Source organism: Dehalococcoidia bacterium, assembly GCA_035574915.1.
In the GTDB taxonomy this organism is placed as follows: Bacteria; Chloroflexota; Dehalococcoidia; order DSTF01; family WHTK01; genus DATLYJ01.
The window spans coordinates 1-51,179 of record DATLYJ010000105.1 but is presented as its reverse complement, the minus strand read 5'-3'; the positions used below and the strand labels follow the sequence as shown (position 1 = coordinate 51,179).

Annotated in this window: 49 protein-coding genes, 1 tRNA gene, 1 pseudogene and 1 riboswitch; of the genes and pseudogenes, 26 read left to right on the top strand and 25 right to left on the bottom strand. The window is 67.4% G+C overall.

Annotation, left to right across the window (positions count from 1 at the left end):
• From VNN10_10015 to VNN10_10000, 4 genes are all read right to left on the bottom strand, one after another.
• A partial coding sequence (locus VNN10_10015; GenBank protein HXH22355.1) for a hypothetical protein occupies positions 1 to 306 on the bottom strand: 306 nt, incomplete at its 3' end.
• Complete coding sequence (locus tag VNN10_10010) at positions 303 to 1,751, bottom strand: FecR family protein (protein HXH22354.1); 1,449 nt, start codon at positions 1,749 to 1,751, stop codon at positions 303 to 305. The genes VNN10_10015 and VNN10_10010, both read right to left, overlap by 4 nt.
• Positions 1,751 to 3,580, bottom strand: coding sequence for an adenylate/guanylate cyclase domain-containing protein (locus VNN10_10005; GenBank protein HXH22353.1), 1,830 nt, complete (start codon positions 3,578 to 3,580; stop codon positions 1,751 to 1,753). The genes VNN10_10010 and VNN10_10005 overlap by 1 nt, the downstream gene beginning before the upstream one ends.
• Positions 3,581 to 3,941: 361 nt before the next feature.
• Positions 3,942 to 4,736: an enoyl-CoA hydratase-related protein gene (locus VNN10_10000; GenBank protein ID HXH22352.1), complete on the bottom strand. Its 795-nt coding sequence runs from the start codon at positions 4,734 to 4,736 to the stop codon at positions 3,942 to 3,944.
• 145 nt (positions 4,737 to 4,881) lie between these two features.
• On the opposite strand from VNN10_10000, the gene VNN10_09995 reads away from it, so the two are divergent.
• Both VNN10_09995 and VNN10_09990 read left to right on the top strand, forming a co-directional pair.
• Entirely contained in the window at positions 4,882 to 6,840 is a 1,959-nt protein-coding gene (locus VNN10_09995; protein HXH22351.1) for a M3 family metallopeptidase, read from the top strand.
• Between the two features lie 24 nt (positions 6,841 to 6,864).
• Entirely contained in the window at positions 6,865 to 7,113 is a 249-nt protein-coding gene (locus VNN10_09990) for a hypothetical protein (GenBank protein HXH22350.1), read from the top strand.
• A 34-nt stretch (positions 7,114 to 7,147) separates the two neighbouring features.
• On the opposite strand, the gene VNN10_09985 is transcribed toward VNN10_09990, so the two are convergent.
• Positions 7,148 to 10,078, bottom strand: coding sequence for an FAD-linked oxidase C-terminal domain-containing protein (locus VNN10_09985; protein ID HXH22349.1), 2,931 nt, complete (start codon positions 10,076 to 10,078; stop codon positions 7,148 to 7,150).
• A gap of 400 nt (positions 10,079 to 10,478) precedes the next feature.
• Here VNN10_09985 and VNN10_09980 point away from each other — a divergent pair, with 400 nt between their 5' ends.
• Both VNN10_09980 and VNN10_09975 read left to right on the top strand, forming a co-directional pair.
• Positions 10,479 to 11,639, top strand: a complete 1,161-nt coding sequence (locus VNN10_09980; protein HXH22348.1) for a citrate synthase — start codon at positions 10,479 to 10,481, stop codon at positions 11,637 to 11,639.
• Positions 11,640 to 11,680: 41 nt separating this feature from the next.
• Positions 11,681 to 12,211: a hypothetical protein gene (locus VNN10_09975; protein HXH22347.1), complete on the top strand. Its 531-nt coding sequence runs from the start codon at positions 11,681 to 11,683 to the stop codon at positions 12,209 to 12,211.
• 69 nt (positions 12,212 to 12,280) lie between these two features.
• Here VNN10_09975 and VNN10_09970 read toward each other — a convergent pair whose 3' ends face one another.
• A complete protein-coding gene (locus VNN10_09970; protein ID HXH22346.1) occupies positions 12,281 to 14,146 on the bottom strand; it encodes a nitrite/sulfite reductase in 1,866 nt (621 codons plus the stop codon).
• Between the two features lie 191 nt (positions 14,147 to 14,337).
• Positions 14,338 to 16,011 carry a hypothetical protein gene (locus VNN10_09965; GenBank protein HXH22345.1) on the bottom strand — a complete coding sequence of 558 codons (1,674 nt, stop codon included), beginning with the start codon at positions 16,009 to 16,011 and terminating at the stop codon, positions 14,338 to 14,340.
• A gap of 258 nt (positions 16,012 to 16,269) precedes the next feature.
• Here VNN10_09965 and VNN10_09960 point away from each other — a divergent pair, with 258 nt between their 5' ends.
• Positions 16,270 to 16,500: a hypothetical protein gene (locus VNN10_09960; GenBank protein HXH22344.1), complete on the top strand. Its 231-nt coding sequence runs from the start codon at positions 16,270 to 16,272 to the stop codon at positions 16,498 to 16,500.
• Between the two features lie 4 nt (positions 16,501 to 16,504).
• On the opposite strand, the gene VNN10_09955 is transcribed toward VNN10_09960, so the two are convergent.
• Complete coding sequence (locus VNN10_09955) at positions 16,505 to 19,126, bottom strand: cation-translocating P-type ATPase (GenBank protein ID HXH22343.1); 2,622 nt, start codon at positions 19,124 to 19,126, stop codon at positions 16,505 to 16,507.
• 144 nt (positions 19,127 to 19,270) lie between these two features.
• Here VNN10_09955 and VNN10_09950 point away from each other — a divergent pair, with 144 nt between their 5' ends.
• Entirely contained in the window at positions 19,271 to 20,344 is a 1,074-nt protein-coding gene (locus VNN10_09950) for a redoxin domain-containing protein (GenBank protein HXH22342.1), read from the top strand.
• Between the two features lie 78 nt (positions 20,345 to 20,422).
• Here the strand turns inward: VNN10_09950 and VNN10_09945 are convergent, their stop codons facing one another.
• Positions 20,423 to 21,196 (bottom strand): alpha/beta hydrolase, encoded by a 774-nt coding sequence (locus VNN10_09945; GenBank protein ID HXH22341.1) that lies wholly within the window; start codon positions 21,194 to 21,196, stop codon positions 20,423 to 20,425.
• A 19-nt stretch (positions 21,197 to 21,215) separates the two neighbouring features.
• The gene (locus VNN10_09940) at positions 21,216 to 21,962 is read right to left on the bottom strand and encodes a 3-oxoacyl-ACP reductase family protein (GenBank protein HXH22340.1); all 747 of its coding nucleotides are present in this window, start codon (positions 21,960 to 21,962) and stop codon (positions 21,216 to 21,218) included.
• 171 nt (positions 21,963 to 22,133) lie between these two features.
• Here VNN10_09940 and VNN10_09935 point away from each other — a divergent pair, with 171 nt between their 5' ends.
• On the top strand, positions 22,134 to 22,589 hold the full coding sequence (locus tag VNN10_09935) for a hypothetical protein (protein HXH22339.1): 456 nt from the start codon (positions 22,134 to 22,136) through the stop codon (positions 22,587 to 22,589).
• Here the strand turns inward: VNN10_09935 and VNN10_09930 are convergent.
• Positions 22,586 to 23,791, bottom strand: coding sequence for a D-alanyl-D-alanine carboxypeptidase (locus tag VNN10_09930; GenBank protein ID HXH22338.1), 1,206 nt, complete (start codon positions 23,789 to 23,791; stop codon positions 22,586 to 22,588). The genes VNN10_09935 and VNN10_09930 overlap by 4 nt on opposite strands.
• A gap of 62 nt (positions 23,792 to 23,853) precedes the next feature.
• On the opposite strand from VNN10_09930, the gene VNN10_09925 reads away from it, so the two are divergent.
• Both VNN10_09925 and VNN10_09920 read left to right on the top strand, forming a co-directional pair.
• Entirely contained in the window at positions 23,854 to 24,186 is a 333-nt protein-coding gene (locus tag VNN10_09925; GenBank protein HXH22337.1) for a hypothetical protein, read from the top strand.
• A 68-nt stretch (positions 24,187 to 24,254) separates the two neighbouring features.
• A complete protein-coding gene (locus VNN10_09920; GenBank protein ID HXH22336.1) occupies positions 24,255 to 25,016 on the top strand; it encodes a hypothetical protein in 762 nt (253 codons plus the stop codon).
• Between the two features lie 2 nt (positions 25,017 to 25,018).
• Here the strand turns inward: VNN10_09920 and VNN10_09915 are convergent, their stop codons facing one another.
• Entirely contained in the window at positions 25,019 to 25,690 is a 672-nt protein-coding gene (locus VNN10_09915; GenBank protein ID HXH22335.1) for a diguanylate cyclase, read from the bottom strand.
• Positions 25,691 to 25,806: 116 nt separating this feature from the next.
• Positions 25,807 to 25,881 (bottom strand) — tRNA-Ile (locus VNN10_09910).
• 115 nt (positions 25,882 to 25,996) lie between these two features.
• Between VNN10_09910 and VNN10_09905 the strand changes: the two genes are divergently transcribed.
• Entirely contained in the window at positions 25,997 to 26,686 is a 690-nt protein-coding gene (locus VNN10_09905) for a dienelactone hydrolase family protein (protein HXH22334.1), read from the top strand.
• Positions 26,687 to 26,770: 84 nt separating this feature from the next.
• Here the strand turns inward: VNN10_09905 and VNN10_09900 are convergent, their stop codons facing one another.
• Complete coding sequence (locus VNN10_09900; protein HXH22333.1) at positions 26,771 to 28,045, bottom strand: MFS transporter; 1,275 nt, start codon at positions 28,043 to 28,045, stop codon at positions 26,771 to 26,773.
• Between the two features lie 194 nt (positions 28,046 to 28,239).
• Here VNN10_09900 and VNN10_09895 point away from each other — a divergent pair, with 194 nt between their 5' ends.
• The gene (locus tag VNN10_09895) at positions 28,240 to 28,479 is read left to right on the top strand and encodes a hypothetical protein (GenBank protein HXH22332.1); all 240 of its coding nucleotides are present in this window, start codon (positions 28,240 to 28,242) and stop codon (positions 28,477 to 28,479) included.
• A 118-nt stretch (positions 28,480 to 28,597) separates the two neighbouring features.
• On the opposite strand, the gene VNN10_09890 is transcribed toward VNN10_09895, so the two are convergent.
• A complete protein-coding gene (locus VNN10_09890; protein ID HXH22331.1) occupies positions 28,598 to 29,095 on the bottom strand; it encodes a DinB family protein in 498 nt (165 codons plus the stop codon).
• A 39-nt stretch (positions 29,096 to 29,134) separates the two neighbouring features.
• Positions 29,135 to 30,064, bottom strand: coding sequence for a TlpA disulfide reductase family protein (locus tag VNN10_09885; GenBank protein ID HXH22330.1), 930 nt, complete (start codon positions 30,062 to 30,064; stop codon positions 29,135 to 29,137).
• Between the two features lie 47 nt (positions 30,065 to 30,111).
• Here VNN10_09885 and VNN10_09880 point away from each other — a divergent pair, with 47 nt between their 5' ends.
• The 9 genes from VNN10_09880 (at position 30,112) to VNN10_09840 (ending at position 37,568) form a co-directional block, all read left to right on the top strand.
• Complete coding sequence (locus VNN10_09880; GenBank protein ID HXH22329.1) at positions 30,112 to 30,291, top strand: hypothetical protein; 180 nt, start codon at positions 30,112 to 30,114, stop codon at positions 30,289 to 30,291.
• 112 nt (positions 30,292 to 30,403) lie between these two features.
• Complete coding sequence (locus tag VNN10_09875) at positions 30,404 to 31,915, top strand: DUF1800 domain-containing protein (GenBank protein HXH22328.1); 1,512 nt, start codon at positions 30,404 to 30,406, stop codon at positions 31,913 to 31,915.
• 38 nt (positions 31,916 to 31,953) lie between these two features.
• A complete protein-coding gene (locus tag VNN10_09870; protein ID HXH22327.1) occupies positions 31,954 to 33,207 on the top strand; it encodes a DUF1501 domain-containing protein in 1,254 nt (417 codons plus the stop codon).
• A 7-nt stretch (positions 33,208 to 33,214) separates the two neighbouring features.
• Positions 33,215 to 33,439 carry a hypothetical protein gene (locus tag VNN10_09865; protein ID HXH22326.1) on the top strand — a complete coding sequence of 75 codons (225 nt, stop codon included), beginning with the start codon at positions 33,215 to 33,217 and terminating at the stop codon, positions 33,437 to 33,439.
• The gene (locus tag VNN10_09860; protein HXH22325.1) at positions 33,439 to 34,359 is read left to right on the top strand and encodes an FAD:protein FMN transferase; all 921 of its coding nucleotides are present in this window, start codon (positions 33,439 to 33,441) and stop codon (positions 34,357 to 34,359) included. The genes VNN10_09865 and VNN10_09860 overlap by 1 nt, the downstream gene beginning before the upstream one ends.
• Positions 34,356 to 34,973, top strand: coding sequence for a ferric reductase-like transmembrane domain-containing protein (locus VNN10_09855; GenBank protein ID HXH22324.1), 618 nt, complete (start codon positions 34,356 to 34,358; stop codon positions 34,971 to 34,973). Before VNN10_09860 ends, VNN10_09855 begins: the two co-directional genes overlap by 4 nt.
• 101 nt (positions 34,974 to 35,074) lie before the next feature.
• The gene (gene glgP, locus VNN10_09850) at positions 35,075 to 36,841 is read left to right on the top strand and encodes an alpha-glucan family phosphorylase (GenBank protein HXH22323.1); all 1,767 of its coding nucleotides are present in this window, start codon (positions 35,075 to 35,077) and stop codon (positions 36,839 to 36,841) included.
• 72 nt (positions 36,842 to 36,913) lie between these two features.
• A complete protein-coding gene (locus VNN10_09845; GenBank protein HXH22322.1) occupies positions 36,914 to 37,009 on the top strand; it encodes an AURKAIP1/COX24 domain-containing protein in 96 nt (31 codons plus the stop codon).
• 40 nt (positions 37,010 to 37,049) lie between these two features.
• A complete protein-coding gene (locus VNN10_09840) occupies positions 37,050 to 37,568 on the top strand; it encodes a hypothetical protein (GenBank protein HXH22321.1) in 519 nt (172 codons plus the stop codon).
• Here VNN10_09840 and VNN10_09835 read toward each other — a convergent pair whose 3' ends face one another.
• Positions 37,569 to 37,919 carry a hypothetical protein gene (locus VNN10_09835; protein HXH22320.1) on the bottom strand — a complete coding sequence of 117 codons (351 nt, stop codon included), beginning with the start codon at positions 37,917 to 37,919 and terminating at the stop codon, positions 37,569 to 37,571.
• Between the two features lie 222 nt (positions 37,920 to 38,141).
• Between VNN10_09835 and VNN10_09830 the strand changes: the two genes are divergently transcribed.
• From VNN10_09830 to VNN10_09815, 4 genes are read left to right on the top strand one after another with little or no spacing between them, the layout of a single operon-like run.
• Complete coding sequence (locus tag VNN10_09830; protein ID HXH22319.1) at positions 38,142 to 39,464, top strand: glycine--tRNA ligase; 1,323 nt, start codon at positions 38,142 to 38,144, stop codon at positions 39,462 to 39,464.
• A 12-nt stretch (positions 39,465 to 39,476) separates the two neighbouring features.
• Entirely contained in the window at positions 39,477 to 39,668 is a 192-nt protein-coding gene (locus VNN10_09825; protein HXH22318.1) for a hypothetical protein, read from the top strand.
• The gene (locus tag VNN10_09820) at positions 39,643 to 39,903 is read left to right on the top strand and encodes a type II toxin-antitoxin system RelE/ParE family toxin (protein ID HXH22317.1); all 261 of its coding nucleotides are present in this window, start codon (positions 39,643 to 39,645) and stop codon (positions 39,901 to 39,903) included. Before VNN10_09825 ends, VNN10_09820 begins: the two co-directional genes overlap by 26 nt.
• Positions 39,904 to 39,921: 18 nt before the next feature.
• On the top strand, positions 39,922 to 40,665 hold the full coding sequence (locus VNN10_09815) for a DNA repair exonuclease (GenBank protein ID HXH22316.1): 744 nt from the start codon (positions 39,922 to 39,924) through the stop codon (positions 40,663 to 40,665).
• Here VNN10_09815 and VNN10_09810 read toward each other — a convergent pair.
• The 7 genes and pseudogenes from VNN10_09810 to VNN10_09780 form a co-directional block, all read right to left on the bottom strand.
• A pseudogene (locus VNN10_09810) lies at positions 40,662 to 40,904 on the bottom strand (DinB family protein). The gene VNN10_09815 and the pseudogene VNN10_09810 overlap by 4 nt on opposite strands.
• Positions 40,905 to 40,914: 10 nt before the next feature.
• A complete protein-coding gene (locus tag VNN10_09805) occupies positions 40,915 to 41,175 on the bottom strand; it encodes a DinB family protein (GenBank protein HXH22315.1) in 261 nt (86 codons plus the stop codon).
• 137 nt (positions 41,176 to 41,312) lie between these two features.
• Positions 41,313 to 42,284: a nitronate monooxygenase gene (locus tag VNN10_09800; GenBank protein ID HXH22314.1), complete on the bottom strand. Its 972-nt coding sequence runs from the start codon at positions 42,282 to 42,284 to the stop codon at positions 41,313 to 41,315.
• A gap of 89 nt (positions 42,285 to 42,373) precedes the next feature.
• Entirely contained in the window at positions 42,374 to 42,661 is a 288-nt protein-coding gene (locus VNN10_09795; GenBank protein HXH22313.1) for a ferredoxin family protein, read from the bottom strand.
• 424 nt (positions 42,662 to 43,085) lie between these two features.
• On the bottom strand, positions 43,086 to 45,332 hold the full coding sequence (locus tag VNN10_09790) for a VWA domain-containing protein (protein HXH22312.1): 2,247 nt from the start codon (positions 45,330 to 45,332) through the stop codon (positions 43,086 to 43,088).
• 25 nt (positions 45,333 to 45,357) lie between these two features.
• Positions 45,358 to 46,752, bottom strand: coding sequence for a magnesium chelatase (locus VNN10_09785; GenBank protein ID HXH22311.1), 1,395 nt, complete (start codon positions 46,750 to 46,752; stop codon positions 45,358 to 45,360).
• A gap of 142 nt (positions 46,753 to 46,894) precedes the next feature.
• Positions 46,895 to 47,866, bottom strand: a complete 972-nt coding sequence (locus VNN10_09780) for an SH3 domain-containing protein (GenBank protein HXH22310.1) — start codon at positions 47,864 to 47,866, stop codon at positions 46,895 to 46,897.
• 162 nt (positions 47,867 to 48,028) lie between these two features.
• Here VNN10_09780 and VNN10_09775 point away from each other — a divergent pair, with 162 nt between their 5' ends.
• The gene (locus tag VNN10_09775) at positions 48,029 to 48,562 is read left to right on the top strand and encodes a hypothetical protein (GenBank protein HXH22309.1); all 534 of its coding nucleotides are present in this window, start codon (positions 48,029 to 48,031) and stop codon (positions 48,560 to 48,562) included.
• A 4-nt stretch (positions 48,563 to 48,566) separates the two neighbouring features.
• Here VNN10_09775 and VNN10_09770 read toward each other — a convergent pair whose 3' ends face one another.
• The gene (locus VNN10_09770) at positions 48,567 to 49,997 is read right to left on the bottom strand and encodes a cytosine permease (protein HXH22308.1); all 1,431 of its coding nucleotides are present in this window, start codon (positions 49,995 to 49,997) and stop codon (positions 48,567 to 48,569) included.
• Positions 49,998 to 50,062: 65 nt separating this feature from the next.
• Positions 50,063 to 50,166: riboswitch (TPP riboswitch) on the bottom strand.
• A 108-nt stretch (positions 50,167 to 50,274) separates the two neighbouring features.
• On the opposite strand from VNN10_09770, the gene VNN10_09765 reads away from it, so the two are divergent.
• Positions 50,275 to 51,179: cytochrome P450 (locus VNN10_09765; protein ID HXH22307.1), on the top strand; the 905-nt coding region annotated here is incomplete at its 3' end.

Sequence of the window (51,179 nt, the reverse complement as noted above, 5' to 3'; positions counted from 1 at the left end):
CTCGGAGGATTCGCCCAGGACCTGGGACGAGATCGCTGGCCCCGGCGCGCGGCCGGATGCAGCCGGGCGGGGCGTAGGAGCCGGCGACGGCTCGGGGGCGGCTGGCTCTTCCGCGGGAGTAGATGTCTCATTTACCCCGATCGTGACCTGGGATGTGGAAAGCACGGCCAGCTTGCCCGTCTCCTCCTGAGTAGCGCGGATGTAGAAGTAGCCGCCAAGGAGTGTGGCCAGGATGAGCAGGCTGAGGATGCTCATCACCACCCTCTCCCGCCTTCGGGCCCGCAGCTCCCGTTCCTGGTAGCTCATCGGCGAACCCCCCGACGCCTCAAAGCAGCAACGATGGCGTAGCCGACGCCAGGCGCCATTGCCAGGAGCAGCGGCAGGCCGGGGTCGAAGCTTCCCGCAACGCTCTCCTCGATCGGGGTAATGCCGATATCGGGCCGCGGCGGCGGGGTTGGTGCGACCGTGGGCGCCATCGTCGGCTCCGGAAACTCGGGCTCACTCGTCGCCCGGGCGGTTGGGGATGGCGCCGCGGTCGGGACCTGCGTCGGCTCCTCCGGCACCTCGGTCGGCGGCGGCGGCTGCGTGGGTACTGGTGTTGGCGGAACTGCTGTCGGAGGCGGAGTTGGCGTCGCCTGGGCGGCCGCAACCTGGGCAATGGGACGCGGCGGCGGGCAGTCGGAGTCGATCTCGCGGCCGATGACGCCTGGCATGCGGGTCAGCGGGAATGGGCCCTGCAGCTCGCCGAAGCTGAGGAGCCCCTCAGCGTCGAGATCGACTGTGAGGAGCAGGTATAGCCACTCGCAGCCCTCAGTCTCGCCGTCGCGCGCGTCAGCGAAGATGGGACCCTGCAGCGAACGGCCGTCCGCCGTCACGGTAAAAAAGCCGCCCTGCCGCTTCGGCAGGAGGTAGATGGTGTAAGTGCCCGGCCTGACTTCGTTGAGGCGGACAGTCTGCGGATCGACGCCTCCAGCGGTGGTCGCGGAGAGCGGGATCTGGCGGAGGGCGATGCCCGGGGGCAGGAGGCCGGTCGAGAGCCCGGAGGCAGGCTCGGCTACGAGCATGAAGAAGGGGGAGAAAAGACGCAGGACGATCTCGTTGTCTGGCACGAAGGCCTCCGGGTCTGCGACTCCTTCGCCTTCGACGGCGCGGACCGTCTCGCCGGCCCCGACCACGACCGAGCGCCCGTCGCCCGCGGAGGACCGTACTTCCGCTTCGCCCTCGAGGACGACGACCTGCACCGCGGCCCTGCCCTCCTCGGTGCGTCCCACGCCGACCCGGAGGATGGCGCCCTCGCGTACCGAGATTACTCCGGCTGGAGTATTGATCTCGTAGCTGCCTCCGGCCAGCGCCGACAGCTGAGACCAGGACGTCCCGAACGACTGACTGAAGCGGTTAATCAGGCCTCCGCCTCGCCGGGCCGGAGGGAGAATTCGCAGCTGGCTGTCAGGCTCGAGGACGATGCTGCTCTCATCGACGAAGGTGATGACGCCCCTGCCTTCTTTAGAGGTCCTGACGCCATCGCCCGACACCAGGACCTGCTGCTCCTCCGCCCGCCGGAAGTCCGTTTCGTTGACCCCCTGTACCTCGACTACGTTGTTGACGGTCGAGAGGATGGCGCTGGTTATGGGTACCGGCGCCTCAGCGAAGAAGATGAGGTAGAGGGCGGCACCGAGGGGTAAGAGGATCGAGGCCACGAAGAACAGCGGGCCCAGGCCCAGGACGGACAGGACGCGCCGGCGAAGCCGCATCAGGACCCCGCCGCGGCAAGGGGCTGACTCACCACGACACGTCCTTCGACGCTGAGCACTCGATACGTCTCGACGGGCCGGCTGCGCCCCTTGAGGGTCTGGGGACCCAGGGGCTCGACCTCAACGCGATTGCCGGCCAACTCCCGGGTGCGCTCGCCGATGTAGATCTCGCCCCCGCCGGCGATGCCGCAGAGCCGCGAGCCGACGTTCACGGGGTCGCCGATTACGCTGTACTCGAGGCGGCCGGCAGAACCGACGTTCCCCGCAACTGCCTCTCCGGAGTTGATCCCGAAGCCGAACTTCGCGTCCGGGTCGTCGGGGATGGACAGGTTCCTGGCGGCCATTTCGGCCAGGGCCTCCGCGGCGGCGCGGCAAGCCTTGACGGCGTGGTCGTCGACATCGTTAGGGGCGTTCCATACGCCCATGACCATGTCGCCGCCGAACTTGTTAACGATGCCCTCGTTCCGGACGATGCTGGTGATCATGATGTCGAAGGCGGCGTTCAGGAATCGGACGACCTCGTCCGGGGGAAGGCGTTCCGAGACGCCAGTGAAGCCCCGGAGGTCCGCGAACAGCACCGTGACCTCGCGCAGGGTGCCGCCCAGGTTCAGCTCGCCGCGGTCGGCAGACTCGGTGAGCTGCTGCATGACCTGGGGCGAGGCATAGCGGCCGAAAAGGTCGCCCAGTTCCCGGCGGTCGGTGCGCTCGGCGGCGAAGCGATAGCCCAGGCCTACGAGCGACATCGCCGGCAGTAGGAGCGCGGGATAGACGAAGTTCATGATGACCTTCTGGTCGCTGTTGAAGAGGGCTATGTAAATCAGGTAGGTAAGGAGCGCCACCAGCACCAGGAGGAGCGCCGTCACCCTCACGTTGAAACGCGGCACTGCGTACATCGTTACCGCGACCAGAGGGAGCAGGGCGAGCGCGATGACGCCGCGGCTTGCTTCGCGGACATAGACGCCGTCCTGGAGGCTGTCGAGGACGTTGCCGAGCACCACGACGCCGGGCTCGGGAGAGCCGGAGAGAGGCGTGATGTACCGGTCGCCCGTGGCCTCGGCCGTAAAGCCAATGAGCACGGTCTTGCCCTGGAGCTGGCCCGGCTGAAGGCGGCCGGCGATCGCGTCGGCGTAGGAGAAGCGCTCGAAGTCCTCCAGGCGGGCGGAGAAGAGGGGACGCATCGCTCCGGCCGCGTCGACAGGTATCCGCTGGTTGAGGAGGTTGACCTTGCCGTCCTCGATGGGGGCCTTCGCTGGCGCCTTGCTGCGAGTTTGCGCGAAGAGGGCCGCCACGAGGAGTGAAGGATATTCGGCGCCGTCGACGCCCTTGATGTAGAGCGGCAGCCGCCGCAGGACGCCGTCGTCGTCGGGCGGGAAGTTGACGTGCCCGAGCTGTTGGGCAGCGCTGCGCAGGGGTTCCGGCGGCGCAAGGGTGGCCTGGTGGACGTAGCGTTCCGACGGAGAGGTACCGAGGGGCTGCACGCCGGCCACGGGCAGGATAACGTTCGCGGCTTCCTTCATGGCCTCGGCGAAGGCGGAATCGTCGGCGGAGGGCTCGGTGAAGAGCAGGTTGAAGGCGATGACGATAGCGCCAGCGGACTTGAGGTTCGTCACCGCGCGAGCGTGCAGGAGGTTCGGCTGGGGAGAGCGCTGGAGCGTCTGAAGGCTGGTCTCGTCGATGGCAGCGATGACTATGCCCGAGGTCCCCGCTTGCTCGCGAAAGAGGGCAAGGTCGGACACGCGCTTCTGGATGCTATCGAGAGGGCGCGCGAGCCAGAAGAGGGCGATAAGGCCCACGCCGGTGGCCAGGACCAGGGCGGTCCCGGTAACCACGCGAGCCTGACGGCGACTCCTGGCGCGAGGAATGCGCAGTAGACTCAGACGAAGCTCCTAAACGGCGGGGGAACTTTACGTCAAGCCCGCATGATACGTGTCAGTCTCATAGCCGGTCAACGCCGACACGTATCGCGGCCATTGCGGACGCTGACTAGCTTAGCAGACTCACCAAGGGAACTCTCCCTGTCTTCAAGGCCGAGTTCACGCCCGCGCGAGCGGAGGTGACCGCTGGCTGCCGGCATCCCCCTCTCCGCCGGGCGGGGAGGAGGACCTGAAGCTGGCACTACTGCGCCAGAGTGGGGGAGGCTGGCCGCGCTGGACGTATGTTTGTGCTCCGCCGTCCACCTCACGCCCTGCGCTAGTCGTCCTTGTGGAAGTCGGGCTCGCGCTTCTCGCGGAAGGCCAGGGCGGCTTCCTGGCGGGCGGGCGTGCGGCCGGCAGCGGCGAAGATCTGCGTCTCCGCCAGATGCACGATGCGCATGTTGCTCTCGGTGGCGTTGGCGTAGAGCAGGCGCTTGGACTGCAGGACATGCCAGTGCGGGTTGAAGGCGATTTCCTCTCCCAGTTCGAGGGCTTTCTCCATGAGCTTCTCGCTCGGCACGACGTAGTTGAGCAGGCCGATGCGCTGCGCGTAGTCGGCGTCGACGATCCGGCCGGTGAGGATCATCTCCGCCGCGTTGGAGAGGCCGACGATCTGAGGCAAGAACCACGTGGAGCCGAACTCGGGCGTGAGGCCGACGCGCACGAAGCGGGCAGAGAGGCGAGTGTTCTCGCAGCCGATGCGGAGGTCGCAGGCGAGCGTCAGCGTGAAGCCGACGCCAACGGCGACACCGTTGATGGCGGCGATGATCGGCTTGGAGCGCGTCATGAAGTCGGCCAGCTGGTCGGCGTCCGGCGGCGTAGTCGCCAGGGGCTCACGGTTGGGGTCGCGCGGCCCCTGGTCCGCGCCGGAGCAGAAGCCGCGGCCGGCTCCGGTCAGGACGATGGCTCCTACCTTCGAGTCCTCGTTGCACTCGGCGATGTACTTGCGGATGAGGGCGGCCATCTCGCCCGACCAGGCGTTGAGACGCTCGGGGCGATTCAGGGTGATGATGCCGACACGGCCGGCCTTCTCGAACAAGGCGTGGGGGGCTGATACCTCAGTGGTGGTCATGCGGGTCCTCCTCGGGGCTTGGTCGCACCGTCAGCCGAACATTACATCCGGCCCGAGGCTGTTTCAATCACGGTGCGGGGGCCGGTAGGTCGCGCGTGCTACACTCGCGTCGTTCCAAGACCCCTCGTAGGCGGAGAGCACTCGCATGATCGACTTCCGCGTACCCACGGCGGCCGAGATCAGGGCCGCGCAGTCCGAGGCCATCGAGGCGGCCAACCGGGTCATCGACGGGATGCTCGCGGTGCCGGCCGGCCAGCGCACCTTCGCTAACACGATACTGCCCCTCGAGGAAGCAGCGGACCTGATCGAGCGTGCCCACGGGCGCTACGGCTTCATGTCCTATGTCGCCGAGGACGCCGAGGTGCGGGCGGCGGCAGACGTCCTGCGGGAGGAGCTCGAGAAGTTCGAGATCGAGCTCGGGTTCCGCGAGGATGTCTACAGGGCCGTGCAGGAGTTCGCGCGCACTCCAGAGGCGGCGTCGTTGACGGGGGAAGACAAGCGATTCCTCGAGTTCACGCTGCGCGACTACCGTCGCGACGGGTTTGACCTGCCGGCGGATCAGCGGCAGCGCGTCAAGGAGCTAAAGAACCGGCTGGTGGAACTCGGCGTCGAGTTCCAGCGCAACATCGATACATACGACGATGCCATCCTCGTGACGCGGGAGGAGCTGATTGGCCTGCCAGAGGCCTACATATCGCGGCTACGGACTGAGCAACAGGACGGCGAGACGCTGTACCGCGTCTCCCTCGACTACCCCGAGCTGCACCCCTTCCTCGACAACGCCGAGATCGAGGAGCTGCGGCGGGAACTGCTGGTGAAGTCCTTGCGGCGCGGTGGCGAGGCGAACATCCCCATCCTGGAAGAGGCGATCGCCATCCGCGACGAGGCCGCGCGCCTGCTCGGCTACGACTCGTGGGCCGCGTACGTGCTCGAGGTGCGGATGGCTAAGCGGCCGGAGGCCGTGCGCGAGTTCCTGACCGACCTGCGCCAGAAGATCGAGGCGAAGCGAGTACGCGATATGGAGGGCCTTCTGGCCGCCAAGCGCGAGCACACGCGCAGCGAGGATGCCAACCTCCACATCTGGGACTGGCGTTTCTACCACAACTACCTCCTCAAGACCCGCTACGCCGTCGACGACTTCGAGGTCGCGAAGTACTTTCCGCTGGACGCGGTCCTGAAAGGCCTGTTCGACGTCTATCAGACGGTCTTCGGAGTGCGCTTCGAGGCGGTTGAGCCAGCGAACGCGTGGCACCCGGACGTGCGCCTCTACCGCATCCTCGACGCCGAGTCCGGCGAAGAGATCGCCCACTTCTACATGGACCTCTTTCCCCGGCCGAACAAGTACGGCCACGCCGCGGCGTTCACGCTCGTCGGGGGCAGGTCGCTGAATGGCGGCGGCTACCAGAAGCCCGTGAGCGCCATCGTGGCGAACTTCACGAAGCCGACACCGCAAGAGCCCTCCCTCCTTCGGCATACGGAAGTGGAGACGCTGTTCCACGAGTTCGGCCACATCCTGCACCAGACACTGACGAAGGCGTCCCGGCTGCGCTTCTCCGGCACAAGGACGGAGCGCGACTTCGTCGAGGCGCCTTCTCAGATGCTGGAGCACTGGGTGTGGTCGGCGGAGGTGCTCGCCGGCTTCTCGCGCCATGTGGAGACGGGCGAGCCACTGCCGAAGGACCTGCTGGGGCGCATGATCGAGGCGAAGAACCTGGACTCCGCCGTGTTCTGCGCGCGGCAGCTCTTCTTCGGCGAACTCGATTACGCCTATCACTCCGGCGGCGCCCGCAAGCACACGACTGCCATCGCGGCGGAACTGCACCAGATCACGGGATTCCCGATGCCGGAGGGGACGTACTTCCAGGCCGGCTTCGGACACCTCTTCGGCTACGACGCCGGCTACTACGGCTATAAGTGGTCGGAGGTCTTCGCCGACGACATGTTCACGCGCTTCGAGGCGAACCCGCTGGACCCGGCGATCGGCCTCGACTACCGGCGCAAGGTGCTGGAGCGCGGCGGCAGCGTCGACGGCGACGTACTGGTGCGAGAGTTCCTGGGCCGCGAACCGAACACCGACGCGTTCCTGCGGAACATGGGGCTCTAGGGGCGAGGGCAAGGCTGAGCCTTCTTGAGACGCGTACCTGGCTGGCGTGAGCTCCTCGCGGTCGACCCCGAGGAGGCGCTGATGGTCGCGGCCCACCCGAGCGACTTGCGAGCGGCGATGACGGCGGCCTGCTCTCGGCCTGTGTGCCGCCGCCGGGTGAGCCCGGCACCGGGTGAGCCCGGCGCCGGCGACGACGGAGACCTCTCGCCGCAGCCCGACTTTCACGTGACCCCGAAAGACTTCGAGAACCTCGAGGACCAACTGCTGCCGTAAGCCCACGAGATGGCTCAGGCCCGGCGAGTAAGCTTCAGGCCGGGGGATGCCGGGGGGCAAGAGCATCCGCGAGGAGCTCGACGGCATGGCGCGGCCGGCGGGAGGTGAAGTGGGAGACCTGCTGGCGGCAGGAAACGCCGGTAACCGCCACCTGGGCGTCCGGCGCAGCCGCCTCGAGGACGGGGAATAGTCGATAGGCGCCCATGGCGCGAGAGACCTCATAGTGTTCGGCTTCGAAGCCGAAGGAGCCGGCCATGCCGCAGCAGCCGGAGTCAATGAGACGGGCATCGTAGCCGGCGAGACGCAGGGCGCCCAGCGTGGCCTCGGAGCCCGGACCGGCCTTCTGGTGGCAGTGGGTGTGCAGGAGCACCTCGCCCGCGCCGGCGAAGAGAGCGCGCAGGGACGGTCCTCCTTCGGCGGCCTTCATGAGCAGCTCATCGACCAGCATGGCCCTGGACGCGAGCAGCCGCGACGCGTCGTCGCGTAGGAGGTCTGGGTACTCGTCACGGAAGGTCAGCAGGCAGGACGGCTCGATGCCCACCACGCTCAGGCCGCGCTCCACGTAGGGCGCGAGCAAATCGACGTTGCGCCTCGCCATGCGCCCCGCGCGAGGCAAGAGGCCCTTCGAAATGGCAGGCCGGCCGCAGCATCCGACGCCCTCCGCGACGACCGCGCGGTAGCCGACGGCCTCCAGCAGGCGGACGGCCGCGATCCCGGCTTCCGGATGGAAGTAGCGCGTGAAGGTGTCGACAAAGAGCACGACGTCGCCGCGGACGCCGGTGGCCGGCGGCGCGGTGCGGCGATAGCGTCGTAGCGCTGCCTCGAAGCGGCGCGGGGCGAATCGCGGCAGCGGCCTGGCGCTGTGGATGCCCAGAAGGCGGTGGAGCAGGAGGCGTCCGGGGCGCAAGCGCGCGAGGGCGTTCGCCAGCGGGGCGACTCGGCTCGCAGCAGCGCTGAGGGCCGCGATTTCGGCGAAGAGCCGCGACCGGAGCGGCACTCCTCGCGCCCGCAGGCGCTGCGCCAGGACCTCGTACTTCAGCTTCGCCAGGTCGACACCGGACGGGCACTCGGCGCGGCAGGCCTTGCACTCGACGCAGAGGTCCAGCGCCTCGTGGATGGCGTCGCCCGTGAGTTCCGAGGGCGGAAGGACGCCGGACATGGCAAGACGCAGGAGGTTGGCCCTGCCGCGCGTGGAGTGCTCCTCGTCAAGCGTGACCATGTAGGAGGGGCACATGGTCCCATCGAGCTTTCGGCAGGCGCCCTGGCCGTTGCACTGCTCGGCCGCCCGGGCGATGCCGCCTTCGGCGCTGAAGTCGAGGTAGGTGGCGGGCTCCCAGGGCCTCAGGGCAGGGCCGACCCGCAGGTTCTCGGAGAAGCCCGGGGTGTCCACTATCTTGCCCGGGTTGAGGATCCCCCGGGGGTCGAAGGCGCGCTTGAGCTCGCGGAAGGCCTCGGTCAGGCGCGGCCCGAACATGCGCTCCGTGAATACGCCGCGGACGATGCCGTCACCGTGCTCGCCGCTGAGGCTGCCGCCGAACTCGAGGACGAGGTCCGCGACCTCGGTCGCAACCGCCTCCGCGACGGCGAGGCCTTCCCGTGTCTTGAGGTCCACCATGGGGCGGATGTGAAGGCAGCCCACGCTCGCGTGGCCGTAGTAGGCGGCCTCGAGCCCGTGGCCGGCGACGATCTCCTTGAAACGCTGCACGAAGGCAGGCAGCTTCTCCGGCGCCACCGCCGTGTCTTCTACGAACGCGACCGGTTTGGCGTCGCCGCGCACGCTCATGATCAGCCCGAGGCCGGCCTCACGCATGCGCCACATGTCGCGCTGGCGGGCCGGGTCTGTCGTGATGACGGTCGCGTAGCCCAGGCGCCGCTTCTCGAAAGCCGCGCTCATCGACCCGGCGCGGGACAGGGCTTCGGCCTCGCTCGACCCGAAAAACTCGATCAGGAGGACGGCGCCCGGGTCTCCCTGCACGTAGCCAGCGAGGCGCCAGAGGGACGAGTGGGCACGACAGCGGCGGATGATGACATCGTCCACCAACTCCACGGCCGCGGGGCCGTGCTCGAGGGCCGCAAGCGTCGCTTCCGCTGCCTGCTCGATCGTCTCGAAGTGGACGGCGGCGAGGGCCCTCGCGGCGGGCAAGGGCGCGAGCTTCACCTTCGCCGCCGTGATCACGGCAAGAGTGCCCTCGGAGCCGACGATGAGATGGGGCAGGTCGGGCGGCCCGCTGCCCGTAATCGCGTCGAGGTTGTAGCCGGAAACGCGGCGCATGATTTTCGGGAAGCGGCGCTCGACTTCTTCGCGCTGCTCCCGGCCGATGCGGGCGAGCTCCGCGAGGATGCGGCCCTCCAGGCCACCCGCATTCGCGGGCGGCTCTTGCCCCCAGGTGACGCGCGAGCCGTCGACCAGCAAGAGGTCCAGCGAGAGGACCTGGTCGCTGGTCTTGCCGTAGATGACGGAGTGGGCACCGCAAGAATTGTTCCCGATGCCGCCGCCGATGGTGGCGCGGTTCGCGGTGGAGGGGTCGATGGGATAGTGGAGGCCGTAGGGCGCCACTGCCCTGTTCAGCTCCGCGAGGACAACGCCGGGTTCTACCAGCGCCCAGCCCTCGTCGCGGTTGACTTCGAGCACGCGGCGCATCCGCGGCGTGAAGTCGAGGACGATGGCGTGGTTCACGGCCTGCCCGGCGAGGCTGGTGCCGCCGCCCCGAGGAAGGATGGGCACCCCCGCCCTGGCGGCGACCTCGACGACGTGACGGACGTCCTCGGCGTTGTCCGGGAAGACAACGGCGGCTGGCTCCATCTGGTAGATGGACGCATCGGTGGCGTAGAGGAGCCGGTAAGCCCGCTCGGTGCGGACGTCGCCCAGGAGGCCGGCGCGGAGATCGGCGCGCAGCGCGCGGCGGTCGGCTTCGGAAAGGTCGCGGGCGCGGCTGACGGTCTCGTGCAAGGGATGGGCTTTCATCGACAAGTCGCACGGTAACGATGGGGCGCCGTCGGCACAAGCAAGCACGCGGGACGGGCCGTCCGGACATGCGGATTGGCCCCGAAAGTCGGACTCAATGGCCCTGACCGCGTGGCTCGGATCGGGAATAGCTTTAGGGCGTAAAGACGTTCGAGACCGCGGAGGGCCGCCGAAGGAAGGGCCGCTGATGGGGCATTAAGGCGCCTCAGGCGCCAGCAGAGAAGCCCGCCGGCGAAGAACACTTGCCGCTCGCCGCCAGTGCGAGCCATGGCCTGAGAGCCTGGGCGCGCAAAGACAGACGCGAAGCGGGACGAACTAGGAAATCGGACGAAGCAGCGCCGGCGGGGGAGAAGCCCCGGGCCGCTGCTTCAGGCCTTCGGCGGAAGAGAAAGGGGTAACGATGACAGTAGAGTACGTGCCTGGCTTGAGCGGTGTCCCCGCCGCAAAGTCGTCGATCAGCTTCATCGACGGCGAGAAGGGGATCCTGGAGTTCCGCGGCATCCGAATCGAAGAGCTCGCCAGGGAGGCGACCTTCGAAGAGGTTGCCTACTTGCTGCTCTTCGGCGACCTGCCGACCACGGGGCAACTGGAGCGCTTCGACTACGACTTGCGCCACCACCGGCGGATCAAGTTCCGCATAACGGACCTCTTGAAGACCCTGCCGGACACGGTCCATCCCATGGAAGCTTTGCAGTCGGCGGCGGCCGCCCTGGGGGCCTTTTACCCGGGACGGGACGCGCAGAACGCGCCGGAGCGCTACTGGTCCGTAATCCGGCTCATCGCTAAGTTCCCGACCATCGTGGCGGCGATCGACCGGATCAGGAAGGGCGACGATCCGGTCCGCCCGCGTGACGACCTGGGCCACGTGGCGAACTTCCTGTACATGCTGCGGGACGAGGAACCCGACCCCGAGGACGTCAGACTCCTGGAGACAGCCCTCATCCTGCACATGGACCACACGATGAACGCCTCGACGTTCACGGCACGGGTCGTCGGGTCGACCCTGGCCGACCCGTACTCGGTCGTGTCGTCGGCGGTGGGCGCCCTCATGGGGCCCCTGCACGGCGGCGCCAACGAGCGCGTGCTCACGCTGCTTGACCGCATCGGCAGCCCGGAAGCGGTCGAGGCGGAAGTCCGGAAGATGCTGGACGCGGGCGAGAAGATCATGGGTTTCGGCCACCGCGTGTACCACGTCAAGGACCCGCGCGCGATCATCCTTCAGAAGCTGGCGGAGGAGCGCTACGCGCGGCACGGCGTTAACCCCCACTACCCGATTGCCCTCGAACTGGAGCGCGTGCTGACGGAGCGCCTCGGCGACCGCGGCATCTACCCCAACGTCGACTTCTACTCTGGTTGCGTCTACGAGACGCTGGGCATCGAGAAGGACCTCTTTACGCCTCTCTTTGCCATCGCGCGCGTCGTCGGCTGGCTGGCGCACTGGCTGGAGCAGCTGGAGGACAACCGGATCTTCCGGCCAACCCAGGTCTACACGGGCACGCACGGCCGGACGTACACGCCGATCGCCGCCCGCAGTGATAAGAAGGAGGCCGTAGTCGCCTGAGCCGCGTTCCGCCACGGCCCGAGGCTGTGAGGAGGACGAGAATGCAGGCGCTAATCGAATCACTACCGCGCGACGAGGTCGAAACGCTGCGGCGCGAGTTCCAGCTTGTAGAGCCGACGTCCTGGGCCACCGACCTGGCTCATCGCGGACGGTGGCAGGATGCTAACGAGGCCTTCCTGCGCCAAGAGCGCGAGCGTGGCAGGAGGGACATGGAGCACTTGATGGCCGCGGCCGGCGTGACACGCCCCGTGTCCCCGGCCACGGCGGCCGACCTGGTGGCCGCGGCCTTCAAGCTCTACCTGCCGGACGAGGAGGCAGGGAGCGTCGAGCGGCTGTCGGAGGACTGTCTGCGGGTCGCCGTCCGCAAATGTCCAGTCTTCCAGCGGATTGAGCGCAACAACTGGCGAGGCGTCACGGCTTGCGGCTCCTGGCATCGCCGGCAGGGCTGGTATGAGGCGATGGGTATCTTCGCGACGGACAGCATCCTGAGCGAGAGCAAGTGGGGCGACGAGGCCTGCGAAGCGCTCATCGACTTCGAGCAGCCGCCCGTTTACCCGCTGGCACGGACCTGAACAGTCGTACCACGGACGCAAAGACAGCGGGGCCGTGTGGCCCCGCTGTCTTCTCCACTGGGCTCGTGCCTAGTCTGCCGGGGTGCCGGCGCTGCCGCCGGCCGCAAGAGATGCCAGGCGGTCCACCGGCACTTCGCCGGCGGCACACTCGCCTTCGCCGCGGATGACCTGGAAGAGCTCTGTTGACCCCCAGTCCGAGTACATCTCCGGCTCGGTGTTGACGTCGCCGACCCACTTGAACTCCTCGAGGTGCGGCTCGAAGTACTTGTGGCCGACGCGGTCTACGAAGGCCACGAAGCTCTCGCTCGGGCTCAGCCGCTCCGCCTGGTAGACCTGGAAGATGCGGTCGATCGCCAGGTGGGCCTTCTTCGCCAGCACGCGGGTGACGCGCTGGGCGAAGCGCCCGGCGCCCTTGTAGCCGACGCCACCGACCAGAATGTCGTAGCAGGGCACCTCGAAGGGGCCGGCCTTGTAGGAAGAGCCCTGGAGGCCAATTCCCGCCAGGTGGTGCTGGCCGCAGCCGTTGGGGCAGCCGCTGATCTTGACGCTGACCTTCCGGACCTCCGGGTCCTGGTAGTCGAAGGCGATCATCGCCTCGCGCATGCTGTAGCCGGCCTGGTTCGATGACGTGATCGCCAGCTTGCAGCTATCGGCGCCGGGGCAGGCCACGACGTCGGTGACGGTCTCGGCGCCCGCCTCGCCCAGGCCGATGGCGCGCAGTTCCTTGTACAGGGGCCGGAGCGCGGCCTCATGCACCCAGCGTAGGACCAGGTTCTGGTTCTGGTTCGTCCGAGCGTTGCCGCCGGAGAAGCGGCGCATTATGTTCGCCAGGGCGCGGAACTGGAAGGTGCTGATGTTGCCCATCGGCACGGTTACAGTGACCGCGCGGAAGCCTTCCTGCTTCTGGGGCCGCACGTTCTCAGCCAGCCAGCGTTCGAAGCCCGGCGCCTCGCGGCCGTCGTCCTCGGGGATGGGGCCGTCGGAGGGGCCTTCGGGCGCCATCTCCATCAGCGCTTCCATGTCGTAGGGCTCGCTCGCCCAGTCCTGCTTCAGCTCTTCGAGGACCTTTGCCCGGAATGCGTCCGCGCCGATCTTGTGCAGGAGGAACTTGATGCGCGCCTTGTTCATGTTCTTGCGCAGCAGGCCCGGCATGTCGCCCTCGCGGTCGAAGACGCGCAGGATGGCCTCGGAGACGCGGATGTACTCGCCGTCGTCGGCGGTGGCGAAGTCCCAGACGACGTCGGCCTGACGGGGCATGGTCGAGGTGCCGCCGCCGACGCGGATCTGAAATCCCTTGACGCCGTCGCGGATCATCGCCTGGAAGCCCAGGTCGTGGAACGGCGTGCCGGCACAGTCGCTGGGGCAGGAGGAGAAGGCGGTCTTGAACTTGCGCGGCAGGCGCTGGCAGATGGGGTTGCGCAGCATGTTACGCGCGTAGGCCGTTAGGTAGGGTGTTGCATCGAAGACTTCGTCCGGGCAGACGCCGGCGAAGGCGCAGCCGGTGACGTTGCGCACGGTGTGGGCGCAGGCCTCGCGCGTGGTGAGGCCGGCGCGGCCAATGATGCGCATGACCTCGGGCGCGTCCAGGAGGTCGACGAAGTGGAACTGGAAGTTCTGGCGGGTGGTGATGTGGCCGCGGTGGAAGTCGGAATACTTCTCCGAGACCTCGGCGAGCGCGTCGAACTGGTCGGCCGTGACGCCGCCCGACGGCAGCTTGATGCGTATCATCTGCTCGTTTTCCTGCCGCTGGCCGTAAGTGCCCCGCGACAGGCGGAACAGCCGGAACTCCTCTGGGTCCTCGTCGCCGATCCGGAACTTCTTCGCCCGCTGCTCGAACTCGTCGATCTCCTCGAAGCTCACGGGCAGGATGAAGCCCGGCTTGATGACCTCCGGCACCTTGGGATGGCGTCTGCTCTGGGAACCGTTAGTGGTCATGTGTGGGCTCCAGTGAACGAATAAGCAAAGTGTTTACTTGCGGAAAGGGCATGTCAAGCGCCGGTCACACAGATTGTGGATGAAGATGAGTAACAAAGTCAACAATGATCGCGGGAGCCAGTGCCTCTTCGGCCAGATTGCGGATGGAAGTCCGGAGGCGAAAGATCCTGGGGTGGAAGGTCCGTGCGGCCCTACGGGCCGGCGGACAGGTCGCTGCCGGACGGGTCCTTGGTGACGGCCGGCCGGTCGGCCAGCGACTCGAAGATCATCGCGCCGGGGCCGTCATACACGAGGGCATAGTGCGGATCGCCAAGGAGGGACTCGACGAGGGTGTCGCAGCAGCGGCCTTCGCCGTCCCACTTGCGCAGGTAGACGTGGGTGAAGAAGAGGCCCGTCTCCTGCATCCAGGTCTGCAGGCAGGCTGACGTCCTGTAGCCGCACTCGAGGGCTTCGTAATACGCTTTCACCCGCGACTGGAAGACGCCGCCGGGCAGCCACTCGGTGCCCTGCACGGTCGCCACGCTCACTCGCCCGGCGAGCATGGGGAACCACTCGCTTGTGCTGGCGGTCTCCCAGCTGGTGTCGGGGACGATCAGAAAGCGGCTGCCGCGCGGGGTCTCGTTCTCCACCCAGCGAAAGGCCTCAAGCTCGGCGCCGTCGAGCGCCTGAAGGAAGGCAGCCTCGCCGCCGGCGTGGGGGCTGCGCTGCAGCGATGCCACGCCCGCGTAAAGAAGGACGGCGACCAGCACGACGGGCGCGGCGAGGGCGCGGCCCGCGCCAGCATCCCTTGCCGCCGCCTGCACGGCGGGGACCAGGACCTCCCTCACTCCCACGCCGGCCAGAATCGCGACCGGGACCGTCGTAAAGGTTGGGAAGGCGCGGGCGTCCAGGAGCACGATAGCGACCCACCAGGCGGGCAGAAACCAGAAGCCGCGCACGAGTGAGGTGATGGCGCCGAGCAGGCCCAGGACGGCTATGACCGGGAACAGGGGCTCGCTGGTGGACGCCACGCGAGCGAGCGACAGCAGGAGGTGGGCCCGCGTGTCCCCATCGGAGAAGAAGGACCCGCCGGTGCTGGACGCGGCAAGCAACGGCGCGAAGCCGTGATGGAAAAGCACGGTCAGCCACCACGGTGACGTGAGCGTCGCGACGGCGCCGGCCAGGAGAAGCGAACTGGCGAACGCCCGCCGGTTGCGTCCGAAGGCGACGAGCATCAGCGCGGTGCTGAAGGCCAGGAACCAGGCTGTCTCCAGGTGGCTCAGCACCGTCAGGGCGGCGAAGAGCGCGGCCAGCGGCAGAGCAACGCGGCCGCGCGACGTGTACAACCTGTGGACCTGGTGCAGGGCGAGGATGGCGAAAAGGAGCCCGAGCGAACGGGTCAGGCCGCCGCCCATAAGCAGCCAGATGTAACTCCGCGGCACGAGCGCAAACGCGAAGCTGGCAGCCACGAGGGCGAGGTCAGGGCTCAGAAAGCGGCGGGCGAGCAACCAGAACGCCGGCAGCGTGAGACACGTCGCCGCCAGGGGGACGAAACGGAAAGCATCGATCAGGGTGAAGGGAGTGACGGAGTCGATGGCCGCGGCGACGTAGAAACCGAGAGGCGGGTAGACGAAGGGGATGCCTGCCTGGTTGTAGGAGGTGACTTCGGGAAGGCGAAAGGCATTTTCACGCAAGTCCTCCGCCATGGCGTAAAAGAGGCCCCCATCATTCAGGGGGAAGCCGGCCGGGAGGACGTAAGCCGCCCGAAGGGCGGCGCCTAAGAGCCAGGCGGCGACGACCAGGGGACCGACGAATCGGCCGGGGAGCCAGGCAGGGCCAGAGGGGATTTGGGGCGGGGAGCTGGCGGTGCGGGGGGCGTCGAGCATAGGCCGGATCCATTTGGGCACGGCCGCCGTCTAGAGAACACCCTAAATCCCATAGAAGGATGTGAACAAGGGATTAAGGCTAAGGGGCGCGCGGCGGCGCACCGGGCCGCATGGCCATCTACCCGGCGATAAATGGCCCACGGGCTTGAGTCTGTCCGGCACCTGCGACAAGCCGGCACGCGAGACTAACCTGACCTGGCAAGACCGAAGCGCTCACCCCTCTGGGGCAAGCGCCGGCGAACGGGATTGGAGGCTGCCATGCTGAAGCCCCTCTTGCTCCGAGCCTGTGCCCGCTGTCGGGGAGACCTCATCCTGGAAGTGGACGAAATGGGAGTCGCGGCGTACGTCTGCCTCCAGTGCGGCCGCACGGCTACCGGACTGGCGGAGCGCCGCGCCGCCGAACGCTCGCGGGCGCTGGCCCGCGTAGCGGCGGGCCGGGAACAGAGGACATCTCGCAGCCAGCCCGAGGCCAGGCAGCCGGCAGCGTGAACGCTCAGACGCCCTCCGGCAGCAGGCCGGCGCGGCGGAGGACGCCCGATACTTTCGCGGCCTCGCCGACGGCTAACGGGGCCAGCGAGAGGGCGGCGACAACAGCCATGTGCTTCCACGCCAGGGAGTGGACATCCAGCCTCTCGCTCAGGAATGGCGCCTCGTAGAGGCCGACGAGCAGCAGGGCAGAGGACGCCACCGCGGCCGTCAGCCAGTGGTTTGCCCGCAGGGCGAAGAATGGGCGGGACTCGTTCCTGAAGACGAACGCTACGGCGAGATGCGCGCCCACCAAGGTGGCCAGAGCCATGTCCCTGCCCAGGGCGGCGCCGCCCCATTCTCGCCCGAGGGCGTAGCCAACAAGGGTGCAGGCGGCAACCACGCCGCCGACGCCGACAATCGGCATCAGGGACCGCTTCGAGATGATGCCCGCGCCTGGCCGGCGCGGCGGCCGGGTCATGGTCATCGGGTCGACCGGCTCCAGGCCCAGGGCGAGCGCAGGCAGGCCGTCCGTGAGCAGGTTGACGAACAGTATTTGAAGCGGCGTCAGGGGCGAAGCCGACCAGACGAGCAAGGCGATGAAGATGACCGCCACTTCGGCGAGGTTGCAGGAGAGCAGGAAGTGGACGAAGCGCTGGATGTTGGCGTAGATCGCCCGCCCCTGGCGCATCGCCTCCACGATGGTCGCGAAGCGGTTATCGACCAGGACCATGTCCGCCGCCTCCCGCGCGACGTCGGTGCCGCCGAGGCCCATGGCGATGCCGATATCCGCTGCGCGCAGCGCCGGGGCGTCGTTCACGCCGTCGCCGGTCATCGCGGTGACCTCCCCGCCTCGGCGCGCGGCCTCGACGATGCGCAACTTGTGCTCGCTCGTGACGCGGGCAAAGACGGTCGCGCCCGCGGCCCTGACGCGTAGCTCGTCCGGGTCCAGGGCCTCGATCTCGCGACCGGTAAGGACATCTCCCTCGAGCCCGAGGCGGGCGGCGATCGCCCGCGCCGTTGCCGGATGGTCGCCTGTGAGCATGACGACCCTGACGCCGGCGGCCGCGGCCTGACGTAGCGCTGCCGGGGCCTCCGGACGCAAGGGGTCCCAGAGCCCGGCGAGGCCGACCAGACGCATACCGCGCTCGATGTCAGGGTCATCCTTTTGCGTCACGTCCCGGCGAGCGAGCGCGAGCACGCGCAGGCCATCGGACGCCATCCGCGCCGCTTCTTCCTCAGCGCCTGCGGGGGAAATGTCGCACAACGGGAGGACGACCTCAGGCGCACCCTTCATGTAAGCGGCGCGGCGGCCGTCGGGCCCGCCCACTGTCACGGTCATGCGCGCTCGGCTCGAATCGAAAGGGATTTCCGACAGACGCGGGTGGTCCCGCCGCGCCGCCTCGGGATCGAGCCCGGACTTCAGCGCGAAGGCGAGCAAGGCAATTTCGGTCGGGTCGCCGATTTCGGGTTCGCCGTCCCCTCCCAGCCGGGCGTTGTTGCAGAGGACGGCCGCGAGCAGCGCCTCCTCCCGGCCGTCAGGCGTCCAGAGCCGCTCGACAGTCATGCGGTTCTCAGTAAGCGTGCCCGTCTTGTCCGTGAAGATGACGGTCACCGAACCGAGCGTCTCGACGCTCGAGAGGCGCCGGACGATGGCGTTCTGGCTCGCCATCCGCTGGACGCCGATGGCCAGCACGAGGGTGGTGGCTGCTGGCAACCCCTCGGGGATTGCGGCGACGGCCAGGCTGGTGGCGGTGAGGAACATCTCGCCGGCGTCGATGCCGCGGGCCACCCCGATGACGAAGACGAGTACGCACAGCAGCAGAGCCCCGAACAGCAGAAAGTGGCCGACCCCTTCGAGCCGCTGCTGCAGGGGCGTCATCTCCTCCTTCGGGGCGGCGATCAGGCCGGCTATGCGGCCCATCTCGGTCTGCGAGCCCGTGCTGACTACGACGCAGGCGCCGCGCCCGGAGGTCACGACCGTGCCCTGAAAGACCATGGAGGTGCGGTCCGCGAGGACAGCGTCCAGCCCAACGGGGTCTGGGCCTTTGTCGACCGGTGTCGACTCGCCGGTGAGCAGCGCTTCGCTGACCTGGAGCGATGCGGCCTCGATGATCCGGCCGTCGGCCGGCACGATGTCCCCGCTCTCGAGCAGGACGATGTCCCCGGGCACAATGCCCGCCGCCGGCATCCGCGCCGGGCGGCCGTCGCGAAGGACGGTCGCCTCGGGCGCGACCATCGAGCGCAAGGCCTCGAGGGCCCTCTGCGAGCGATATTCCTGGGCGAAACCGAGCATGGCGTTGAGGAGGACGATCGCCCCGATCGCCGCTGCTTCGAAGGTGTCGCCCAGGGCGAGGGAGACGGCGCCGGCGACGAGGAGCACGTACACGAGGATGGACCGGAACTGGGCGAGAAGGAGGAGGGTCGCCGGCCGGCCCCTGGCGGCAGGCGCCAGGTTTGGCCCCAGGTCACGCAACCGGCGGGCGGCTTCGGCGGCGCTCAGGCCGGCCCCCGGCGAGACGCCCAGGACGGAGAGCACCTCCGCCGCTGTCAGGGCGTGCCACGGCCTCCGCGCGCCTTCGTCCCCGGCTCGCGCTTCGGCTTCGGTCCACGGGTCCTGCAGGTGAACAGGCTCGGAGTCAGGCCCCACTGTCCTATTCCATCACGTGCTGGCCGCGGGCGGTATCCACCATCGATCTGATCCGGTCCGCGGGGCGTTCCAGATCGGGCAGCGCATGGCCTCACCGTGCGCCTCGCGGGCTTTCACGGTAATCTCATGGGCCAGGAGGCAGAAATGGCAGCGACCATAATCTACGGCGAGAGCGTGCGAGAGGAAGCGGAAGCCGCGGTCGAAGGGGCGCGCCTCTGGCTGCCGGCGGAGACACTCCACGCCGCGACCGGCTGGGAGCTCAAGCCGGAGGGCCTCTGCCGCGACGAAATGTGCATTCCGGTCCCACCCGGACGCGAGCCCGAGTTCGTGCGGCAGGACGCCGGGCGGACTTATGTCGACTTCCGGGCGTTCGCGGACTACATCGGACAGCCGTATGCCAGCGACGAAAGCGGCAGCATCTGGGCCTTCGGAGAATCGCCCGAGGAGCTAAGGAGTCAGATCCTCTCTCTGGAGGCGCCGGACTTCACTCTCCCCGGCTACGACGGGCGGGAGTATACACTCTCGGCGTTCCGCGGCCGGAAGGTCTTGCTGCTCCTCTGGAGCTCATGGTGAAGCTGCCGCTTTGACCTGCCGGTCTGGCAGGAACTGCGGGAAGAACTCAAGGACCGCAACTTCGAGGTCATCACGGTCGACGAGGACAGCAAAGGGGCAGAGGCAGGCCAGCAGTTCATCGACGCCGCCCAGCCGAAGCACCCTGCGCTCATCGACAAGCTGTTCAAGGTCGCAGCGCTTTACAACACCAAGAACGTCCCCGCCTGCTTCTGGATCGATGAGCAGGGCAAGATCGTGCGCGCGAACGACCCCGTCTACTTGCTCCGCCGCAATCGTGAGACCGGGGAGACGACAAGGAACGAGCGCTACTTGAACGCGGTGCGCGACTGGGTGGCGAAGGGCCCGGCGAGCATCTTCGTAACACCGCCGGAGGAGACGAGCCGTCGCGTCGGCTCACCCGACGCCGACAACGCGCGGGCGATGGCCCACTTCCGGCTCGGGATGTACCTGAACGCCGCGGGGCGGCGCGAGGAGGCGGTCGCGCAGTTCAAGCGCGCGCACGAGATCAAGCCGGACAACTGGAATTTCAAACGCCAGGCCTGGAACCTGGGCAACATCGAGCAGGACTACGGCACCACGTTTCAGCAGGAGTTGCAGAAGGGCATTCCCTTCTATCCGCCCCTGGAGTTGCCGGAGGTGACGTAGGTCTCGGGTGTCAGACGGCCGCGCACACCGCATTGGGCGTAGCGGGCCGCGACCGCAGGGGCTGTAATCGAAGAGGGACTACGGGGCGCGGCAGTGCCTGCGCAGGAATGCTCGTACGGCTTCGACGAACGGCCCGAAGGCCTCGCGACGGATGTTGTGGCCCGCGGAAAGCCGCACCACATCGAGCGTCGAGCAGAGGCGCTGTGCCTCGGCCGCGGTCTCTGGTGTCACGATAGCGCCGAGCGCATTGTCACCGGTGACCAGCAAGACCGGCAGGCCCTCGAGGCCGCGGACGTCGTCTCTCCACGCTTCCGGGCTGGTCGGAGGCAAGCCCGTTGCCCGAAGCTGTTTCTTCGATTCCGCCCAGTCGCGGAACTCGACATCGTGCCACCCGGGATTGCGCTCGCGGCCGGCCCTCTCGATCTCGTCGACGCTCATGGCGGCGTAGTCCGGCCTTGGCGGCCTGGGCGCCCCTGCCCTGTCAGGGGAGCGCCAACCCGGGTCCTCCAGGATGGCGCAGGCGAATGCGCCGGGCGCCTTCGCGGCCGCGCGGGCGACAGCGGAGGCGCCCATGGAGTGCCCGATCAGCGCCGGACGCTCGAGTTCCAGCGCCCTGACGACACTGGCGAGGTCTCCCGCGGCGTTCGGGTTCGCGTCACCGCCAGAGAGGCCATGACCACGGGCATCGTATGCGATGAGCTCGAACTCGGCCTCGAGGGCCTCGGCGACCCGTGTCCAACACCTGCCGTTATCGCCGAAGCCGTGAGCCAGCAAGACCGGCGCACCGGACCCACGGCGGTAATAGTGGAAGGTCTCGCCTTCGATTGAAAGCTCGCCTTCTCGCCAGCTCATGCCGGATGCCCAAGCGGCCCTACATGTACTGGCCGCCGTTGGGGTTGAGCTGCTGGCCGGTGATCCAGTCGCCCTCGGTGACGATGTAGCGGACGAAAGTGGCGACCTCCTCCGGCCTGCCGAAGCGGCCAAGAGGGATCTTGGCGAGGAGCGCGGCTTTGATGTCGTCGTTGAGGGCGGTGACCATATCGGTCTCGACGAAGCCCGGACACATGGCGTTGACGGTGATATTGAACCGGGCGAGCTCCAGGGCCGCGGACTTCGAGAAGGCGATCAGGCCCGCCTTGGCCGCGGCGTAGTTCGCCTGCCCGATGTTGCCGGACTGGCCGATGATACTCGACATGTTGACGATGCGGCCGAAGTTGCGCTCCCGCATGTGGCCGGCAAGCAGGTTGGTCATGTAGAAGGCGCTGCTCAGGTCGGTCTCGATGACGGCGTGCCATTCCTCCGGCGACATGCGCTGGATGGTGCGGTCGCGGTTGATGCCGGCGTTGTTGATCAGGATGTCGACCTGTCCGTAGGCCGCGAGCGACTGGTCGACGAGCTTCTTGCACTCCTCGAACTTCGACACATCGGCCTGGATGGCGATGGCTTCGCCGCCGCCCTTCTTGATCTCCTCGACGAGGCCCTCGGCCATGTCCTTCGCCTGGGCGTAATTCACGACAACCTTGGCGCCCACGTTGGCCAGCTCCAGGGCCACCGCCCGGCCGATGCCGCGCGAAGCCCCGGTAACGATTGCAACCCTGCCGTCAAGTCGAGCCGCCATTCAGGTCCTCCTCAAGTCTGAAGCCCCGTCCCGGGAATCCGGGCGCACAATAGCGTTTTCGCCGCTTGAGGGCCAGCGTGCGCCGGCCGATGAGTGATGGCGCCTTGCCGCGCGCGTGTTGCAGCGAAGGGCCTGACGCCGAGGCATCCATCCGGTTACGCTTCTAGCCAGATGCGCCTTCCTGGTTTCAGCAACGCGCGGCTCAGGCTGCGCTTCGAGCAGCGGGAGTGCGTAATCGTGCCGCAGACGCGTGGCTTCGCGGCGCTGCACGCGGACGTGCACTTCGCGGCCTCGGCTTCGCGGCCCCTGCTCGTCGAGGACGCCTTTCTCGTGTGGCGGATCGGGCGGCGAGAGTTCCGGCGGAGCCGGTGGGACCGCGCCGTCGCGGGAGGGAGGTTCCGCTACCCGCCGCAGCCCCTGGCGTTTGAGGCCGGAGAGGCGCCGCAGACGCTGACGTTGACCTTCAACGACGCGCTCATCCCCTACGGGGATGAGCCGCCGCCGACGCTATCGAATCTTTCGCTCGAACTGCAGCTCGCGGGAGGCGCGCGCGAGTCGCGCGAGCTGTGGCGGCTGCAGATGTCTTCGTGGGACGAGCCGGCGCGGTTGAGCTGGACCGGCGGCTAAGTGCGTGTGAGGCGCCAGAGGACGCCCGCTTTTGGCAGGTCCCTTGCCAGGGTCAAGGGCACGCGGCGCTCCTGCTCACCCAGGCGCAGGACGAGAGTGCCCACTTCAGTGCCGGCCCTCATGCCACCCCGGACCTGGTTGAGTTCGACCGAGGCCTCGAGCGTCATGCCGGGCCACAGGAGCATCTGGACGTCCTCCGCGACGACCACGTCCACGGGACCTGACCACTCTGGGTCCAGGGTCGCCACCGGCTGCCCTGAGGCGACGACGCGCGCAAACTGCAGGCCCTGGCCGAGGGCCGCAAGTATGCGGCGTGTCGCCTCGAAGGCGGCGGGCCGGTCCGCCTGGCCCATGACGGCGCCGATTACCTCGACCTGTTGGCCGCCGACCTGGCGGCGCGCGACGAAGAGCAGGTTACCGCCAGCCTCCTCGGTGAAGCCGGTCTTGATGCCGACCACGCCGTCCTGGCCGATGAGCTGGTTGACGGCGTTCACGAGGCCGATGCCGGGGAGCCGCACGCTGGGCATGGCCACGATCTGGGCGAACACCGGGTTTTGCATCGCCGCGCGCGCGAGGACAAGCTGGTCCTGGGGCGTGCTCACGGAGCCAGAGGAGAAGCCGCTGGGGTCCGCGTAAGTAGTGCTGGCCATGCCGAGAGCGCGGGCCTCCGCGTTCATCTTCTGGACGAATGCCTGGACCGACCCCGCGTCCCAGACCGCAAGGATCTCGGCGAAGTTGTTCGCGGAGGGGACCAGAAGGCCCTGCAGGAGCTCAAGCTGTGTGAAGCTCATGCCGGCAGCGACTGGCAGCACCGATTGGTCCTGGGCCAGCATCTGCAGGTAGCGCGAGGCGTCGGCGGCTGTCGTCGTAATGGTCGGGCCGGGCTCGCCCGGACGGAGCGGGTGGTACTTCAGGATCACCCAGGCCGTCATCACCTTAGTGATACTGGCGATGGGCCGCGGCGCAGGCGCACCGCTTGCCGCCAGCGTGCCGAGGCCGGTGACGGAGACTATCGAGGCGCCGGTCGCCGGGAGAGGCAGCGGGCTGACGGACCCGACCGTCGCCTGGGGCGCGAGGGTCGTGGTCGCCTCGATGGCAGGCAGGCCGCGGACGCTCTGGAAGACGCCGAGAAACAGCAGGATGACGGCCGGGACGGCGATGAACAGGGGGCTTATACTGCTGCGCCGCTCGTACGAGTACACCGTCAGCCAGTCTAGCGGCTCGCCATCTAACAATCCGCCGTCGCCTCTGCTAGCCTCGCTACATGGGCCTGCGTGACTACTTCGGGCGCCTCTTCCGGCGGCCGCCTTCGGGCGAGAGCTTCGAGTTGCGGCCCGCGGAGCAGGTGGCGCTCGCCTACCTGCTGCGGTTCGAAAGCGCGACCTTGGAGGCCCTTCGTTCCGAGTTGGAGTCACGGCACTGGGCGGTCACGCCTGATGCCGACGAGGCGATGAGCCGCCTGGTCGGCCTGGGACTCGCCGAGGCGCGCCTGCAGCCGGACGTGCGAGGCGCCACCTTCGTGGTCACGCCGAAGGGCCGGCGGTTCAAGGGACGCCTCCCCGACGACCCGCGGAGTGTGACGGAATTCTGGATATAGCCCGCTAGAACGCCCGCCTGCGGCCGAAACTTATTAAGGAGACTCCTGACCCCTGGGGGGCACGCTTCTTGACGCCGCAACTCCCGCTCGAAGAGATCCTGCGCCACCTCGCCGCCTGGCTCGAAAACGAACTCCACTCAGACCCCGCATCTCCGCAATCAGCCGCCGCACCGCCGGCGGCCCGCTTTGCCGTCGAGTTGCGGCTGGGGTCGCGGGAGGCCGTCCAGGAGTTGGGCGCCGCCGTCGACCGGCTGCAGTCGGAGCGCGACCGCGCCATCGAGATGCTGGAGACGGCTCTCGCTGACAAGCACACCCTCGAGGAGCGCCTGGCCGCCGCTATGCGCTCACGCAAGTGGGCCCTTGCCGCCCGCAGACGCCTGCTGATGCGCCTGCGCGCGATCGAGGCCCAGGCAGCCCCGGGCGAGGGGGCGGGTCTGCCCGCTGTCCCGCACGAGGCGGCCACGGTGACGGACGCGCTCCGGGCCGAGCTCGAGACCGAGCGCGTCGCCCGCGCGGCCGCCGAGGCGTCGCTCGCCTATAGCGAGGCGGACAGGCAGCGCCTGGAGCGCGAGCTCGCGCGCGCGGCCTCGCTCCAAGCCGAGCTCGAGGACCAGCTGCGGGCCGCCCGCCGGCTCAACGACGACCTGCAGGCCGAACTTGGCGAACTGTGGCGTGTCCTGCGGGAGACGCACCCCGGCGAGCCGCTGTCGATCAGCCTCAGCGTCTCCGAAGGCGACCGGCGCGAGGGTGTGGAGCGCGTGCAGGCGAAGATCCTGGGTGCGCGCGAACTCTTCAAGCGGCGCAGCGGGCGCTGGCCGGTAGCGATCTAACCTCAGGCGGCCTCGGGGTGGGCCGCGCCGAGGACGTCGATGTCGACGGCCCGCCGGCGCGCGAGCTCGATCAGGGCTTTGCCGTCGCAGTCGTCCTCGGGGTAGACAGCAAGCCCGACCTTCGCGGGGCGGCCGTCCAGACTCTGGAGCACGCGGGCGATGGCGCTCTCCGCGCCCGTCCGGTCACAGTGCACGAGGCAGATCGCGAACTCCAGGGGTCCGAGCGCGGCGGTGATGTCGACCGCGCGCACGCTCTTCGCCATCGCCCGGCCAAGTTCGGAGGCTAGGCCGCCCCAGGAGTCGTTCGACATCTCGGTCAGCCGCAGCTCGCCCAGCTTCATGCAGACGACCGCCATCGAGAGCCCGTAGCGGGCGCAGCGCAGGTACTCCTCCTGCAGGCGAAGCTCCAGGTACCAGCGGTTGTAGAGGCCGCTGACCCTGTCGTAGAGGGCCAGGCGCCTGTTGACCCTGTTTTCCTGGGTGAGTTGGCTCCGCAGGCCGCCGTCGGCTTTGGCCGCGGCCCGCCGGGTGCTGCCGGCGAAGCCGAGCCAGGCGGCGAAGAGGCCGAAACCGAGCGCCCCCGCGAGGCCAATAGCGGGCAGGGGCCCGATGGCGGCCGCGGCCAGCAGCGCCCAGGTGGTCAGCAGCAGCAAGCTGACTGCGACAGGTGCCATCAAGGCCGGCGATCGCGGCAGCCGATGCCGCAGTGACGCGATCGCGTACAGGAGCGAAGACATTTAGTGATTGTCGGCCCAGGGAGGACGGGAATTCAGTCTCGGCTGCACTGGAGTGGTGGGCCCGGCAGGATTCGAACCTGCGACCAACCGGTTATGAGCCGGCCGCTCTGCCGCTGAGCTACAGGCCCGACGCCAGGATCGTAGCATACGGCGGCGACGAAGCCCGGTGCGGCTTCCGGAGAGTCGGCCGCTGCGCTAAAGTCTGGCTACCCCGGACCCTGAGCGACGAATCGGAGGTGGAGCATGGCTTACTCGGTCAAGGGCGAGATGGTTACTTTCCCGAACGAGAGCACGGACGTCAGCGGCTACTTGGCCCGGCCCGACGCCGAGGGCCGCTTCCCGGGCGTCATCGTTATCCAGGAGTGGTGGGGGCTCGTGCCGCACATCAAGAACGTGGCGGAGCGGTTCGCCGCCGAAGGCTTCGTGGCCCTCGCGCCTGACCTCTACCACGGCCAGACCACGACGGAGCCGGACAGGGCGATGCAGTTGGCGCGCTCCCTGGCCTGGGACAGCGCCCTGCACGACCTCAGGGCGAGCGCGAAGTACCTGAAAGGGCTGCCGCAGTGCAGCGGCAAGCTCGGGGTGGTGGGCTTCTGCATGGGCGGCGGCCTCTCCTACCGGTTCGCTGCCCACTCCGAGGCGCCGGACGCGGCCGTCATCTTCTACGGCAGCTCGCCCAACCAACTCGAGGAGGCGAAGTCGGTAAAGGCGCCTGTGCTCGGCATCTACGCCGAGCTGGACACGCGCATCACGGGGAACGCTCCCGCTCTCGCGGAGGCCATGCGCAGCGCCGGGAAATCGTTCGAGTACCACGTCTACCCGGGGGCGGCGCACGGCTTCTTCAACGACGAGGCGCCGCAGATCTATAACGCCGACGCCGCCCGCGACGCCTGGGCGCGCACCCTGGCCTTCTTCCGCCAGCACCTCACGTAGCCAGCTCCACCGGGGTCGCGGCCCCGACCGGCTCCGAAAGACGGGGCGTGAAGGATGCCCCGCTGCGCCTTTCCCGCGCCCTGCTCAGGACGCGATGTCGATGCTCGCCTTCGATGCCTCGACCTCGGCGGCCCACACGCGCCGTCCGCCGCGGACGGTCTCGGGCGCCCACAAGCCAAAGGCGGCGGCGCTCACCGCCACCAGGGCGGTGTTGAAGTACAGGGAGCCGGCATAGCTGGAAGCGTCGGCGATCCATCCCATCACCGGCGGACCTACCACGAAGCCGAGGTCGCCGTAGGTCCGGTAGAGGCCCATGGCGAAGCCGCGCGAGGCCTGCGGGGCAATGTCGGCCGCGTACGCCGCCGGCGCCGGGCCGGCGAACCCTGTGCCGACACCCTGCACGACGGAGGCGAGCACCAGGAAGGCTACGTCCCCGGCGAGGGCGAACATGACGAGCGAGGCGCAGGTCATGGCCGAGGCGGGGACGATGACGGCCTTGCGGCCCCAGCGGTCGGCCAGTGTGCCCGCGAAAGGTACGGCGGCCAGGTTCAGGAAGCTCATCAGGGTAAAGAGCGCGCCGAGACTGCCGGGCGAGAGGTCGAAGCGGTCGGCGCCGAGCAGGGGCAGGATCGTCTGCCTGCCGCCCGTCCTGGTCATGAAAGTGCCGAGCGTGACCATGCTGATCAGGAAGAAGGGCAGGTTCGTGCCGAGAGCGATCGTGTCGCGTAGCCAGCCGCGCGACGCCCGGCCCTCCGGCAACGCCGAGCGGCGCTCGATGCCGTGCGACTCCGGCACCGACCGGAAGGCCCACACGGCGCACAGGCCAGAGAGGCCGCCGACCACGATGAACGGCGCGCGGAAGTCCGTGAACTCCGCCACGAGGCCTCCGACGGCCGGCCCGAGGCTGGTGCCAAACAAGAGGCTGCCCTGGTTGAGTCCCATCATGCGCGCCCGGTTCCCCGGGTCGGCAATGTCCGTGAGATAGGCGGCGGCGCCGGTCATGTACATCGCGGAACCTGCGCCGGCCAGGAAACGCCAGAGCAAGAGCTGCCAGATATCGCCGGCGGTCGCGGAGAGGAAGGACCCGGCAGCGACCACCAGCGGGCCGCCGATCAGCACCAGCCTGCGGCCGAAGCGGTCGGACGCGAGACCTACGGGAATGTTCAGGAAGAGCCGCGCCAGGCCGAAGGCGGCGATCGTGAGGCCGACGGTCGCGGCGCTCACGCCGAAGGAGCGCGCGTACAGGGGAAGCACGGGGCTCGTCACGCCCTGGCCGAGCATGATGATCGCCGTCGCCACGCAGAGCATCAGCAGGGAGGGATAGCGGCGGAAGAGGCCCAGGAGACTCTCCTGCTCCATGGCCGCAAATTACATCCCGGCGGCCCTACAGGCGATTCCGAGACGCCTGCTCCCGCTCCCGGACGGAAGTGAACCCCTTCACACTGCTCCTTAACTCACTATTAACCTGACTTAACTTGGCCGCAACAAAGCATTGGTATGGTCTATACAGGGGTGATAGGAATCACCGATAATTTCTCCGGGAGGGATTAGAAATGTTCAATTGGCTCGAGGCCGAGGCCCTGGCCTGGATGCGTCAGCACGAGGTCGAGCGCGGCCTCATCCAGGCCGTCTGGATAGCCGAGCTCAGGGAGCCTGAGGCTGCGCGCCGCCCCCTGCGCTCGCGGCTTGCGTCGCTGTTGGTACGCCTGGGCGCCCGCCTGGACCCTGCCGCCGTCGCCGCGAGCGACGCGGACGCGCTCACCGAGGGCCGCCTGGCCGCCTATCTGCGTTAAGGCGCGCCCGACGCCCGGCTGCTCCCCTCGGTCTAGGTAGCCTGCCGGGGCCTGACGCCGGCCTGCCGCCTGACGAAGGCCAGCAGGTCGCCCGCGTGCTGGCGGGCATGCGCGAGGTTCACTTCCAGGAGCTGTTCGAGGGTCTTGCCGCGGTGGGGGTGCCAGGACGGACACATACCGCCCGCAGCTCCTCTTCGCTGATAGTCGCGATGGTGTGCCGGACCTTGCGCCGCCCGTGGTCCAGGTAGCGAAGCAGCACCTCGCGCGGGTAGACGGGGGCCGGGAGGCGCGCGGCGCCATCGGCTGCCATGCCTTGCTCTTCGGGGCCGCCGCGGACGTACTCGGGGCTTTCGAAGCCCTCGCCCGTGCTCGTGTAGAAGTCGAGGAACCACAGGCAGTGGTAGGCAACCACCCAGACAGCAGACAGTGACTGGATCGACTCCTCGGTGCGCTCCGGGACCGGCGTCACGCCTTCACGGGGCCAGACCCAGGCGTCGGTCTTCTTGACCCGCCAGGCGCTTGCTTCCCAGAGGTCGTCCGGGCACTCCCGCAGCGCCCGCTCCAGGTCGCCGATCGCCTCTTCGAACTCCGTTGTGAGGGCCGAACGGTCGATCATCGGTGTCCAGGGGCCTCGGAGGCCCGGCGGCAGGCGCCGCTATCCACCCTCGTACCTCACCAGCACCGGGCCTTCGTAGAGAGGGTCCGGGCTCGCCTCGAGGCGACGCGCCAGCTCCTCCGCCAGGGCCCGGCCGTCGATTACGCGGCGGTCGAACTCGACCGTCAACTTTACGGACCCGCCGGCCGAGCGAAAGTCGACGCGCTTCACGCCCGCCACTTCCCGCAATGCCTGCACGGCGTCGCCGGCGCAGTAAGTGAGGTCGCAGCGCAGGGTTCGTGATTCCGAAACGAGCCTGCTCCCCTGGGCCTTCACGACAAGGAGCCGCTCACGGGGAATGGTGGAAACGATGCGCAGCACGGGCGCGATCTCGCCGGGCGGTGTCGCGGCAGAGGCGGCGTCCAGGAGGCGGGTGAGGAGCGCCTTATCGGCGTGACCGCGGTACAGGGCCTGCACCACGCCGCTGGCATCGACGAAGACGCTGAGCGGCAGGCCGTAGACGCCGTAGGCGTCCGTGACCCTCATGTCTATGTCCAGGCCGTAGAGGAAGGGGGCCTCCAGAAAGTCGATGAACTCCTGGGCCTGCCTTGGCGTCTCGCCCGCGTTCACGGCCAGCACCGCAAAGGTGTCGAGGCCGCGCTCCTCCTGCAGTTGCTTGATCACCGGCATCTCAGACAGGCAACTGCCGCACCAGGTTGCCCAGAAGTTGATCAGGACGGGCCGCCCGCGAAGGTCGCTGAGGCGAAAGCGCGGGCCTTCTGGAGGCGATATTTCGAAGTCAGGCGCCAGCTTGCCCTCGGCGACGCCGACGGCCGTAGTCGCGCCGCCAGGAGACGTGTCGAGAAGGATCGCCGGCTCGATGGCGCTGGTGCTCGCGGGCCGCAGGACCAGGAGGTAAAGCGGCAGGAGCAGGAGCGCCGTCACCGCGGCGCCGGAGGCCGCGCGCCGCCAGTTGATATACTTCTGCACCAAGAAGCCTCGCGTCATTTTATCGGCCAAGAGCCGCCAGGAGAGAGATGACAAGCAGTCAGCAGCAGCCGGCGCCTCCAAGCAAATCGAAGGAGGTCCGTCTCGGCGATCAGCAGTGCCCTCGCTGCCACGAGTCCTTCACCATCTCCTACTGGGCAGACGGCGTGCTCGTCCAGGCCCGCTGCCTGAGCTGCGACCTCAAGTGGCCGCTGCCCTCCGTCGTATAGGCAACGTTTTACAGATGTTTCATTGATTCCCGGAAACGCGCGGGCGTAACTTGGCGATATCAATAATGAAATAGAGTGGACGCCCGGTGCCGGCGCGGACAAGGAAATCAAGATGACCGCACAGCAAACACGGGAATCCCTGCTCAAGACCTCAACCACGCGCAGGGCTATCCTGGGTGGTTCAATCGCCGCCGCTTCCGTCGCCGTCACCTATGCTGCCCTGGGTGACAAGTTCGGCATCCTCGACGGCCTGTCGTCCGGCTCCACCAGGTCTGACGCCGATGCCCTGAAGAAGGAAAGCGTCCGGATCAATCACCTCCTCCGCCGCGCCGGTTTCGGCGTCAGCCGCGAAGAGTACGACCACTACCAGAGCCTCGGCCTCAAGGCAACGATCGACGAACTCGTCAACTACACGAGCGTCGATGACTCCGCGGCCGAGACGCTGGCGGGCCAGATACCGCTCGACCGGCAGGGACTCCCCACGCGCTGGCTGGTCCGCATGGCCAACACCAAGCGGCCTCTGCAGGAGAAGATGACGCTCTTCTGGCACGGGCTCCTCACGAGCCAGATCAGCGTCGTCCAGGTCCCGGAGATGATGGAGCGGCAGAACAACTTCTTCCGCGCCAACGCCATGGCGACGTTCCCCGAGATCCTCAAGGGCATCTCCATGGACCCCGCCATGATGATCTACCTGGACATCAGCGGCAGCCAGCGGCGCGCGCCCAATGAGAACTATGCGCGCGAGCTCATGGAGCTCTTCGCGCTGGGCATCGGCAATTACACCGAGCAGGACATCCGCGAGGCCGCGCGCGCCTTCACAGGCTGGTTCGTGCCCCGGCGGCGTACAGGCAACAACGACTTCGAGTACGACGAACCAACCTTCCGTCCCAACCTGTTCGATGGCGGCACGAAGACCGTGCTGGGCCGCAGCGGCAACTTCCGGCCCGAAGACGTCATCGACATCATTGTCGAGCAGCCGGCCTCGGCGTCTTTCATAGTGGGCAAGCTGTTCGCATTCTTCGCCTACCCCGGCGCCGATGAGCAGACACTCAAGCCCTTCGTGGACACCTATTTGGGCAGCGGCAAGAGCATCGGCGCCACTGTCGAGGCCATCCTGCGCTCGGACGAGATGTACTCGCCCCGGGCTTACAGGTCCATCGTCCGTAGTCCCGTGGAGTACGCCGTGGCGGCGATCAAGGCGCTGGGGTTGCAGGGCGGCGTGGCCGGCCTGGTGGCGCAGAACCGGGGCCAGACGTTGGCGCAGATGGGCCAGGTGCTGTATGAGCCCCCGAATGTTGCCGGCTGGCCTGGCGGTGAGACGTGGCTCAACAGCGCGACCATGTTCGCCAGGCTCAACTTCATCAACCTGGTGACGGGCGGCGCGCCCCAGCCGGCGCCTCGCGGCGCGCGCCAGCAATCGCAGCCGGCCCCGGGAGCGAACCTCGGTACAGCCGCCCAGGCGCTCGACTACTACCTGCCCCTGGTGCTCGATGACAACGTGCCCGAGGAGGCGCGCCGGGTCCTCCTCGACTATGCCGGCGGGCCGGACGCGCCGCTCTCGCCAGAGCAGCTCCGCGGCCTGGTCTACCTGATCCTGGCATCGCCGCAGTTCCACCTCGCCTAGCGGAAACGGCTCGTGCTGGCGGAGAAGGAGGAGCAGCAATGATCACGCGAAGAGACTTCGTCCAGCAGAGCCTAGCCGTCGTCTCGCTGGGGCTGGCAGTGCCCTCGGTGTTTTCGAAGGCCGTCGCTGCCGCAGCCGAGGAATCAAGCGTGCGCTCCGTATCGGGCAAGACGCTGATCGTCGTCCAGATGGCGGGCGGTGTCGACGGCCTGAATACCGTGATCCCCTACCGCGACCTGAACTACCGCCGCTACCGCAACGAGCTGGCGATCACCGAGAGCGACATGATCCCGGTGAATGACCGCGCGGCTTTTCACCCCTCCTTCAGCCGGATGAAGGAGATCCTGGACGCGGGCAAGCTGGCGGTAATCGAGGGGGTCGGCTACCAGAACCCGAACTTCTCGCACTTCAAGGCGATGGACATCTGGCAGTTCGCCGATCCCGAAGGCAAGGTCAACGAGGGCTGGTTGGGGCGCTACTTCGAGGGCCTCACGGACGCGGAAGGACACCCGCTCACCGGTCTGAGCTACGGCAACCGCCTGCCGGAGGCCTTCCAGTCGGACAAGGTCTCGATCCCCGCCGTCGCGAGCCTGGAGTCCTTCCAGTTGCAGAATGCGGTGGGCGATCCGAACCCGGACCTGCGCCGGACCAGCCTCATGAAGCTGTACGATGTGTACCGGCCGGCGAACACACGCTTCGCGGCGCTCCTGGACACGACGCTGGACAACGCCTACCGGAGCTCCATCCAGCTCAGCGAGGCGCACAGCAACTACAAGCCTGCGGTCACCTACCCTCAGAGCTCACTGGCCACGGGTATGAGGCTCCTCGCCGAGCTGATCGACTCCGGCGGCCAGCCGGGGGCCTCGCCGCTGCGCGTCGGGCACGTCTTCATCGGCGGCTTCGACACGCACACCAACCAGCCGAACACCCTGACCCGCCTCCTGCGCGAGACGAGTGAGGCCATCCACGCCTTCTGGACAGACGTCAACGCCCACGGCCACGGCGACGACGTGCTGATAATGACCTGGTCAGAGTTCGGCCGGCGGGCCGGCGAGAATGCCCAGGCCGGCACCGACCACGGCTGGGCAGTGCCCATGTTTGTCGTCGGCAACCAGGTGAAGGGCGGCTTCTACGGCGAGCCTCCGAGCCTCAGCAGCCTGGACAACGGCAACCTGCGCTTTACGACTGACTTCCGTTCCGTCTACGCCACGATCCTGGAGCGCTGGCTCAAGGCCCCCGCGGACGACGTGCTCAACGGCCGCTTCTCGCAGCTGAACTTCCTCGACGCGTGAGGCGGCCATGAAGCTGCGCAAGCAGGCCCCGGCCAAGGCGCTGATCCTGGCATTGACCGCGGGCCTCCTCGGCGCGTTCTATGCGGTCATCCGCTCCGACCCGCGCATTGAGGCCACCGGACAGGAGGCGCCAGGCGTGGATTACGAGCGCTTCTTCGCGCCCACAGCACCCTCGCCGCCCATCGCAGACCCTCCGCCGATCACGCCGCGAGGACGGACAAGGGCAAGCTAGTGGTAGCGAGCACGCTCCTGCGGCGCGAATTCCGAGCGATGGGCACAACCCTGGCCTTGACGTGCCCGGACGCGCCAGGCGCCGAGCGGCGTCTCCGGCTGGCCGAGCGCTGGGCGCACGCTTACGAGGGGCGTCTCAGCCGCTTCATCCCTTATTCGGAGCTGTCCCGGCTGAACAATGCCCGCGGAACCGCCTTCAGGGCCTCGCCGCTCCTGTTCGAATTCGTGAGCCTGTGCCTGCAACTCGCCCGCCGCTCCGGCGGCATCTTCGACCCTACGCTGCTGCACGAGGTCGAAGCAGCTGGCTACGACCGCACCTTCGAGCTCATCGACAGCGCGCGCGCACGCCCGCCGCCAGCGAGGACGGCCTCGTACGAGGACATACGCCTGGACGAGAGGCGGCGGATGGTCACGCTGCCGTTAGGTCTAGCCCTGGATTCCGGCGGGCTGGGCAAGGGCTGGGCCGCTGACCGCCTGGCCGCCCTGCTCGGCGCGCCCTGCCTCGTCGATTGCGGCGGCGACCTCGCGGCGCTGGGCCACCCCCCGGGTGAGGATGCGTGGTACATCGCGGTCGAAGACCCGCTGGAGCCGCAGCGGGACCTGATGCTGATCGGCGTCGTCGACCGGGGCGTTGCCACTTCGAGCGTGCTCCGCCGGCGCTGGGAGACCGACAGGGGCGCGGCCCACCACCTGATCGACCCCCGGAGCGGGCTGCCGGCCTCGACGGATGCAGTGGCGGTCACGGTGGTAGCGCCAGGCGCGACTCTTGCCGACTTCCACGCCAAGGTCGCGCTTCTCAAGGGAGCGCAAGCGGGCCTGGAGTACCTGGATGGGGAAGCCGGCGTCGAGGGACTGGTCGCCCGCGCCGACGGGTCGGTGCTGCGGAGCAGCGGCTTCAGCGCCTACGTGGTGGCGGCGTGAACGAAATCGACCATACCTACTGGTACCTGAACCGCGCCTCCGGATTCGTCGCGTTCATCCTGCTCGCGACGTCCGTGATACTCGGGCTGACGATGACGGGCGGCGCGCTGGAGCGCCTGCTACGCCGCTACCGCGTCTACGACCTGCACCGCTTCACCTCCCTCCTCACCCTCGCCGTCACCGTGTTCCACATCTTCGTCGTGTGGCCGGACGATTACGTCCGCTTCTCGCTCGGCGGCCTGCTCCTGCCCTTCGCATCGCCTTACGAGCCCTTCTTCGTCGCTCTGGGCGTCTTCGCCTTCTACCTGGTGGCCGTGATCGTGCTTGCCTTCTACGTGCGGCACCTCGTGAGTTATCGGGCCTGGCGGCTGTTGCACTACCTGACATTCGCCGCGTTTGCGCTCGCTCTGGCGCACGGCGCCGGCGCCGGGACGGACACCGAGGCCGCATGGGCTCAGTACCTCTACGCCGGCGCCGGCCTGCTGGCCTTCAACCTCCTGGTGTACCGGGCGCTAAAGGGCAGCGCCCGGCCGGGCAGGGTCGCGGCCGCGCCGGGTGATCGACGTGACCGTCGCGGCGAGGCGAGGGAGCGGCGGACTGTTCACGGCGTCTAAACGGCGAAGCCAGACGTGCCGCTTGAGTCATACTCCCCTCCTGTCGCATGCTCACACTCGATAGGAGGGTGAAAAGAACCCCATCAGGCCGATAAACACGCATGCTTGAGCGACTGTCCCCGCCGCCGCGCGTCGCCTACTTCTCGATGGAAGCCGGACTCGAGTCCGCCATGCCGACCTATAGCGGCGGCCTGGGTGTGCTCGCCGGCGACACGCTGCGCGCCGCGGCCGACCTGGGTGTGCCGATGGTGGCGGTCACGCTGCTCCATCGCCAGGGGTACTTCCGCCAGCGCCTGGAGGCGTCCGGCGAGCAAATAGAGGAGCCGTATCCCTGGGAGCCTTCCCGGTTCCTCGAGCCGCTCGATATTCTCCTGCAAGTCACGGTGGAGGGCCGGCAGGTAGCGCTGCGACCGTGGCGTTACACAGTCAAAGGAGTGTCCGGCCACACCGTCCCCGTCTTCTTCCTCGATGCCGCCCTGCCGCAGAACGACCCCCGCGACCGGGCCCTCACCGGCCAGCTCTACGGCGGCGATGAGCGCTACCGGCTTGCTCAGGAAGCCCTGCTCGGCTTCGGCGGCATCGCCCTGCTGGAGGCTCTGGGCTGCCGGGACATCCAGACCTACCACATGAATGAGGGCCACTCCGCCCTCATCACGCTGGCGCTCCTGGAGGCGGCGCTCGCGCGCCAGGGCTCCAAGACGCCCTCCCCTGCCGACTTCGAGTCCGTGCGCTCGCGGTGCGTCTTCACCACCCACACGCCCGTGCCAGCCGGCCATGACCGCTTCCCGATGACGCTGGTGGAGGAAGTCCTGGGGGAAGCCAGGGCCGCGGCTCTCAGGGGCCTCCCATTCGCGCACGACGGTACGCTGAACATGACCTTCCTGGCGCTGTTCTTCTCTCGTTATGTCAATGGCGTCGCCCTGCGTCACGGCGAGGTCTCGCAGGCCATGTACCCGGGTTACCGGGTGCACGCCATCACCAACGGCGTCCACGCCGCCACCTGGACGTCTCAGCCCTTCCAGGACCTGTTCGACCGCGAGGTGCCGGAGTGGCGTCGCGACAACGCCTACCTGCGCTACGCCGTCGCCATCCCGGTCGAGCAGATTATGGAGGCGCACGCGCGGGCCAAGCAGGCCCTGCTGGCCGAGGTGCGTCGACGCACCGGGGTCGTGTTGGACGCGACGGCCATGACCATCGGCTTTGCGCGCCGGGCAGCGACCTACAAACGCGCGGCCCTGCTCTTCTCCGACCCTGACAGGCTGAAGGCAATCGCGCGGGACGTGGGGCCGATCCAGCTCGTCTTCGGAGGCAAAGCCCACCCTCGGGACGAAGCGGGGCAGGCGCTCATCCGTCGCGTGTTCGAGGGCGGCGCGAGCGTGAAGCCGGAGATCCAGTTCGTGTACCTCGAGGAGCACGATATGGCCCTGGGCAAGCTCCTCTGCTCCGGGACGGACTTGTGGCTCAACAACCCGCAAAAGCCCCAGGAGGCCTCCGGCACCAGCGGAATGAAGGCGGCGCTTAACGGCGTACCAAGCCTCAGTGTGCTTGACGGCTGGTGGGTGGAGGGCTGGGTCGAAGGCGTCACCGGTTGGGCCATCGGGGACGAGTCCGACATCGAGTCTGACTCTGCCTCAGAAGCGTGGTCGCTCTATAACAAGCTGCGCTACGTCATATTGCCGCTGTTCTACGACCGGCCGCAGGCTTACGGCCGGGTGATGCGCTCCACCATCGCGCTCAATGGCTCTTTCTTCAATGCCCAGCGCATGATGGAGCAGTACGTCGAGAACGCGTACCGGCTGGGCAGCGGCTGGCGCTTCGGCAACCACGAGGCTGAAGCCGGGGAGATGCGGGCCGACGTAGCCCGTTAGCACCGGCTGCCGGCGCGAAGCTGTCTGCTATACTTTTGCCCGTACATTGTGAGATCAAACCCGGGAGGGCTGATGTCGTCCGTCGTCAAGAAGCGCCGCAAGAAGATCCGCAAGCACAAGTACCGGAAGATGCGGAAAAAGACCAGATGGCAACGGATGCATAAGTAGCCTCGCCGCCCGGCCTTGAGCCGGGCGGTATCCTCTTCTCATGCCAGCAGAAAGCGTGAGCCTCTCCCTGCGCCAGGAGGACGCCCGCCTCGTATTCCTGGCCATTGCCTACCACCTCGGCCGGCCGGGGTCGGAGTTGGACCCGATGACCAAGCAGCCGGTCGAGCACGGCCTGGCGGAGGTCGCGCGCGAGCTTCAGCCTCAACTGAGGTTGGCCGTGGCGACGATCTCGCTCAACCCGGACCAGGTCACACGCCTGGTCTCGGGGATGGCCGGCTCGGTGACCGAGTTGAAGGCGTATCCCATGCTGGAGCTGCGGGCCGACTCCGGACGCCGCAGCACAGTACCGGGCTTCGACAGCACTCTGCGCCACCTTTTCCCGGAAGTGGACGAGGACGCTGAGAACGCTTACGACATCGCTGAGCGCATGCTGATGCTGCGTCGCCGCCTGTCGGGGGAACTGGGGCTCGGGCGGCGCGCGGCGATAGAGGCGCAGTCAGCCACAACGCCGCCAGCGGCCACGTCACGCCGGCGCCGCTGGTGGCCGTTTGGCCGCTGATCAGATTGCCGCTTCCGGCCCGTCGTCGTCCCGGACCTGGATGTTCGGGTTAAGGACGGAGATACCGTCCTCCTCCACGTCGATCTCCGAACCGCGTACCAGCTCGAAGGTCTTGGGGTCGATCACGAAGGTGATGCCCTGAAGGTGGAAGACGTGGTCGCTGGGGCGAGTGCGGTCCCCGGGGATCAGGGCGTGCACCGGCTGGCCGTCACGCACGTGGAACTCGAGACGGAGGACGATGGTGCGGGCCCGCTCCGGCGAAAGCCTCGCCTTGAGCCAGTCCGCGGCCGCGCGGCTCAGCGAGAGGTCGGGGCGCCGGCCGCCGTTCGAGGACGCGGAGCTGCCGTTCATCACCGCCATTATGGCGGCGCCAAGGTTGCGGTTGACAGTGCCCTGGCCGTCCCGTAGCGTTGAACCGTCATGAAGACGCCCCGCGACGCGCGCGCCGGAGGAGGACAGACCTAGGGACAGCCGAGGTCTGGCTCACCACGCGCCCCGAGACCTCGGTCCGGGGCTTTTTCATACCCTCATCACCATTCTTCTCGCGAGAGAGTGTCGATCGGAGAACAGGACATGAGCCAGGAACGGGCGGAGCTTCAGTTCGATACCCTCGTGTCGCTGTGCAAGCGGCGCGGCTTCATCTTCCCCGGCAGCGAGATTTACGGCGGCATCGGCGGCTTCTGGGACTTTGGGCCGCTTGGCGTCGAGATGAAAAACAACATCAAGCGAGCCTGGTGGAAGGCCATGGTCCAGGAGCGCGACGACGTCGTCGGCATCGACGCCGCCATCATCATGAACCCGAAGGTCTGGGAGGCCAGCGGCCACGTCGCCACCTTCACCGACCCTATGGTCGACTGCCGGAACTGCAAGAAGCGCTTCCGGGCCGACCACCTCGAAGGCGACGTCTGCCCGGAGTGCGGCGCCAGGGGCCAATTCACGGAGGCGCGCCCCTTCAACCTCATGTTCAAGACCTTCGTCGGCCCTGTCGAGGATGAGGCCAGCCTGGCCTACCTGCGCCCGGAGACGGCGCAGGCGATGTTCGTGAACTTCGAGAACGTCTTGACTTCGATGCGCAAGAAGCTGCCCTTTGGCATCGCCCAGCAGGGCCGCTCCTTCCGCAACGAGATCACCCCCGGCCACTTCATCTTCCGCGACCGCGAGTTCGAGCAGATGGAGATGGAGTTCTTCGTAAAGCCCGGTACCGACGAGTACTGGCACGACCACTGGGTCAAGGAGCGCCTCGACTGGTTCAAGCGTCTGGGCGTACGCGGCGACCACCTGCGCGTCCGCGCCCACGAGAAGGACGAGCTGTCACACTACTCGAAGGGCACCTACGACATCGAGTACCTGTTCCCGATGGGCTGGTCCGAACTAGAAGGCATCGCCAACCGCACCGACTTCGACCTCAAGGCGCACGCGAAGGTCAGCGGCAAGAGCCTCACCTACTTCGACGAGGAGACGAACGAGCACATCGTCCCGTACGTCATCGAGCCCGCCGTGGGCGTGGAGCGCACATTCCTGGTGTTCCTCTACGACGCCTACGATGAGGAGGAGGTGCGAGGCGAGAAGCGCACGGTGCTCCACCTCCACCCCGCCATCGCGCCGATCAAGGTGGCCATCCTGCCGTTGTCGCGCAACGAAAAGCTATCGCCTCTCGCGAGGGAGGTGGCGGCCCTCCTGCGGCCGCACTTCATGACCCAGTTAGATGACGCCCAGTCCATCGGCCGCCGCTACCGCCGCCAGGACGAGATCGGCACGCCCTTCTGCGTGACCATCGACTTCGACTCGCTCGAAGACCACGCCGTCACCATCCGCGAGCGCGACTCCATGGAGCAGACCCGCGTCCGCATCGAGGAGCTGGTCGAGGTGCTCCGGGAGAAGCTCGGCCCGGTGTAGGATAGAACCGTCATGAAGCAATACGTGATGGACGAACGGGGTCGCAAAACGGCTGTGCTCATCCCTATCAAGGAGTATGAGAAGCTCCTCGAGGACTTGGATGATCTCAGGGCAGTTGCTGCTCGCCGAGACAACCCGAAGTTGAGCGAGGACGAGGTCAAGCGCAGACTCCGCGCCGATGGCCTCCTTAAGAGTCGAGTATGACTCCGCCGCGGAGCGCGAGCTTCGCCGGATCGCCCCGCGCGACATTTCCCGCATTGTCGCCGCCGTTTCGAAACTCGCCGAAGACCCATTTCCGCGCCAATCTCTTAAGCTGGCCGGTGAAAATGACCTCTTTCGGCTCAGAGTGGGCGACTATCGTGTCATCTATGAGCTGGATGCGGGAGCGGGCGTGGTCACCGTCTACCGCATCCGGCACCGCCGAGATGCGTACCGTTGACTCACAGCCCGCGTCCTGATGCCTGACCGCCCACTCCGCCTCCTGCACACCTCCGACTGCCACCTCGACGGCGACATGCCCTACCGCGACGGCCGTCACCTCACCTCGCAGCACTTCGCCGCCTTCCGGCGCGTGGTCGATGCGGCGATCGACCTCGACGTCGACTTGCTGCTCATCGCCGGCGACTTTTTCGACTCCAACCGCGCGAGCGCCGTGTCCACGGACTTCGCCCTGGAGCAGCTGGCGCGCGTTGGGCGGCCGGTGGTGATCTGCCCCGGCAACCACGACTGCGCCGACCCCGGCTCGGTCTACCACCGCGTCGACTTCCGGGCCGCAGGCGACCACGTGCACGTGATCAAGGACGTCGGCGGCGAGCGGCTGCTCTTCGAAGATCTGCAGACCGTCGTCTGGGGCCGCGCGGCGACGGAGCGTGACCCATACTACCGTCCCCTCGAGGGCATGCCGCCGCGAAGCGGCGACTTCTGGCACATCGCAATCGCGCACGGGCACTTCATGGAGGACACGCGCTGGGAGCGCCGCTGGGGTCCCATCTCTCAGAGCGAACTGGCGCAGGCAGAGTGGGACTACCTGGCCCTCGGGCACTGGGACCGTCACGCCGACGTCACGCAAGGCAGCATGCGCGCCGTGTACTCCGGGGCCCCCGTGCCCTACAGCTATGCCGGCGCCTGCCTCCTGGTCGCCCTCGACCCCGACCTCGGTTTCGCGATGGAGCGCATCCCCCTCTTGCCGGACGAGGGCTAGACGCCGGTCCCTTCCCGCTCCCGCAAGAACGCGATGAAGTCCTGAAGCCCCGGCGAATGCCCAAGCCGCGTCAGCACGAGCGCGACTTCGCTGCGATGCTGCGTACCGTGGTTGGCGAGCTGAAGCAGCACCTGCCACTTCGGCTCTGAGCGCGGGACGCCCTGGCCCGTCACGTACTCGGACCGCCGCTCCAGGGTTGCGTCCGTTGCCCTCTCCAGGAGGGCGCGCAGCGCCCGCTCCTCCGCTTTTTCACATTGCCTGCAGCGCCTCTACGCTGTCCGCGCCTGTCTGGTCTGGGAGCAGCGCGTCGCCTGCGCACTCCAGGCGCAGCCGCCACAGTCGTTCCGCGGCGAACGTGTGCGCAAGCGTCTCGCCGATGCTCCCATGGTCGAGCCCAGCCGGGGCCCGGTACTCCTCCGCCGAAAGCAGTCTGGCTGCATCGAGAATGCGGTCGCGGGCCCAGTAGGCGTACTCGACCAGAGAACTGATGACGTCGACGGAGCTAAGCATCGCTCCTCCTCGGGCTGGGTGGACGGACCGCGGCCGGCCGGGCGTCACCCTTTAAGACTGGCAGACGGTGCGCAGCCTGAAGCGATGGCGTGTTCGCCGCTTGGCGTCCCCGGCGGATGGCCGGCAGACCGCCAGGGTCAAGCGCGTATCGCCCCCTGCGCTGCGCGCAGCGCGTCTTCCGCCTCTCGCACCAGCCGCCGCACGAGCTCTCCCGCCGGCACGATGTCTCGCACAAGCTCGACAGACTGCCCCGTGAACGGCATGAGGTCGTGGCCGCCGCCAGCGCGCACCGCGGCCACGATCATCGGGCCGACCTCCCGCGGGTCGAAGGACTCCGGCGCGTCGCGGAGCTGCCGGATGAAATCGGTTTCGAGCGCCCGTGGCGCCGCCTTCGGGCCGATCTGGGGCAGGTTGAAGGGCGGCATGACCCGCTCGGCGTTTTCCACCTTCACCGCCGAGAGCGCGCCCTCCGCGACTATGCGCTGCTTCCAGGATTCGTCGATGCGCATCTCAGGCGTGGCAAGGAACCGCGTGCCGAGTTGCACGCCCTGGGCGCCGAGGGCAATCGCGGCGGCGATGCCTCGGCCGTCAGCGATGCCGCCGGAGGCGATGACCGGTACGTCGCCGGCGAGGTCGACCACCGCGGGAACGAGCACCGTCGTCGCAACCCAGCCGGAGTTGCCTCCGGCCTCTCCGCCCTGGGCGATGAGCGCGTCGGCGCCCGCTTCGAGGGCCTGCTCAGCCGACTCGAGGTCACCGACGGTCTGCAGCCAGAGGATGCCGTGGTCATGGGCGCGCCGGACCAGCTCTGCAGGCACGCCCATATGAAACGAGATCGCCTTCGACCGCTCCGTCAGCGTCGCGTCGAAAGCCTCGGGGCTGAAGGGACGTCCCGTGTGATTGACGATGAACGGCCTCGCCGTGAGCGCGCGCAGCCGCCGCCACTGCTCCCGCAATTCGTCCGCGGTGCGGGTTGCGGTCCCGAGGCTGCCGATGCCGCCGGCCTCGCAGACCGCGGCCGCAAGGTCAACCGAATCCCAGGGTCCGAAAGGGGCTGAGATGATCGGGACGCTAATGCCCAGAAGGTCGCACACGGGAGTCTGAAGCATTCCGCGTACCTCCCGTGCGGCATTCTACGCGAACGCCAAACGGCGGCGCCTGCCTTCAGACGCCGCCGGAAGTGCCAGGGCTGGGACGGCTATGCCGGATGGATGGCCGCAACCTTGGCGCGCGCGGCCGCCTTGTCCTTGTACCAGAGGGCGTTGATCTCGATCCACACCTTCTGGTCCTCGGGCACGTCGTCCTCGGCGAAGATCGCGGTCACCGGGCAGGCGGGCTCGCAGGCGCCGCAGTCAATGCACTCGTCCGGGTCGATATAGAGGCACTGGTCCTCGTCGCCGTCATCATGTATGCAGTCGACCGGGCAGACGTCGACGCAAGAGCGGTCTTTGGTGCCGATGCAGGGCTCGGTGATTACGTAGGTCACGTCTTTCTCCTTCTTCCCAGAAAGCGCAGCATGCCAATTATCGGGCGGCTCAACGGTAGGTGGAAGCAGTTTACGAAGTATTCACTTCGCAAATACGGCCTTTTTAGGAAAATCGCCATCGGTCGTGCGCCCATGTCGATGTCGCGTGCGGGCGGCGGCGTCCTGAGCTGCCGCTTAGGGGTCGCACTACCGCCGCGGCCCCTCAGCGCCGGGCTCGGTTGCCATGCCTGGCGAAGGGCGACCTGCGGGCGAGAGCCCACTCCGGGTGCCGGAAGTGACCGAGAGGCAGGGGCCCAGGCATCAGCCTGTAGAAACGCCGGTATGTCTCGTTCCGCGAAACGCCGCTCTCGCCTGCGCCGCCTTGTCCGGAACGAAAGGCCGGGCTCTTCGCCCGGCCTTCGCGTGCTTGCGCTGCGTTCGGACGCTAGCCGCGCAGTGACTTGCGCTTGTTGCGGACGTAGTCGATGAGGATGTACTCGCCGAGGTGGTCCGGGGTCGTGTAGAAGACGCGGCCCTTGTTCATCTTCGCCATCTGGTTCACGAACTCTTTGAGGTAGTAGTTGCGGTCCAGCATGAAGGTGTTGATGGTGATCTTCTTCTGGGTGCAGCGCTTTACTTCCTTGAGAGTCTCGCGGATGGTGATCGGGCTCGGCGGGTAGGCGAAGTACGACCGGCCGCGCTCCAGGTGCGCCGTCGGCTCGCCGTCCGAGATCATGATGATCTGGCGTGTGCCCACCTTGTGCTTCGCCAGCAGGTTCTGGGCGAGCATGAGGGCGTGGTGCATGTTCGTACCCAGGACGCTCTCATCCCAGCGCACGTAGGGCAGCTGTTCCGGCTTCAGTTCGCGCGCGTAGGCCGAGAAGCCGATTATGTACAGCTTGTCGCGCGCGAAGCTGGTGCTGATCAGGTTTTGCAGCGCCATCGCGACCTTCTTCGCTGCCTGGAAGCTGCCGCGCAGCGCCATCGACCACGAAAGGTCGACCATCATGACCGTGGCGGTCTGGGTCAGCGCCTCCGACTTCCAGATCTCGAAGTCGTCCTTCTGGAGATGGATCGGCGGCGGCTCCCCCTCCCGCTTGAGCGCGTTCATGATCGTCTTCTCTAGGTGAAGGTGGAACGGGTCGCCGAACTCGTAGACCTTCGTGTCATCCGAGCGGTCGACGCCCCGGCCAGCGTAGTCAATCTTGTGCTTGCCGAGGTTTTCCTTCTTAAGTTGCGCGTATATCTCGCCAAGGGCCTTCTGGCCGATCTTCCTGGTGCCGCGCGGGGTCAGCTCCCAGGTATTGCCGCGCTTGCGGATATAACCCGCCTCCTCGAGTATCTCGAGGAACTGCTTTAGCTGTTGTAGCGTCTCGTAGGCTTCGTCGCCGAGGAGCTCACGCAGCTTCTCGGGGTCGATGTCATCGATGTCGCCACCGTACTGGGTGCGCTCCAGCTGGCGCTCGATCTCGTCCATATCCTGCATGCGGCCCATGAGCTCCATGGCCTGCTGCAGGTTCAACTCCTCGTCGCCGCGGAAGGGGTACTGGTTGCGAAGGTCTCGCTGCGGGTAGAGGAACTCGAGGTTCGCGGCCAGTTCGGCGAGCTCATCCCGTAGCTCGGGGTCGCCGATCTTGTCCATCAGCAGGTCCTGGAGCTGCTGGCGCATGTCCGCAGGCATGGAATCGAGCAGGTTCTGCATTTGCGCCACCTGGCGCTGCATCTGCTCGATGAGCTCTTCGAGGCTCTGCGGGGGGTTGTCCCCGAAGAGGTCGCCGTACTGCTGCATGAACTGGTTGAAGTTCGGCTCCCCGCCGGCCATCTTCTCGGACAGCATCTGGTTCAGGTCGCGGACCATGTTCTTGAGGCGCTCCATGTCCTCCGGGGACATGTTCGCGATCTGGGACTGCAGGTCCTGGAAGAACGTCTGCATCATTGCCTGCTTCAGCATCTCCATGAGCTGCTGAAACTCGGCCTGGGCCTCGGGGTCCATGAACTCGTAGTTCTGGAGGTCCTTCATCTGGCCGCCGAGGTCCTGGGGCAGGTTGTCGAGGAAGTTCTTCTTCCTCTCGATCATGTTCTTGAGCATCTCGGAGAATTGCTTGCGCTCCTCCTCCGAGAGCCCGTCGCCGGGCTGGCCTTGCTGGCCCTCGCCCTGGTCGCCTTGCTGGCCACGCTGGCCCATCTGGGGCCGGCCCGACTGCTGCTGGCCCCGCGGCCGCATGCCCTGCTGCCGGCCGGACTGCTGACCTTGCTGGCCTTCTTGACCCTCCATGCCTTCGGACGGTTCCCCGTCCTGGAGTCCGCCCTCATCGCCCGGCTCTCTCTCACTGGCGTCCGGGCTTTGCCCCGAGCTTGCCGAAGGGTCCTGGAGGCGCTGTTCGAGCGTCCTGCGCTCCTTCTCCAGGATGTCCTGGAGGCGCCTCTGGATGTCCTCGAACACGGACGAGAGGTTGAAGCGGTCGAGGGTGGCGCGGCGCTGCTGCCGCAGTTGCTGCAGGAGGTCGCGCAGGCCCTGCATTCGCTGCCCCATGGGGTCGCGCATGCCGCGCTGCAGCAGGTTCCGCAGCGCGTGCTGCAGGTCCCCGAAGTTCATCAGGTCGTCCGTGAGGGCATTGAGAATGTCGTCAGGGTCGAGCGGCGGTATCTCTTGAGTACCGTCCCACTCTGAGTAGCGGTATCTGATGACCATGGGATTACCTCGGGACCTGGCGGAGTCAGCCCCTGTACTGGACCCTGGCCCCAACCTTGTCCTTGTTCAGGCGCTTGTTGAGGTGCAGGCCCTCGAGAATGAACTCGATGGCGGAGGCGACCTGCGGAGGCGTCTTAGCCTCCACCTTCGCCATCTGCTTCTCGAGCCCCTCGACCTGCTTGAGGATGCGAGTGTAGTTGTCCGAGGGCATCATGTCGCCGACCTCGACAGAGATGCCGGACTTGAAGCGCGTGATTACGTCGTCGAACTCCGAGACGCTGAAGAAGCGGTTGAAGACGGCAATGATCGCCCCCTGGATGAGCTTCTCGATGATCTGCTCTTCCTTGCCCTCTTCGACGGTCTCGAATTCAACCTTGCCCTGGATCGCCGGGATTACGAAGGGCAGGTCGCTGACCCGGGGCACGACTTCATTCTCGCTCGTGTGGATCGCCCGTCGCATCGCGTTGGCAAGCAGGCTTTCGTAGTTGGCGATGGAGGCGCGCACGGAAACACCGGAGCGCTGGTTGACGTCCGGGCTGCGGCGCGCGAGGCGGCTGATCTCGGCGACGATTTCCTTCATGTACTGCGGCACGAAGACGCGGTACTCCTCGTCGTCGAAGCGCATCCGCTCCTGCTCCATGATGCCGATCTCGTGCTCGACCTGGCGCGGGTAGTGGGTGCGGATCTGGGCCCCGTAGCGGTCTTTCAGGGGCGTGATGATGCGGCCGCGGTTGGTGTAGTCTTCCGGGTTCGCCGTGGAGACGATGAAGACGTCCAGGGGCAAGCGGATCTGGTAGCCGCGGATCTGGACGTCGCGCTCCTCCATGATGTTGAAGAGGCCTACCTGGATGCGCTCCGCCAGGTCCGGGAGCTCGTTGATGCAGAAGATGCCGCGGTTCGTCCGGGGGATGAGGCCGTAGTGGATCGTCAACTCGTCGGCCAGATAGCGGCCCTCGGCGACCTTGATTGGGTCCACCTCGCCGATGAGGTCGGCGATTGTAATGTCGGGCGTGGCAAGCTTCTCACCATAACGCCGGTCGCGGCCGATCCATTCGATCGGGGTGTCGTCACCCTTTTCGTTGACGATGTCGCGCGCGTACTTCGAGACGGGCTCGAAGGGGTTGTCGTTGATCTCGCTGCCCTCGACGATCGGGGTCTCCTCGTCAAGGAGGGCTACCAGCGCCCGGGTCAGCCGCGACTTCGCCTGCCCCCGCTCGCCGAGAAGGATGATGTCCTGCCCTGAAAGGATCGCGTTCTGAAGCTGGGGAATGACCGATTCCTCGAAGCCGACAATCCCCGGGAACAGCTCTACGCCCGCCCTCATCTTCGCGATGAGGTTCTTGCGCATCTCTTCTTTCACGCTCAGGACCCGGTATCCGGAAGCCTTGAGCTCGCCTAGCGTCTTTGGTTTTCCTGCCACGTTCCCTCACTACCTCCTAGGTCCAGCGCACGCGACTGGTAATCCATGCACTGGACTCCGTCGTCCGCAGGCATCGCAATTATACCTGCACGGATAGGCATTGCCAGTAGAAGTCCGCCCCCGCGGTCATAGCGCTCGCGTTTCAGTCCAGCGGGTTCGGCGTTGGCGTGACCGTGGGAGTGGGAGTAGGCGCCACCAGCGTGACCTGGAAGGAGTTGTTGGTACGGTCCACGTCTGGCGCGGAACCAAATGGGTCGACGATCGCCTGATAGACTTCTTCCCCTGTGACATGCAGCGAGGTTGTCTGCAGCGTCGCGGTCGCGCCGACGCGCAGGAAGGGGATGGCGAGGCTAAGCTGCTCGCTGCGGGCGCCGAGGTCTCGCACGACCACGAAGATCGTGAAGCCAACCAGGTCATTGGGACCGCGGTTAGCGACCGTGACCGAGATCCTCCGGTCCGGCAGCAGTCGCACGGCTGTGACGACGAGGTCGGCAGGCCCGGGGCGCAGTTCCGGAGTCGCGTTGGGGTCGGGCGTACGGGTGGGCACGATGCTGGCGCCGGTTCCCTGGCGCTCGCCGTCGTTGAAGGCGCCGGGTGGGAAAGTCGAGATCGTGCGCGGCAGGGGCGTCGGCAGGAGCACCGCGAGCCGCGTCACGTCCGGCGGTTCGTCGACCGACGTCACCGGTATCCAGCCCCGCCCGGACGAACCGGGCGGGAACCTGATCGCGAGCCACTCGCCGGCGTCGTCTCTTCCCGTGACCTCGACGCTATCGCCCTTTGCCAGCACGCCGACAACGGCGAAGCCGTTCCCCGGCCCAAGGCGGACGTCGAGGGCGGTCTTCGCCCTCGGGCGCGACTCCACGGCCGGCGCGGCCGTGCTGGTCGCGAGCACGGGCGCGTCCGGTTGCCTGACGGTGGCGCGAGGCGGAGGCTCCTCGTCGACCATCGCGAAGGCAAGGAGCGCAAGGCCAACGCCGACGAAGGTGCCGACGCCGAAGCCGAACAGGAAGTTGAAGGGCGAAAAGCCGCGACGCTCGCCCTCCGGCGCCCCGTCGTAGCTCTCGCCAGGCCCCGACCCCGAATGCCCTCTAGGCGTATGTTGCATCTGCGGCATCTCATTCTAGCATCGGCCCGCGCCCGGGCATGGAATCGATGCCCCACCACGGCCGGTTCCCTCAGAGAGGCGGTGCAGGGCCATCCAGGGCCTCACACCCTCCTTGGGCCGCCAGGACTGTTATGATTAGGCCCCGCCTGCGATCCATTTATGTAGAGACGTATGCAAGAAGAGCCGGCGCCTACCACCCGCTCGGAGCTCCTCGAGCGCCTGCGCAATCTGGACGCCCTCCAATCGCAGGGCACGCTGGCCGAGCTTGCCTATCGCCGTGCGCGCGAAGCGCTCGAAAAGGCCCTGGAGGAAGCGGCCAAGATCCGCCTGGAGGCCCTCGAGGACGCCCGCGCAACCCGTGAGCGCGAAATGTCGCTGCTCATGGAGTCGCTGCGGGCCTTGCGTCTGTCGGCCGAAGCCCAGATCCAGTCGATCCTCACCTCGGCCGAGGTGGAGGCGCAGCAGGTGCGCGAACGCGCGCAGCTCGAAGCCGAGCGCCGCATCGAGGACGCCCGCCGCCAGGCCGAGGCGATAATCGCGGAAGCAGCCGCCGTGCGGGAGTCGGCCGACAAACGGGCGCGCGAGATAGAGGAGCTCGAGGCGGAGTTCAACCAGATGATCGAGCGCTTCATAACCCGCATCGGCATCTCCGAGAAGCCGGACGAGGGTTGGCTGAGGGCGCTTTTCAGGGCGAAGCCCCGGTGAGGCGTCAGGCCCCGGCTGTAGACTGCGCCGCGCTCGGCGCGCGTACCAGGAGACGCGACACCAGGAGATAGGCCAGGAAGCTAAACACGAAGGCCGGCGCGGTCCCGCCGATGTCGTCGATGAACGGGATCGTATCTGGCGCCCATGAGACGAAGTCGAACTCGTCGTGCGTCGTCAGCCAGGAAGGTTGCGCGGCCAGCGTGTAGAGGATGAAGCCGGCCAGCCACACCGCCACCGCGGTAACGTTGAACCCGCCGCTGTACCAGTAAGGGCCTCCGCTGCCGTAAAGCTGCTCTACGTCGTAACGCTGGGACCTCAGTACGAAAAAGTCCGCCAGGAAGATGCCAAACAGCGGCACGAAGACGCCGCCGATAAGCAGCAGGAAAGGCTCGTAGGCGAGCGCGTCCAGGATGACGCCCAGCGCGAACGCGACCCCGCCGACGGCAATCGTGAGGGCCGCGTGCCCGGCCCAGGGCAGGACATTGCGCAGCGACACGGCCGTCGAATAGATGTTGGCAAAGACCTCGTCGCTCTCTCCCGCGAGCAAGGCAATCAGCGCCAGCCAGCCGAGCGTCAGGGGCACCAGCATGTCGACGAAGGCATCGCCGTTGAAGAAGCCGACGTAGTCGGTGTTGAGGGCAGAGACGTACAGGGCGCCCAGGGCAAAGAACCAGATGTTTGCCAGCCCGTAGCCCACGTAAGTCCCGACCGCTGCTGGCGCCGCCCTGCGGGCAAAACGGCTGTAGTCGCCGACGAGCGGCAGCCATGAGACCGGCAGGCTGATCACCAGGTCGAGGCCGTGGAAGAAGTTCTGCAGCCCGCCTTCGCCGCCGCGGTCCCAGATAGCGTCGAAGTCATAGGCGTCGAACAGCCGCAGCGTAAGCCATACGGATGCGGCAAGCACAACCCAGACGCCGAACTTCTGCATCCACTGCCGCACCACCGTTACCGGCCCGCCCAGGGCCATGGCGGTACCGAGCAGGGCGAACGCCGCGAGCCAGAAGTAGTAGCCGCGGAAGCCGAGAAAATGGTCGCTGAGCCCGCTCGCCAGATTGGCCATGATGATGATCTCGAGGGCGGCCCAGCCGACGAGCTGAAGGATGTTCAATCCGGAGCCGAGGTAGGAGCCGCGGATGCCAAGGACGGCGCGGAGGCTCACCATGGTCGGCACGCCCGTCTTGCTGCCGATGACCCCTGCCGTCGCGAGCAGAGCGGCGCCAACGACATTCCCGATCACGATCACCAGCAGGGCGTCGCGCGTGCTAAGGCTCGGCACGAGCAGGCTGCCAGCGGCGATGATCAGGAGGCTGACGGCGAGGTCGCCCCAGAGGATGGCGAAGTCGATGCCGCGCAGGCGGCGGTGGCTCTCCGGCACCGGCCGGATGCCCCACTCCTCGGTCTCGATGATCTCGATGCCCGCCGCTTCGGTCGCCATGCTGCCGCCCCCTCTGCCTGGGCGAAGGTGGCGCCGCAAAATGACCGCGGTCCCGAGTCCCGCGGTCATGTCATCGTCGGTGTTCCGCGCCAGAATTACCTGGCCGGTCCAAACGGTCGACGCCTCGATGGCGCCCTCTCAGCCCCCGCGGGCTCCCGTCACCTTCGCTATTCGCTTGACGGCGCGATGTTAGCACAAGCGCGGGATGCAGTTGACATCCGCCACCTGCCAGCGTAGAAGCAAATCTGGCCCGCTTGCAGTCGCCGAGGGAGGGATCATGGCGCCCAGTGTCCTGAGCAAGGCCGTCCAGTCCGTCGCCGTAAGGGTCCTCCTCGCCCGGGAACTGCTGCAGGACGGCGCCGCTTTCAACCCCTTTGAAAAGCGTTACCTGACCGACCCTTATCCGCTGTACCGCAAGCTCCGGGAGAAGGACCCGATCCACCGCAGCCGCCTCTTCCCTGGTGTGATCCTCACCCGATTCGAGGACGTAAGCGCCATTCTCAAGGACCAGAGGTTCTCAGCCGACGACCGAAAGCTCCAGGGCTTCTGGGAGCAGAGGCGCAAGGCGCTGGCCGCCGGCGCAATGACGCAGGAGGAGTACGAACGGCCGCCCTCCATGCTGCGCCTGGACCCGCCGGACCACACGCGTCTGCGCTCTCTCGTAAGCCGCGCCTTCACGCCGCGGGCTGTCGAGGCGCTGCGGCCCCGCGTGGAACAGATCGTGGATGAGCTGCTGGATATGGCGGCGGAACGCGGAGAGATCGAGGTGATCCGCGACCTCGCCTATCCCCTGCCGGTCATCGTCATCGCCGAAATGCTCGGAATCCCGGCCGGGGACCGCGAGCAGTTCAAGGAGTGGTCAGACGCCATCGCCAACACGCTCGGCTTCAACGAGGACTACAGCGCTCAGAGGCGCGCGACCTTCGCGGCGCGCGAATTGCGCCAGTATCTGTCCGGCGTGGTCGAGGAGCGGCGAAGGGAGCCGCGGGAGGACCTGATCAGCGCCCTGGTCGCGGCCGAGCAGGAGGGGGACAAGCTCTCGGCGGAGGAGGTGTTCGCGACCACCGAGCTCCTGCTCATCGCCGGCAACGAGACGACCACCAACCTCATCGGCAACGGCCTCTTTCACCTCTTGCGAAATCCCGAACAGCTCGAAATCCTACGGCGGGACCCGGACCTCAT

Bases quoted from the DNA above. Each gene is read 5' to 3' on its own strand.
- VNN10_10010 (HXH22354.1), bottom strand. From the start codon at position 1,751: ATGCGGCTTCGCCGGCGCGTCCTGTCCGTCCTGGGCCTGGGCCCGCTG.
- VNN10_10000 (HXH22352.1), bottom strand. From the start codon at position 4,736: ATGACCACCACTGAGGTATCAGCCCCCCACGCCTTGTTCGAGAAGGCC.
- VNN10_09995 (HXH22351.1), top strand. From the start codon at position 4,882: ATGATCGACTTCCGCGTACCCACGGCGGCCGAGATCAGGGCCGCGCAG.
- VNN10_09985 (HXH22349.1), bottom strand. From the start codon at position 10,078: ATGAAAGCCCATCCCTTGCACGAGACCGTCAGCCGCGCCCGCGACCTT.
- VNN10_09980 (HXH22348.1), top strand. From the start codon at position 10,479: ATGACAGTAGAGTACGTGCCTGGCTTGAGCGGTGTCCCCGCCGCAAAG.
- VNN10_09975 (HXH22347.1), top strand. From the start codon at position 11,681: ATGCAGGCGCTAATCGAATCACTACCGCGCGACGAGGTCGAAACGCTG.
- VNN10_09970 (HXH22346.1), bottom strand. From the start codon at position 14,146: ATGACCACTAACGGTTCCCAGAGCAGACGCCATCCCAAGGTGCCGGAG.
- VNN10_09965 (HXH22345.1), bottom strand. From the start codon at position 16,011: ATGCTCGACGCCCCCCGCACCGCCAGCTCCCCGCCCCAAATCCCCTCT.
- VNN10_09960 (HXH22344.1), top strand. From the start codon at position 16,270: ATGCTGAAGCCCCTCTTGCTCCGAGCCTGTGCCCGCTGTCGGGGAGAC.
- VNN10_09945 (HXH22341.1), bottom strand. From the start codon at position 21,196: ATGAGCTGGCGAGAAGGCGAGCTTTCAATCGAAGGCGAGACCTTCCAC.
- VNN10_09940 (HXH22340.1), bottom strand. From the start codon at position 21,962: ATGGCGGCTCGACTTGACGGCAGGGTTGCAATCGTTACCGGGGCTTCG.
- VNN10_09935 (HXH22339.1), top strand. From the start codon at position 22,134: ATGCGCCTTCCTGGTTTCAGCAACGCGCGGCTCAGGCTGCGCTTCGAG.
- VNN10_09925 (HXH22337.1), top strand. From the start codon at position 23,854: ATGGGCCTGCGTGACTACTTCGGGCGCCTCTTCCGGCGGCCGCCTTCG.
- VNN10_09915 (HXH22335.1), bottom strand. From the start codon at position 25,690: ATGGCACCTGTCGCAGTCAGCTTGCTGCTGCTGACCACCTGGGCGCTG.
- VNN10_09905 (HXH22334.1), top strand. From the start codon at position 25,997: ATGGCTTACTCGGTCAAGGGCGAGATGGTTACTTTCCCGAACGAGAGC.
- VNN10_09900 (HXH22333.1), bottom strand. From the start codon at position 28,045: ATGGAGCAGGAGAGTCTCCTGGGCCTCTTCCGCCGCTATCCCTCCCTG.
- VNN10_09895 (HXH22332.1), top strand. From the start codon at position 28,240: ATGTTCAATTGGCTCGAGGCCGAGGCCCTGGCCTGGATGCGTCAGCAC.
- VNN10_09890 (HXH22331.1), bottom strand. From the start codon at position 29,095: ATGATCGACCGTTCGGCCCTCACAACGGAGTTCGAAGAGGCGATCGGC.
- VNN10_09880 (HXH22329.1), top strand. From the start codon at position 30,112: ATGACAAGCAGTCAGCAGCAGCCGGCGCCTCCAAGCAAATCGAAGGAG.
- VNN10_09875 (HXH22328.1), top strand. From the start codon at position 30,404: ATGACCGCACAGCAAACACGGGAATCCCTGCTCAAGACCTCAACCACG.
- VNN10_09870 (HXH22327.1), top strand. From the start codon at position 31,954: ATGATCACGCGAAGAGACTTCGTCCAGCAGAGCCTAGCCGTCGTCTCG.
- VNN10_09865 (HXH22326.1), top strand. From the start codon at position 33,215: ATGAAGCTGCGCAAGCAGGCCCCGGCCAAGGCGCTGATCCTGGCATTG.
- glgP (HXH22323.1), top strand. From the start codon at position 35,075: ATGCTTGAGCGACTGTCCCCGCCGCCGCGCGTCGCCTACTTCTCGATG.
- VNN10_09845 (HXH22322.1), top strand. From the start codon at position 36,914: ATGTCGTCCGTCGTCAAGAAGCGCCGCAAGAAGATCCGCAAGCACAAG.
- VNN10_09840 (HXH22321.1), top strand. From the start codon at position 37,050: ATGCCAGCAGAAAGCGTGAGCCTCTCCCTGCGCCAGGAGGACGCCCGC.
- VNN10_09835 (HXH22320.1), bottom strand. From the start codon at position 37,919: ATGAACGGCAGCTCCGCGTCCTCGAACGGCGGCCGGCGCCCCGACCTC.
- VNN10_09830 (HXH22319.1), top strand. From the start codon at position 38,142: ATGAGCCAGGAACGGGCGGAGCTTCAGTTCGATACCCTCGTGTCGCTG.
- VNN10_09825 (HXH22318.1), top strand. From the start codon at position 39,477: ATGAAGCAATACGTGATGGACGAACGGGGTCGCAAAACGGCTGTGCTC.
- VNN10_09820 (HXH22317.1), top strand. From the start codon at position 39,643: ATGGCCTCCTTAAGAGTCGAGTATGACTCCGCCGCGGAGCGCGAGCTT.
- VNN10_09815 (HXH22316.1), top strand. From the start codon at position 39,922: ATGCCTGACCGCCCACTCCGCCTCCTGCACACCTCCGACTGCCACCTC.
- VNN10_09805 (HXH22315.1), bottom strand. From the start codon at position 41,175: ATGCTTAGCTCCGTCGACGTCATCAGTTCTCTGGTCGAGTACGCCTAC.
- VNN10_09800 (HXH22314.1), bottom strand. From the start codon at position 42,284: ATGCTTCAGACTCCCGTGTGCGACCTTCTGGGCATTAGCGTCCCGATC.
- VNN10_09790 (HXH22312.1), bottom strand. From the start codon at position 45,332: ATGGTCATCAGATACCGCTACTCAGAGTGGGACGGTACTCAAGAGATA.
- VNN10_09780 (HXH22310.1), bottom strand. From the start codon at position 47,866: ATGCCGCAGATGCAACATACGCCTAGAGGGCATTCGGGGTCGGGGCCT.
- VNN10_09775 (HXH22309.1), top strand. From the start codon at position 48,029: ATGCAAGAAGAGCCGGCGCCTACCACCCGCTCGGAGCTCCTCGAGCGC.
- VNN10_09770 (HXH22308.1), bottom strand. From the start codon at position 49,997: ATGGCGACCGAAGCGGCGGGCATCGAGATCATCGAGACCGAGGAGTGG.